The sequence below is a fragment of the Embleya hyalina genome (assembly GCF_003967355.1).
Classification (GTDB): Bacteria; Actinomycetota; Actinomycetes; order Streptomycetales; family Streptomycetaceae; genus Embleya; species Embleya hyalina.
Map to the genome: position 1 here is coordinate 280,738 of NZ_BIFH01000021.1, position 57,671 is coordinate 338,408.

At 73.0% G+C, this 57,671-nt stretch carries 47 protein-coding genes (1 of these 47 running past the window's edge); 14 read left to right on the forward strand and 33 right to left on the reverse strand.

The window, feature by feature from the left end:
* Positions 1 to 53: 53 nt before the first annotated feature.
* Positions 54 to 1,031: an aldo/keto reductase gene (locus EMA17_RS21885; RefSeq protein WP_246126813.1), complete on the reverse strand. Its 978-nt coding sequence runs from the start codon at positions 1,029 to 1,031 to the stop codon at positions 54 to 56.
* Positions 1,032 to 1,147: 116 nt separating this feature from the next.
* Here EMA17_RS21885 and EMA17_RS21890 point away from each other — a divergent pair, with 116 nt between their 5' ends.
* The 3 genes from EMA17_RS21890 to EMA17_RS21900 all read left to right on the forward strand — a co-directional run bounded on the left by EMA17_RS21890 (position 1,148) and on the right by EMA17_RS21900 (position 3,828).
* Complete coding sequence (locus EMA17_RS21890; protein ID WP_126638770.1) at positions 1,148 to 2,149, forward strand: methyltransferase; 1,002 nt, start codon at positions 1,148 to 1,150, stop codon at positions 2,147 to 2,149.
* A complete protein-coding gene (locus EMA17_RS21895) occupies positions 2,146 to 2,898 on the forward strand; it encodes an SDR family NAD(P)-dependent oxidoreductase (RefSeq protein WP_126638771.1) in 753 nt (250 codons plus the stop codon). Before EMA17_RS21890 ends, EMA17_RS21895 begins: the two co-directional genes overlap by 4 nt.
* A gap of 192 nt (positions 2,899 to 3,090) precedes the next feature.
* A complete protein-coding gene (locus EMA17_RS21900) occupies positions 3,091 to 3,828 on the forward strand; it encodes a polyprenol monophosphomannose synthase (protein WP_126638772.1) in 738 nt (245 codons plus the stop codon).
* A gap of 106 nt (positions 3,829 to 3,934) precedes the next feature.
* Here the strand turns inward: EMA17_RS21900 and EMA17_RS21905 are convergent, their stop codons facing one another.
* The 7 genes from EMA17_RS21905 to EMA17_RS21935 all read right to left on the reverse strand — a co-directional run bounded on the left by EMA17_RS21905 (position 3,935) and on the right by EMA17_RS21935 (position 12,163).
* Positions 3,935 to 4,621, reverse strand: coding sequence for a GntR family transcriptional regulator (locus tag EMA17_RS21905; RefSeq protein ID WP_246126814.1), 687 nt, complete (start codon positions 4,619 to 4,621; stop codon positions 3,935 to 3,937).
* A gap of 97 nt (positions 4,622 to 4,718) precedes the next feature.
* Positions 4,719 to 5,477, reverse strand: a complete 759-nt coding sequence (locus EMA17_RS21910) for an alpha/beta fold hydrolase (RefSeq protein WP_126638773.1) — start codon at positions 5,475 to 5,477, stop codon at positions 4,719 to 4,721.
* A gap of 60 nt (positions 5,478 to 5,537) precedes the next feature.
* Positions 5,538 to 6,656 carry a 3,4-dihydroxyphenylacetate 2,3-dioxygenase gene (gene hpaD, locus EMA17_RS21915; protein ID WP_126638774.1) on the reverse strand — a complete coding sequence of 373 codons (1,119 nt, stop codon included), beginning with the start codon at positions 6,654 to 6,656 and terminating at the stop codon, positions 5,538 to 5,540.
* Positions 6,657 to 6,807: 151 nt separating this feature from the next.
* Complete coding sequence (hpaE, locus tag EMA17_RS21920; RefSeq protein WP_126638775.1) at positions 6,808 to 8,328, reverse strand: 5-carboxymethyl-2-hydroxymuconate semialdehyde dehydrogenase; 1,521 nt, start codon at positions 8,326 to 8,328, stop codon at positions 6,808 to 6,810.
* Entirely contained in the window at positions 8,325 to 9,263 is a 939-nt protein-coding gene (gene dapA, locus EMA17_RS21925) for a 4-hydroxy-tetrahydrodipicolinate synthase (RefSeq protein ID WP_126638776.1), read from the reverse strand. The genes hpaE and dapA overlap by 4 nt, the downstream gene beginning before the upstream one ends.
* Positions 9,260 to 10,732, reverse strand: a complete 1,473-nt coding sequence (locus EMA17_RS21930) for a fumarylacetoacetate hydrolase family protein (RefSeq protein ID WP_126638777.1) — start codon at positions 10,730 to 10,732, stop codon at positions 9,260 to 9,262. The genes dapA and EMA17_RS21930 overlap by 4 nt, the downstream gene beginning before the upstream one ends.
* Positions 10,733 to 11,488: 756 nt before the next feature.
* A complete protein-coding gene (locus EMA17_RS21935; RefSeq protein ID WP_126638778.1) occupies positions 11,489 to 12,163 on the reverse strand; it encodes a formylglycine-generating enzyme family protein in 675 nt (224 codons plus the stop codon).
* A 149-nt stretch (positions 12,164 to 12,312) separates the two neighbouring features.
* Between EMA17_RS21935 and EMA17_RS21940 the strand changes: the two genes are divergently transcribed.
* Positions 12,313 to 13,287 (forward strand): polysaccharide deacetylase family protein, encoded by a 975-nt coding sequence (locus tag EMA17_RS21940; protein WP_246126815.1) that lies wholly within the window; start codon positions 12,313 to 12,315, stop codon positions 13,285 to 13,287.
* Here the strand turns inward: EMA17_RS21940 and EMA17_RS21945 are convergent.
* The 3 genes from EMA17_RS21945 to EMA17_RS21955 all read right to left on the reverse strand — a co-directional run bounded on the left by EMA17_RS21945 (position 13,284) and on the right by EMA17_RS21955 (position 15,680).
* On the reverse strand, positions 13,284 to 13,760 hold the full coding sequence (locus EMA17_RS21945; RefSeq protein ID WP_126638779.1) for a protein-tyrosine phosphatase family protein: 477 nt from the start codon (positions 13,758 to 13,760) through the stop codon (positions 13,284 to 13,286). The two genes, EMA17_RS21940 and EMA17_RS21945, sit on opposite strands and share 4 nt — an antisense overlap.
* A complete protein-coding gene (locus EMA17_RS21950) occupies positions 13,757 to 14,347 on the reverse strand; it encodes a CGNR zinc finger domain-containing protein (RefSeq protein ID WP_126638780.1) in 591 nt (196 codons plus the stop codon). The genes EMA17_RS21945 and EMA17_RS21950 overlap by 4 nt, the downstream gene beginning before the upstream one ends.
* Positions 14,348 to 14,486: 139 nt before the next feature.
* Positions 14,487 to 15,680: an MFS transporter gene (locus tag EMA17_RS21955; RefSeq protein ID WP_160161495.1), complete on the reverse strand. Its 1,194-nt coding sequence runs from the start codon at positions 15,678 to 15,680 to the stop codon at positions 14,487 to 14,489.
* A 151-nt stretch (positions 15,681 to 15,831) separates the two neighbouring features.
* Here EMA17_RS21955 and EMA17_RS21960 point away from each other — a divergent pair, with 151 nt between their 5' ends.
* Entirely contained in the window at positions 15,832 to 17,085 is a 1,254-nt protein-coding gene (locus EMA17_RS21960; protein WP_126638782.1) for a GNAT family N-acetyltransferase, read from the forward strand.
* A gap of 35 nt (positions 17,086 to 17,120) precedes the next feature.
* Here EMA17_RS21960 and EMA17_RS21965 read toward each other — a convergent pair whose 3' ends face one another.
* The 7 genes from EMA17_RS21965 to EMA17_RS21995 form a co-directional block, all read right to left on the reverse strand.
* Complete coding sequence (locus tag EMA17_RS21965; protein ID WP_126638847.1) at positions 17,121 to 18,317, reverse strand: Gfo/Idh/MocA family protein; 1,197 nt, start codon at positions 18,315 to 18,317, stop codon at positions 17,121 to 17,123.
* A 501-nt stretch (positions 18,318 to 18,818) separates the two neighbouring features.
* The gene (locus EMA17_RS21970; protein WP_126638783.1) at positions 18,819 to 20,129 is read right to left on the reverse strand and encodes an alpha-glucosidase/alpha-galactosidase; all 1,311 of its coding nucleotides are present in this window, start codon (positions 20,127 to 20,129) and stop codon (positions 18,819 to 18,821) included.
* Complete coding sequence (locus tag EMA17_RS21975) at positions 20,129 to 21,085, reverse strand: carbohydrate kinase family protein (protein WP_126638784.1); 957 nt, start codon at positions 21,083 to 21,085, stop codon at positions 20,129 to 20,131. The genes EMA17_RS21970 and EMA17_RS21975 overlap by 1 nt, the downstream gene beginning before the upstream one ends.
* Before the next feature lie 68 nt (positions 21,086 to 21,153).
* Entirely contained in the window at positions 21,154 to 21,933 is a 780-nt protein-coding gene (locus tag EMA17_RS21980; RefSeq protein WP_503826237.1) for a carbohydrate ABC transporter permease, read from the reverse strand.
* Between the two features lie 98 nt (positions 21,934 to 22,031).
* The gene (locus EMA17_RS21985) at positions 22,032 to 22,991 is read right to left on the reverse strand and encodes a carbohydrate ABC transporter permease (protein WP_126638786.1); all 960 of its coding nucleotides are present in this window, start codon (positions 22,989 to 22,991) and stop codon (positions 22,032 to 22,034) included.
* Positions 22,992 to 23,017: 26 nt separating this feature from the next.
* Positions 23,018 to 24,346: an extracellular solute-binding protein gene (locus EMA17_RS21990; RefSeq protein WP_126638787.1), complete on the reverse strand. Its 1,329-nt coding sequence runs from the start codon at positions 24,344 to 24,346 to the stop codon at positions 23,018 to 23,020.
* Between the two features lie 193 nt (positions 24,347 to 24,539).
* Positions 24,540 to 25,391 (reverse strand): endo alpha-1,4 polygalactosaminidase, encoded by an 852-nt coding sequence (locus EMA17_RS21995; protein WP_126638848.1) that lies wholly within the window; start codon positions 25,389 to 25,391, stop codon positions 24,540 to 24,542.
* Positions 25,392 to 25,689: 298 nt separating this feature from the next.
* Between EMA17_RS21995 and EMA17_RS22000 the strand changes: the two genes are divergently transcribed.
* Positions 25,690 to 26,448, forward strand: coding sequence for a DeoR/GlpR family DNA-binding transcription regulator (locus EMA17_RS22000; protein ID WP_126638788.1), 759 nt, complete (start codon positions 25,690 to 25,692; stop codon positions 26,446 to 26,448).
* Between the two features lie 168 nt (positions 26,449 to 26,616).
* Here the strand turns inward: EMA17_RS22000 and EMA17_RS22005 are convergent, their stop codons facing one another.
* Positions 26,617 to 27,555: an SAM-dependent methyltransferase gene (locus tag EMA17_RS22005; RefSeq protein WP_126638789.1), complete on the reverse strand. Its 939-nt coding sequence runs from the start codon at positions 27,553 to 27,555 to the stop codon at positions 26,617 to 26,619.
* A gap of 98 nt (positions 27,556 to 27,653) precedes the next feature.
* Entirely contained in the window at positions 27,654 to 28,463 is an 810-nt protein-coding gene (locus EMA17_RS22010; RefSeq protein WP_160161496.1) for an alpha/beta fold hydrolase, read from the reverse strand.
* A 172-nt stretch (positions 28,464 to 28,635) separates the two neighbouring features.
* On the opposite strand from EMA17_RS22010, the gene EMA17_RS22015 reads away from it, so the two are divergent.
* Positions 28,636 to 29,979 (forward strand): GAF domain-containing protein, encoded by a 1,344-nt coding sequence (locus EMA17_RS22015; RefSeq protein ID WP_126638791.1) that lies wholly within the window; start codon positions 28,636 to 28,638, stop codon positions 29,977 to 29,979.
* 1 nt (position 29,980) lies between these two features.
* Here EMA17_RS22015 and EMA17_RS22020 read toward each other — a convergent pair whose 3' ends face one another.
* The 3 genes from EMA17_RS22020 to EMA17_RS22030 all read right to left on the reverse strand — a co-directional run bounded on the left by EMA17_RS22020 (position 29,981) and on the right by EMA17_RS22030 (position 33,604).
* Positions 29,981 to 31,177, reverse strand: a complete 1,197-nt coding sequence (locus tag EMA17_RS22020; protein WP_126638792.1) for a sensor histidine kinase — start codon at positions 31,175 to 31,177, stop codon at positions 29,981 to 29,983.
* Positions 31,178 to 31,402: 225 nt separating this feature from the next.
* Positions 31,403 to 31,771 (reverse strand): hypothetical protein, encoded by a 369-nt coding sequence (locus tag EMA17_RS22025; protein ID WP_126638793.1) that lies wholly within the window; start codon positions 31,769 to 31,771, stop codon positions 31,403 to 31,405.
* 375 nt (positions 31,772 to 32,146) lie between these two features.
* Positions 32,147 to 33,604: an aminopeptidase P family protein gene (locus tag EMA17_RS22030; RefSeq protein WP_246126816.1), complete on the reverse strand. Its 1,458-nt coding sequence runs from the start codon at positions 33,602 to 33,604 to the stop codon at positions 32,147 to 32,149.
* 239 nt (positions 33,605 to 33,843) lie between these two features.
* Here EMA17_RS22030 and EMA17_RS22035 point away from each other — a divergent pair, with 239 nt between their 5' ends.
* Entirely contained in the window at positions 33,844 to 34,218 is a 375-nt protein-coding gene (locus EMA17_RS22035; RefSeq protein ID WP_126638795.1) for a VOC family protein, read from the forward strand.
* A 792-nt stretch (positions 34,219 to 35,010) separates the two neighbouring features.
* On the opposite strand, the gene EMA17_RS22040 is transcribed toward EMA17_RS22035, so the two are convergent.
* Positions 35,011 to 35,865 carry a hypothetical protein gene (locus EMA17_RS22040; RefSeq protein WP_126638849.1) on the reverse strand — a complete coding sequence of 285 codons (855 nt, stop codon included), beginning with the start codon at positions 35,863 to 35,865 and terminating at the stop codon, positions 35,011 to 35,013.
* A gap of 1,244 nt (positions 35,866 to 37,109) precedes the next feature.
* Entirely contained in the window at positions 37,110 to 37,706 is a 597-nt protein-coding gene (locus tag EMA17_RS22045; protein WP_126638796.1) for a TetR/AcrR family transcriptional regulator, read from the reverse strand.
* A gap of 113 nt (positions 37,707 to 37,819) precedes the next feature.
* On the opposite strand from EMA17_RS22045, the gene EMA17_RS22050 reads away from it, so the two are divergent.
* The 3 genes from EMA17_RS22050 to msrA all read left to right on the forward strand — a co-directional run bounded on the left by EMA17_RS22050 (position 37,820) and on the right by msrA (position 41,797).
* The gene (locus tag EMA17_RS22050; protein ID WP_126638797.1) at positions 37,820 to 39,241 is read left to right on the forward strand and encodes an amidase; all 1,422 of its coding nucleotides are present in this window, start codon (positions 37,820 to 37,822) and stop codon (positions 39,239 to 39,241) included.
* A gap of 142 nt (positions 39,242 to 39,383) precedes the next feature.
* On the forward strand, positions 39,384 to 41,105 hold the full coding sequence (locus EMA17_RS22055; protein ID WP_371863026.1) for an alpha/beta hydrolase: 1,722 nt from the start codon (positions 39,384 to 39,386) through the stop codon (positions 41,103 to 41,105).
* 179 nt (positions 41,106 to 41,284) lie between these two features.
* Positions 41,285 to 41,797, forward strand: coding sequence for a peptide-methionine (S)-S-oxide reductase MsrA (msrA, locus tag EMA17_RS22060; RefSeq protein WP_126638798.1), 513 nt, complete (start codon positions 41,285 to 41,287; stop codon positions 41,795 to 41,797).
* Between the two features lie 136 nt (positions 41,798 to 41,933).
* On the opposite strand, the gene EMA17_RS22065 is transcribed toward msrA, so the two are convergent.
* Positions 41,934 to 43,382 carry a S28 family serine protease gene (locus EMA17_RS22065; RefSeq protein ID WP_126638799.1) on the reverse strand — a complete coding sequence of 483 codons (1,449 nt, stop codon included), beginning with the start codon at positions 43,380 to 43,382 and terminating at the stop codon, positions 41,934 to 41,936.
* A gap of 135 nt (positions 43,383 to 43,517) precedes the next feature.
* Between EMA17_RS22065 and EMA17_RS55395 the strand changes: the two genes are divergently transcribed.
* The 3 genes from EMA17_RS55395 to EMA17_RS22080 all read left to right on the forward strand — a co-directional run bounded on the left by EMA17_RS55395 (position 43,518) and on the right by EMA17_RS22080 (position 47,423).
* On the forward strand, positions 43,518 to 45,647 hold the full coding sequence (locus tag EMA17_RS55395) for a bifunctional serine/threonine-protein kinase/transporter substrate-binding domain-containing protein (protein WP_160161497.1): 2,130 nt from the start codon (positions 43,518 to 43,520) through the stop codon (positions 45,645 to 45,647).
* Between the two features lie 137 nt (positions 45,648 to 45,784).
* Positions 45,785 to 46,597 (forward strand): helix-turn-helix transcriptional regulator, encoded by an 813-nt coding sequence (locus EMA17_RS22075; RefSeq protein ID WP_126638801.1) that lies wholly within the window; start codon positions 45,785 to 45,787, stop codon positions 46,595 to 46,597.
* A 556-nt stretch (positions 46,598 to 47,153) separates the two neighbouring features.
* Entirely contained in the window at positions 47,154 to 47,423 is a 270-nt protein-coding gene (locus EMA17_RS22080; RefSeq protein ID WP_126638802.1) for a hypothetical protein, read from the forward strand.
* Positions 47,424 to 47,579: 156 nt separating this feature from the next.
* Here the strand turns inward: EMA17_RS22080 and EMA17_RS22085 are convergent, their stop codons facing one another.
* The 7 genes from EMA17_RS22085 to EMA17_RS22115 all read right to left on the reverse strand — a co-directional run.
* Positions 47,580 to 48,458 (reverse strand): hypothetical protein, encoded by an 879-nt coding sequence (locus tag EMA17_RS22085; RefSeq protein ID WP_126638851.1) that lies wholly within the window; start codon positions 48,456 to 48,458, stop codon positions 47,580 to 47,582.
* 5 nt (positions 48,459 to 48,463) lie between these two features.
* A complete protein-coding gene (locus tag EMA17_RS22090; RefSeq protein ID WP_126638803.1) occupies positions 48,464 to 49,147 on the reverse strand; it encodes a papain-like cysteine protease family protein in 684 nt (227 codons plus the stop codon).
* A gap of 277 nt (positions 49,148 to 49,424) precedes the next feature.
* Positions 49,425 to 52,418, reverse strand: coding sequence for a helix-turn-helix transcriptional regulator (locus tag EMA17_RS22095; protein ID WP_126638804.1), 2,994 nt, complete (start codon positions 52,416 to 52,418; stop codon positions 49,425 to 49,427).
* A 149-nt stretch (positions 52,419 to 52,567) separates the two neighbouring features.
* Positions 52,568 to 53,218, reverse strand: a complete 651-nt coding sequence (locus EMA17_RS22100; protein ID WP_170222207.1) for a response regulator transcription factor — start codon at positions 53,216 to 53,218, stop codon at positions 52,568 to 52,570.
* Positions 53,209 to 54,366 carry a sensor histidine kinase gene (locus tag EMA17_RS22105; protein ID WP_126638805.1) on the reverse strand — a complete coding sequence of 386 codons (1,158 nt, stop codon included), beginning with the start codon at positions 54,364 to 54,366 and terminating at the stop codon, positions 53,209 to 53,211. The genes EMA17_RS22100 and EMA17_RS22105 overlap by 10 nt, the downstream gene beginning before the upstream one ends.
* Before the next feature lie 242 nt (positions 54,367 to 54,608).
* On the reverse strand, positions 54,609 to 57,173 hold the full coding sequence (locus tag EMA17_RS22110) for an ABC transporter permease (protein WP_126638806.1): 2,565 nt from the start codon (positions 57,171 to 57,173) through the stop codon (positions 54,609 to 54,611).
* A protein-coding gene (locus tag EMA17_RS22115) for an ABC transporter ATP-binding protein (RefSeq protein ID WP_126638807.1) crosses the window boundary here: on the reverse strand, positions 57,170 to 57,671 show its 3' portion. Its footprint extends 404 nt past the window's final position; only the last 502 of its 906 coding nucleotides appear in the window; its start codon lies off the right edge, out of view; the stop codon is at positions 57,170 to 57,172. Before EMA17_RS22115 ends, EMA17_RS22110 begins: the two co-directional genes overlap by 4 nt.

Here is a 57,671-nt window from a genome sequence, read left to right on the forward strand (position 1 = left end):
GGGGGACTCCGGGTGGGGCCTGGTGTTGGTTGGTGGTGAGGGTTTGTGTGGGGTCAGGCGCCGGAGGCTGCCGGGTTCATGGTGTCGGCGTCCACCCAGATGTCCGTCATGGACTCGCGGAGGGTGTTGCCGTGTTTGGTGACCAGGGCCAATGCCGCGAGGTTGTCCCGCCATTGGGACATGCGGCTGGCGCCGAAGAGCACTGTGGCGACCGCCGGGTGGGTGAGGCAGAAGGCGATGGCCAGCTGGGCGGGCGTGGCGTCGAACTCGGCCGCCGCGTGCGCGAGTTTCGGGTAGACCTCGCGGATGCGGTCGCGGAGGTTGCCGGGGTCCGCGCCGATCTTGCGTCGCGGGTGCAGGTTGCCCGCCAGGATGCCGCCCTCCAGGACGTCGGACGCCTGCAACGCCAGGCCGTCGGCGAAGAGTTCGGCGAACGGCGCGCCCTCGGCCACCGCCCGGCGGGCCGGGCTGTACTTGAGTTGGGCGAACGTCGGCGGGGTCAGGCCCTCGGCGGCGGCGAACCGGCGGGCGGTCCACACGTCGCGCGCCGACCAGTTGTTGACGCCCCACGCGGTGAACCGGCCGGCCGCGATCTGCTCGGCGACGTCGGTGACCACGGCCGGGATGGGCAACTCGCCGAAGAAGTCGCCGACCACGACCAGGTCGGCGCGATGTGTGCCGACCCGGTCCAGGGCGACCTCCAGTTGCTCGGCGAAGCCCTTCCTCGGGTATTCCCAGAGCCAGAGCTTGCCGCACAGCAGCCAGTCCTCGCGGGCCACCCCCGCCTCGCGGATCGCCTCCCCGAAGATCAGGTCCGTGCGGGCGTTCTCCGCGTGCGGGCCCATGTCGTAGTGCGCGACGTCGAACAACTCCACGCCGTGCTCCAGCGCGTCCAGGATCAGCGCGACGGCGTCGGCGGGACGCATCCGGTCCCACGTGTTCCACGAGCCGAGGCCCAGGACCGGTACGTCGGGGCCGTGCGCGCCGAGGCGGCGACGGGGAACGGGGCTGATGCCGGGGGAGAGCGTCACGGGTCCTCCAGGGGTGGTTCGGGCGTGCGGCGCGGATGCGAAGATCGGCATTGTTGATGGCATCGGTAATCATATAGCATTCCAGATACCAACTTCCTGCCCTCGAGGAGATCCGCATGCCAGTTCCCTCGGACGCCCGGGCCGCCGTCGATCCGGCTCCCATCGTCGACGTCGCGATCGGATACATGGCCGCCAAGCAGTTGTTCGCGGCCGGGGAGGCCGGACTGTTCGCGGCCCTGGCCGACGGCCCCGCGCCGCTCGACGAGATCGTCGCCCGTACCGGACTGCCCGCGAGGACCGCGCTGATCCTGGCCGACAGCATGGTCGGTCTGGGCCTGTTGGAGCGCGGCGACGCCGGCTACGCCAACTCGCCCGCCACCGCGCACCATCTCGCCGGCTCGGGGGAGGGCGTGGACCTGCGTCCGTTCCTGACCTTCCTCGACGGCGTCAGCTACCCGCACTGGCTCGGCTTCGGGGAGACCTCGCGCACCGCCCGCCCCGCACCGCTCGACCTCGGCGGCGACCGGCTCGGCACCTTCCTCGGCGGCGTGATGACCTACAACGCGCTGCACGCGACGATGCTGGCCCGGGTCTACGACTTCGGCGCCCACCGGCGGGTGCTGGATCTGGCCGGGCTGTCCGGCTCGTTCCTGGCCGAGGCGTTGCGCGCGCACCCCGAACTGTCCGCGACGTTCCTGTCCGACGGCGACCTCGTCGGGCACGCGGAGAACACCCTGGCCGCCGCCGGCGTCGAGGACCGGGTCGAGGTGATCGGCGGCGACCCGCTGTCCGGCGAGGTGCCCACCGGCTTCGACCTGGTGCTGCTCGAACACGTGGTGCACCGCTTCGACGCCGAGCACAACCGGCGGATCGTGGCGGCGGCGCGCAAGGCCGCCGACCCCGGGGCCCGGCTGCTGCTGCTCGACTTCTTCCTGGAGCCGACCGGGACGCCGCGCCTGATCGACACCCTGCACGCCGGGGAGTACCTGGTCATCGACGGCACCACGGTGTATCCGCGGGCCGAGGTCGAGGAATGGCTCGTCGAGGCCGGCTGGCACCCGGTGGACGTGCTCGAACTGCCCGGCAGCCCCCGGGTGATCGTGGCGGAGGCCCGATGACCGCCCCGGACGCCGGGCCGGGCCGGGTGGTCGTGGTCACCGGCGGCGCGAGCGGGATCGGCGCGGCCGTCGCGCGCGCCTTCGCCGAGGGCGGCGACCGGGTCGTGATCGCCGACGTCGACGCCGCCGCGGCCGACAAGGTCGCCGAGGAGATCGGCGGCACCGCGGTCGCGATGGACATCACCGACCCCGCGTCGGTGGCCGCCGCCCTGGACCGGGTGCTCGCCGAGGTGGGCCCGCTCGCGGTCCTGGTCAACAACGCCGGCCTGGTCGCCGGCGGCGGGCTCCTGGTCGACCTGCCGATCGAGGTGTTCGACACCGTGGTGGCGGTCAACCTGCGCGGCACGTTCACCGTCACCGCGGCGGCGGCCCGCCGGATGATCGCCGAGGACGCGGGCGGCGCGATCGTCAACATCAGCTCGATCGGTGCCCGGCAACCCACCGCCGGCCTCGGTCACTACGAGGCCACCAAGGCCGCGGTGGACGCGCTCACCCGCACCGGCGCGATCGAGCTGGCCCCGCACCGCATCCGGGTCAACGGCGTGGCGCCCGGCCCGGTGCACACCCCGATGACGGCCGGCCTGATGGACGACCCGCAGGCCCGGCAGGCGTGGGAGTCCCGGATCCCGCTCGGCCGCATCGCGGTCCCCGAGGACGTCGCCCCGCTCGCGGTGTTCCTGGCCTCACCCGCCGCCGCGCACATCACCGGCACGATCGTCCAGGTCGACGGCGGCCAACTGCTGGTCTGAGCCGGCCACGGCGACCGGGAACCGCTCCCGGTCGCCGTGCGGCCGTCCGCGCGCGGGCGGACACGCCGATCGGGTGCGGACGGCCGGCGCCCGTGCGCCGATAGACTCGCGCCTCATGCACACAGACCTGTCGTCCGCCGGCGCCTGGGCGCCGCCGCGTGATGTTCCGGGAGATCGCGCGGGAACCGGCTCGTGGTAGAGACCTTCGCGAGGATCGTCGTCGTCGTTCCCACCTACAACGAGCGGGAGAACCTGCCCGTCCTGGTCGGCCTGCTCGCGGATCTGCGCCTGCCGAACCTGCACGTGCTCGTGGTGGACGACAACTCGCCCGACGGGACCGGCGAGGTGGCGGACAAGCTCGCCACGGAGTCCCCGGGGTTCGTCGGGGTGTTGCACCGCAGGGAGAAGGACGGGCTCGGCCGCGCCTACGTCGCCGGGATCACCCGCGCGCTGGACGAGGGCGCCGACGTGGTGATCCAGATGGACGCCGACCTCTCGCACCCCGTCGCGGTGATCCCGACCATGCTCGACACACTGCGCACCGGGGACGCCGCCGTGGTGATCGGCTCGCGGTACGTGCGCGGCGGTTCGACCGCCGCGGAGTGGGCCTGGTACCGCAAGGCCCTGTCGACGTGGGCGAACCACTACGTCAACGCCATTCTGCGGCTGGGCGTCAAGGACGCCACCGCCGGGTTCAAGGCGTGGCGGGCGACGACGCTGCGGGCGATCGACCTGCCGTCGATCCACAGCAACGGATACTCGTTCCAGGTCGAGATGAACCACCGCGCCGTCCAACGCGGGTCGCGGATCGTCGAGGTGCCGATCCGCTTCGAGGAACGGGCCGAGGGCGCGTCGAAGATGAGCCTGGCCGTGCAGATCGAATCCGCCCTCACGCCGTGGAAATTGCGGTTCGGGCGCAAGGTGGGCTGACGGCGCGACCTCGCTCCGGCCGCGGCCGGCGTACCCGGGCCCCGGCCGAGTCGGCCGGGGCCTTCGGCGCCCCGCGGTCGGTGCGCCCGGGGTTCCCGGGCCTCCGCTACGGCGTCCCGGTCTTGGCCTGGTGCAGGGCCGCGGCGGTGGCGATCTTGTGGGCGCAGGCGGCGCGTTCGATCTCCCCGGGGTCGGCTCCGGCGCCGATCAGGTCGAGCAGGTGCTCGTGTTCGCGCACCGAGGTGCGGGCCCGACCGGGGACGTAGGTGAAGGTCGAGCGGCGCATGTGGTCCAGGCGGGCCCACTCGGATTCGAGCAGCGCGTTCAGGTGCCGATCGGGGCAATGCGCGTAGAGCGAGAAATGGAACCTCCGGTTGAGCGCGGTGAACGCGGTCGGGTCGAAGTCGGCCAGCGCCTCGACCATCCGGTCGTTGATCGCCCTCGCCTCGGCGATGTTCTCGGGGCTCATCAGCGGCGCCGAGATCGCCGTCGCGTAGCCCTCGAGGCGGGCCAGCACGTTGAGCGAGTGCTCGACCTGGGAGCGGTCGAACACGGCCACCCGGGCGCCGACGTTGCGGACGATCTCCACCAGGCCGTCGGACTGGAGCCGGCGCACCGCCTCGCGCAGCGGGATGGTGCTGACTCCCGCCTCGCGGGCGAGCTGGTCGAACACCAGCCGGTACCCGGGGCCGTAGGTGCCGTCCAGGATCCGGCCGCGCAGCAGCTCGTAACACATCTCCGACTTGGACGACTTCGACGCCTTGCTCGCGGCGGTTGCCTTTGCGGGGCTCAACTACGGTCTCCTCAGTCTCGACCGGACACGGTGGCGGGCCGGGACACGGTGTCCCGGCCCGGTGTGGTCCGGTGCGGCGCGGTATGCGGCGGATGGGTCAGCGGCCGACGACCGACACGGCCAGGCCGTGGAAGTTGGGGTTGGCCAGGACGCCGTGGTGATCGCCGGCCACCACGACCGTGTGCGATCCGGTGGCCGCCGCGACCAGCGCGTCGATGTCGCGGGTCATCGGGTCGTCGGAACCGACCACGAAGCACGGCGGGGTGCGGCCGGCCCACGGCGTGGGCTCGAAGGGTGTGCTCCGCAGGCCCTCGACGCACGTGACCAGCCCGTCGGCGCGGTCGCCCTCGGCGCGGATCAGGCCCGCGATCATCCCGGTGAGCGGATCGGCGGCGGCCGCCTCGCCGTGTACGAGCCGGCGCAGTTCCGCGACGTCCACGGCGGCGAACGGCTCGACCGGGCTCATCGCGCCGAACGCCACGCGGCCCACCCGCTCCGGCGCGCGTTCGGCCAACGCCCAGATCAGTCGGGCGCCGAGGGAGTGGGCGATGATGTCGACCCGGTCCGCGCCGTACGCGTCGAGCACGGCGAGCAGGTCGTCGACGGTGGTGTTCGCGTCCGCCTCGTCGCCGCTCGTCGGGGCCGGACTGGCGCCGTGTCCGCGCAGGTCCGGCGCGATGACGGTGCGGCCGGCGTCGATCAACGCCGACACCATGCCCGTCTCCAGCCAGGAGCGGCGGGCGTCGGAGCAGAACCCGTGCACGAGCAGCACCGGGGGTTGCTCGGACTCCCCGACGTCCTCGGAGGGCCCGGCACTCGGATAGGTGGTGACGGCGAGGGGCTGCCGTGTGCGCATCCTACTTCTCCACTCGACTATTTCGGATACGATTTCGGATCTTACACCAGTGGCGGACGCTCACGACGGGGACCCGACCTGCGGTGATGTGTCACGCGCGAACGAGAAGCCGTCGGCGCCGACCGTCACCTCCGCCTCGTGGTTCTCCTCCCGGGCGAACACCGGCTGCGGTTTCCCGTTCAGGTCCAGCACGGTGGACGCCTCCGCGTACCAGGACGGCACCACCGGATTGCCCCACCAGTCGCGCCGCTGGTTGTCCCGCACGTCCCAGGACAGCACCGGGTGATCGGGATCCCCGGTGTAGTAGTCGGTGGTGTAGATCTCCACGCGGTGCAGGTCCGGATCCCGCACGTACACGTAGAACGCGTTGGACACCCCGTGGCGCCCCGGACCGCGCTCGATGTGCGCCGACCGACGCCGGGCGCCCAGCAGGTCGCACACGTGCAGCACCTGGCCGCGCTCGTGGGTGCTGAACGCGATGTGGTGCAGCCGGGGACCGTCGCCGCCGGTCAGCGCGATGTCGTGCACCGTGTCCTTGCGGTGCAGCCAGGACGCGTACAGCGTGTCGTCCGCGCCCCGGATGTCCTCGGTCACCCGAAAGCCCAGGGCGCGGTAGTAGCGTTCGGCCCGCGCCACGTCCGGAACCACGATGTTGAAGTGGTCGAGCCGGGCGATCGCGCCCGCGCCGTGCAGGTCGTAGTCCTGATGCAGACGCGGTACGTGCTCGGCCTCGTAGAAGAACTCCAGCGGGAACCCCAGCGGGTCCAGCACCCGCACCGCCGGGCCGATCCCCCGGGTGGCGCCCGCCGCGCGGCGCTCCACCGGTACGCCCAGGGCCCGGTAGTAGCGCTCGGCCGCGTCGACCTCCCCGGGCGAGCGCACCCGGTACGCGAGCGCGGCCAGCGCCGCGCCGTCGCCGCGGCGCAGGACCAGCGAGTGGTGCAGGTACTCCTCGAAGGCGCGCAGGTACACCGTGTCCTCGTCCTCGTGGGTGACCACCAGGCCGAGCAGGTCGACGTAGAACTCCCGGGACGCGGCGGGGTCGGTGACGACCAGCTCGGCGTAGGCGGCCCGGACGATGTCGGGCGGGGGTATCGCCCCCGGCTCGGGCGTGGGGGCGGGGGTGCCGGGCCGGACGGTGGGTACGGGCGGCGGGGGCGGAACGGCGGGAGTGGTCATGGGGCTCTCCTCCTGTTCGACGCGCTGTTCGGTTCGAGAGGTCGTGCGGAAACCGGTTTCGGGAGCTGTGCGGAACCTAGCAAGCGAGCGACCTGCGCGGATACGGCCGAGGGCGAACCGACGGCCGGATCGCGCGCGGTTCACCCGGTCGTCACGCGGCGCCGAACCGGGCGGTGTGCAGCGGCGCCATGGCCACGTGCACCGCCTGCTGCGTGGTGTAGAAGTCGATCGAGCGGTGGCCGCCCTCGTGACCCAGGCCGGATGCCTTGATCCCGCCGAACGGGGTGCGCAGGTCCCGCACGTTGTGCGAGTTGATCCACACCATCCCCGACTCGACCCGGTGGGCCACCCGGTGCGCGCGGCGGATGTCGTTGGTCCACACGTAGCCGGCCAGGCCGTAGTCGACCGCGTTGGCCAGCTCCACCGCGTGCGCCTCGTCGTCGAAGGGGGTCAGCGCCACGACGGGACCGAAGATCTCCTCCCGGAAGATCCGGGCATCGGCCGGCACGTCGCGGAACACGGTCGGCGCCAGGTAGTTGCCGGTCGGCAGGTGTGCCGGACGGCCGCCGCCGGCGACCAGGCGCGCCTCGCCGCGACCCACCTCGACATACGCCAACACCCGTTCGTAGTGCTCCGGATGCACCAGCGCGCCGACCTCGGTGGCCGGATCCGCGGGGGAACCGACCACGATCCGCTCGGCCCGTGCGGCGAAGCGCTCGACGAACTCCTCGTACACCCCGCGCTCGACCAGGATTCGCGAACCGGCGGTGCAGCGCTCGCCGTTGAGCGAGAACACGCCGAACAGCGCGGCGTCGATCGCGTCGTCCAGGTCGGCGTCGGCGAAGACGATCACCGGTGACTTGCCGCCCAGTTCCATCGACAACCCCTTCAGGTGTCGGGCCGCGGCGGCGAAGATGGTGCGCCCGGTGGTGGTCTCCCCGGTGAACGAGATCAGCGGCACGTCGGGGTGCTCGACCAGGGCCGCGCCCGCCTCCTCGCCGATCCCGCCGACCAGGTTGAACACACCTTGGGGCAGGCCCGCCTCGGTGAGGATGTCGGCCCACAACGACGCGGACAGCGGGGTGAACTCGGCCGGCTTGAGCACCACGGTGCAGCCCGCCGCCAGGGCCGGCGCCAGCTTCCACGACTCCAGCATGAACGGCGTGTTCCACGGCGTGATCAGCCCGGCGACGCCGACCGGTCGGCGGTGCACGTAGTTGAGCTGGCGGCCCGGCACCTGATACGCCTCGTCGGTCTGACCGACGATCAGATCCGCGAAGAAGCGGAAGTTCTCGGCGGCGCGCTGCGCCTGGCCGAGTGCCTGGGTGATCGGCAGGCCGGTGTCGAAGGTCTCCAGTTCGGCCAGCCGCGCATCGCGTCGCTCGACCTCGTCGGCGATGCGGTTGAGCACCACGGCCCGTTCCCTGGCGGGCAGTCGCGGCCACGGACCGGCGGTGAACGCTCGGCGGGCGGCGGCCACCGCGGCGGCCACGTCGGCGGCCTTGCCCGCGGCGGCGGTGGCGTAGGGCAGGTTCGACGCCGGGGCGCAGACCTCGAAGGTGGCGCCGTCCAGGGAGTCGACGTGCCGGCCGTCGATGAAGTGACGCAGCCGGGTGGGCAGCCCGGCGGGCACCTCGGCGGGCTCGACGGGCGTCGTCGTGGTGGTGCTCATGCGGATTCTCCAAGGGCGGGGTCGGTCAGCAGGTCGAACCGGCTCTGCGCGAGGGTGGACACGGCGGTCCGGCCGGATTCGGACAGCGGCAGCAGCGGGGGGCGGACCAGGTCGGAGCCGAGCAGGCCGCGCCGGTGCATCAGCCACTTCGCCGGCGCCGGGTTGGTCTCCACGAACAGCAGGTCCACCAACGGCTGCACGGCGTAGTGCAGTTCGCGGGCCCGACCGAGATCGCCCTGCTGATAAGCCTCGTACATCTCGGCCACCGCGGCGGGCGCGATGTTGGCGAGCGCGGAGACGAAGCCCGCGCCGCCGAGGGTCAGCACGGGCAGACACAGGAGTTCGATGCCGGACCAGACCAGGAGTTCGGGGCCGGCCGCCTCCATCACCCGGGAGAAGTGCTCGAAGTCCCTGGTGGTCTCTTTGATGCCGACGATGTTCTCGTGCGCGCGGAAGAGCCGGGCCACGGTCGGCGGATCGATGTCCACCGCCGTGCGGCTCGGCACGTTGTAGATCACCACCGGCAGGTCGGGGTATTCGCGGGCGACGGTGGAGTACCAGGAGAACAGCGCGTCCTGGGTGGGGCGCGCGTAGTAGGGGGTGATCACCAGCACGGCGTCGGCGCCCGCGTCCCGGGCGACGCCGGTCAACTCCAGCGTCTCCTCCAGTTTGGTCGACCCGGTGCCCGGCACGAACGGCGCCCGGTCGTCGAGTTCGTCGGCGACCACCCGGATCGCCTCGGCCCGTTCGGCCAGGCTCTGCGCGGACGGCTCGCCGGTCGAGCCGCCGAGCGAGATCCCGTGCGAGCCGGCCGCGAGCTGCCAGCGGACCAGGCGGCGCAGTGTGGCCGTGTCGAGGGCGCCGTCGGGGGTGAAGGGGGTGACCAGCGGTGCGATCGAGCCGCGGATCAGGGACGGGTCGGCGCGGTACTTCATCGGTACTCCTCGCGGGTGATGGGCGAAGCCGGGTCGTGGGTGGGCGGCAGCGCGGCCCGCCAGGCGCGGTAGGCGGGTTCCCAGTCGGGGCCGATGGGGTACAGGCCGGCCAACGCGGCTCCCCGGGCGACCTGTTCGGTGATGAAGCGCTCGCGCGCCTCCTGCTCCTCGGCGGCCGCCAGGACCTCGGCCACCAGGGCGGGCGGGATCACCACCGCGCCGTCGTGGTCGGCGACCACGACGTCGCCGACCTGTACGGTGGCGCCGCCGCAGGAGACGGTGACGTCGACGTCCCAGGGCACGTGCCGGCGGCCGAGCACGGCGGGGTGGGCGGCGGCGGCCAGTACGGGCAGGCCCAGGGCGGCGACGGCGGCGCTGTCGCGGACCGCGCCGTCGGTGACGATCCCGGCGGCGCCGAGCGTGCGGGCGCGCAGGGCCAGGATGTCGCCCAGGGTTCCGGCGGTGTCCACGCCGCGGGCCTCCATGACCAGGACCTGGCCGGGTTCGAGACTGTCGACGGCACGTTTTTGCGCGGTGTGGCCGTTGCCGTGGGCGGCGAACAGGTCCTTGCGGAACGGGACGTAGCGCAGGGTGCGGGCGGTGCCGACCAGGCGGGTGCCGGGGGTGAGCGGACGCACGCCGTCGATGGAGACGGTGTCGAAGCCGCGGGCGCGCAACTGCACGCTGAGCGTGGCCACCGCGACCCGACCGAGCCGGGTGCGCAGGTCGTCGGTGAGCGCGAGGTCGGGCACGGTGCCGTGGGCGTCGGCGCGGGTGGCCGGGTCGACGCGCGGCGGGGTGCCCCAGTCGGCGAGCGCGGGACCGGCGACCACGTCGGTGCGCAGCGGGCCGGTGCAGCGGGTCGGGTCGTCGAGGCTGTCCACCTCGACCTCGATGCGCTGCCCGACCTCGGCCACGCCGGCGCCGGCCGGGGTGCCGGTCAGGATCACGTCGCCCACCTCCAGGGTGAGCAGCCGGGACAGGTCCGCGATCAGGTGGGCGAAGCCGAAGAGCAGGGTCGCGGTGGTGTCCTCCTGGACCAACTCGCCGTCCAGCCAGGTGCGTACGCGCAGCGCGTCGGGACGCAGCTCGGCCGCGGGCAGCAGGGCGGGCCCCAGCGGGGTGAAGCCGTCGCCGCCCTTGGCCCGCACGTTGGAGCCCTTGTCCGCGTGCCGCAGGTCGTACAGGCCGAGGTCGTTGGCGGCGGTGACCCAGCCGATGTGCGCCCAGGCCTCCGCCGGGGTCACCCGATGCGCGGCGCGGCCGACGACCAGGGCGATCTCGCCCTCGAAGCCCAGCAGTTCGAGGCCCGCCGGGCGCTCGACACGGCCGGATCCGGTGAGCGAGCTGCCCGGTTTGAGGAAGTAGGAGGCATGCTCGGGGACACGGCCGCGTTGGCGGGCCCGGGAGGGATAGTTCAGGTGTACGGCCAGCACCTTGCCGGGCCGCCGTCCCGTCGATGCGGTCACCGCGTCCTGCGTCACTCGCCACCGCCCTTCGTGCCTGGTACCGCCCGCCGGATCGGCGATGCCATCTTGGAACGTATATGATTCCGGATAGAATAATAGAGGTGATCTCGGTTCCACTGTCAACCACCCGGAGGGGCACGCTTGTTCGGGCGGAGAGAGGGAGGGGTGGAGAGGGGCGGGCACGACGAGGACCCGGCCCCGGGCGGGGTCGGGTCGGTCCCGGCGGTTGTCGTCGCGATCGGCGATGGCCGATCCCGCCGCATCGAGCGACCCCGAGCCGATGCCCGGGCCTGCCTCGGCCGCGGTCCGGTCGGTCACGATCGCCTGCCGGGCGGCGGCGCGGGGCCGCGATTCGACGGCGCGTCGGGGCCGGTCGGCGTGGGCCGGGTCGGGGCTTCGGGCGGGTTCGGCGGGAGGCACCGGATCGGCCCGTACCCGGGCCGGGTGTGCGCCGGGGTGCGCCGGAGGCCGATGAGCGCGCTCCCACGGCGTGCGTCGGCCGGGTATCCTTCGGTGCCGGCGTGTTCGGGCTTGTGCGGCACCGGTGCCGGGGCGGAAAGTGGTGCGAGTGGGCGCCGGCTCCCCCCGTGGCCGGGCCCGCCGCGGCCCGGCGTCCGGCCCCCCGTCCGCCCGCCGGGCCGCCCCCCACCCGCCCCGCGATACCGTCTGTGTCGGGCGGGCCCCGAAGCGGCTGCCGAAATGCCCTCGACGGTAAGGAAGTCGCGCCGCCGCAGGCTGCCCGGCGAGGCCGCCCGCTCAGGGCAGGATCGAACGGGCGACGCGGAATCCCACATCGTCGACGCGGTAGCTCGGGTGGCTGCGCCTGCGGGCGCCGGCGCGCAGGCTCCAGTGTTCGTCGAACCAGCCGCCACCGCGCAACACCCGGTATTCGCCGTACACTTCGGCGTCGTACACGTCCCAGCACCAGTCCCAGACGTTGCCGAGCATGTCGTACAGGCCCCACGGATTGGGCTGCTTGCCGCCCACGTCGTGGATCCGCTCCGCCGAGTTGGCGCGATACCAGGCGATGTCGTCGAGCGGACCGTGGTGCGGACCGGTGGTTCCGGCGCGGCAGGCGTACTCCCACTCGGCCTCGGTCGGCAGCCGATAGCCGTCGGTCGAGGTGTCCCAGGCGACCCGCTCGGCGTCCGGCGCGAGGCGGTACGCCGGGGCGAGGCCCTCATGCGCGGACAGGGCGTTGCAGAAACGCACCGCGTCGTGCCAGGACACCTCCTCGACCGGCAGCCGGGCCCCGACGGCGGTACTCGGGCGCTCGCCGGTGATCCGCGCGTACCGCGCCCGGGTGACCGGGAACACCGCCAACCGGAACGGCGCGACGTCGACCGACCAGCTGCGCCGTGTACGCCGATCGGACAGGGTGACCCGTCCGGCGGGGAGGGAGACCATCGCGTCGTCCGCAGTCGCGTCCATGATCGAAAACCTGGCCGTGGTCGGCTCGCGCACCGTCACGGGGCCGATCGCTCGGGGCGTCGGCTCGTTCGGCCGGGCGAGGTGTGGGGGATTCGAGGCGAACAAACGTCCGGGTTCGAAGTCCGTGGGAGCGGGCAACAAGGGGCGCCATGAGCTGTGTGGATGCGATGAGGTCCCCGTCGTGGCGCGCGCTCACCCGTTGGGGTGTCGCGCTCGGCCTGTGTGCCTGCCTTGCCGGTTCGGGGTGCGCGGACGAGGACGCGGGCGCGCCGCGGGCCAAGGCGGGGCAGCCGGTCGCGGCGGCGAACGCGCCCGGCGCGCCCGGCGCGCCGATTCCGGACGCCGCGCGGGAGCAGGCCGAGGCGCAGATCCGGGCCGCCCGGCTGGGCGCGGAGCGGGAGGAGGCCGCCCGGATCGCGGCGAGTCGGGCCGCCGCCGCGCGGAAGTGGGGCCTGGCCGAGGCGCCGATCGCGGCTCCCGCGCCGCCGGCCACCCGGCCGGCGCTGAAGTCGGGTCCCGGCGTGACCCGCTACGGCGATCTCCCGCCGGTGGTGCACCGGGTGCCCACCCAGGACCGGGTGGTCTTCCTCACCGTCGACGACGGCGCGGAGAAGGACCCGGAGTTCGCCCGGATGGCCCGCGAACTGGGTGTGCCGTTCAGTGCGTTCGTCAGCGGTTATCTGGCCCGAGGCGGCTGGGACTACTTCCGGGGTCTGCACGAGCAGGGCGTCGCGGTGAACAACCACACGGTGAACCATCCGGACCTGCGGAAGCTGGGCTACGCCCGCCAGCAGCAGGAGATCTGCGGGGAGCAGGAGGCCGCCGAACGCGAGATCGGCGTCGCGTCGCGGCTGTTCCGGCCGCCGTACGGGGAGTTCAACGAGGACACCCTGCGAGCGGCGCAGTCGTGCGGGATCGTGGCGCTCCCGATCTGGAACCAGGAGGCGTTCCCGGACCGGATCGAGTATCGCTACGACCACCGGCTCAAGCCGGGCGACATCATCCTCACCCACTTCCGGGGCCCCGGGCAGTGGAAGGGCGACATGGCCCAGATGTTGCGCCGCGTCGTGGACACGGCCACCGCGCAGGGCTTCGCCCTGGCCCGGCTGGACGACTACCTCTAGGGCGTCGACGAAACGGAGCCGTCCGTCGGGAAGCGGCGCACCCAGCGGCGTTGCCACGGCGTCTCGACGGCCCGGCGGTGGTGATGTTCGCGGGCCCAGGCGACGGCGTCCGCGGGGGCGATGCCGGCGCGTACGGCCAGGCACGCGACGACGGTGCCGGTGCGGCCGATGCCGCCTCCGCAGGCCACCTCGACCGCCTCGCCCGCGCGGGCCCGATCGTGCAGCGCGCGGATCTCCCGGATCGCCCGGTCCCGGTCGCGCGGCAGCCGGAAGTCGGGCCAGTCGAGCCACACGTGCGGCCACGTCAGCGCCTCGTCGTGGCGACGGCGCAACCGCTCGTCGCCCAGATAGAGGCCGAAGCCGGGCGTCGGACCCGCCGGCCGCGGCAGGCGCAGCCCGCGTGCCCGGATCCGGGCCCCGTCGGGGAGGCGAAGCGCGCCGATCAGGGGCGGCTGCTCGATCGCGCCGCTCATCGGGCCACCCCCGCCCGCTGCCGACGGGCCCGGTGGTTGGCCACGTTGACCCGGTTGCCGCACAGGTCCGGCAGGCAGTAGCGGCGCCGGCCGGCCCGACTGGTGTCGACGAACACGCCGCGGCAGTCGGGGCCGGCGCAGGCGCGGAAACGTTCGTGGCCGAGGGCGCGGACGGCGCCGAACAGCCCGACCGCGACGAACGCGGCCAGTTCGTCGGCGAGCGACGCCCCCGGCGCGGTCGGGACGTACCACTGCCAGCCGCCGTCGGCCGTTCGGTCCAGGACGGGAGCGAGCCCGGCCCGGGCGACGAGCACGCCGGAGCCCGCGACGGCCTGCTCCGCCGTCTCGGTCTCGACGACGCCGCGCACCTCCCGGCGCAGCAGTCGGATCGTGTGGAGGTCGAGGTCGGTGGGCGCGCCCTTGTCCACCAGGGCGTCCGGCCGCAGGCCGTGCCCGGCGAGGAGATCAGCCAGCGCGGCCGGATCGGGGAGCGCGTCGCCGGTGTCGGCACGCACCGTGGGTGAGGTGTTGACCAGGTCGGACGCGAACGTCGCGCCGGCGACGTAGTCGGCCATCGGGATGCGCACACGTTGCCTTCCGTCGAAGTAACCGTTGAAGAGAGACTACAACCCTTACTCGACTCCATCCGACTCTCGTGGATGGGCCGGCGCGGCACCCGTACGGCCCCGCCGGGGCGCGGCCGTACGGGTTGTCCCGGACCCGGGCTCAGCCCGATGTCGCCGACACCTCGGCCGGAGCGGACCGGAGTTCGTCCCGAGGCCCCGTCCCGACGCGCAACGACCAGGCCAGGACCGCCGACGCGACCACGCCCGTGGCCAACGCGGCCCAGCCGATGCCCGCACGACCGCCGAGCGCGAAGCCCGCCGCGCCGGCCGCGCCGCCCGTGCTGATCCCGAGGTAGATCGTGCTCTGGTGCAGGCCGAGGACCAGCGGGACCGCGTCGGGGGCGGCGGAGGTGACCCGCAACTGCTGCGGCACGTTGATCATCCAGTGCAGCAGCCCCCACAGCGGGACCACGACACACGCCGCCGCCATCGAGCGGGACAGCGCCGGCACCAGGGCGGCGACCGCGGTGAGCAGCGGGGCGGCGAGCACGATGGTGCGTTCGGGGCCGAAGCGGTCGGCCAGGCGGCCGACGAGGAAGTTCCCGCAGACCGCGCCGACGCCGAAGCTCAGCAGGATCAGCGAGGTGCGTCCGGCGTTGCCGTCGGTGGCCGGTCGGGTCACCGTGTCGAAGTAGGTGTAGACGGTCCAACTGGTGCTCAGGCACAGCAGGGTGGCGGTGAGGATCACCACGACCCGGACGTCCGTGAGCGGCGCGACCCGTTCGCGCAGCGTCCGACGCGGCAGCCCCGGCAGGTCGGGGACCACGGCGGCGATGCCCGCGCCGGCCACCGCGGCGAGGCCGACGATCAGCCACAGCGCCACGCGCCAGCCGGTGGTCGAGCCGAGCCAGGCGCCCAGCGGCAGACCGAGCACGATCGCGGTGGTCAGACCGCCGACGACCACCGAGGTGGCCCGCCCCTCCCGCCCCGGCGGCGCGGTCGCCCGGGCCACCGCCAGGGCGTTGACGGTGTAGAGCGAGGCGCCGGCGCCGGCGAGGGCCCGGCCGATCATCGCGAGGCCGTAGTCGCCGACGACCGCGTTCAGGGCGTTGCCGACGGCGAAGACCGCGAGGCCGGCGAGCAACAGGCCACGTGGTGCCCGGTGTCCGACGGCGGCGGCGAGTACCGGCCCGCCCAGGGCGTAGGCGAGCGCGAACGCGGTGATCAGCCACCCCGCCGCGGTTCGGGAAACGTCGAGGTCGTCGGCCATCGGCCCCAGGATCGGCGCGATGACGAACGTGTCGACGCCCATGGCGAAGGTGCCGACGGCCAGGACGATCAAACGCAGCCGCATGACCGCTCCTTTTTCCGTTTCGGTCCGCGGGTGACCGTTCTCGGGTCCGCGGGTGAGTGTGTCGACGACGATCGCGTGCGCGGGGGCCCCGGCCCATCCCTCAAGTGGGGGATGGGCCGGGGTCGGGCCGCGCGGGCCCGCGAAAAACGCGATGCGCCGCGAACCCGACCCGGCTAGCGTCACGAGGGTGACTCTCGACATCCGAGAAATCCCCAAGTCGCAGGTGGATCGCATCGTGGATCTCGCCGATCTGGCCTTCCACGAGGCGGACTCTGCCGACGAACGCAAACAACACCGGGACAGGCTGCGCGTCTGCGGGCGGATCGGCGCCTACGAGGACGACGCCCTCGTCGGCGCCGTCGTCGCGCACCGCTTCCGGCTGACCGTGCCCGGCGGCGAACTGCCCTGCGCCGGGCTCGACTACGTCGCCGTGGCGCCCACCCACCGCAGGCGCGGAGTGTTGTCCCGGATGATCGCGGAACAGTGGCGCAGGTGCGCCGAACTCGGCCAGCCGCTGTCCTGCCTGTGGGCCTCCGAGGACGCGATCTACGGCCGGTTCGGCTATGGCAACGGAACCCTCGGGTGCAGCGTCGAGATCGACGCCCGCCGGCCGCTCGCCCTGCGCATCACCCCCGACCCCCGGCCGTTGCGGCTGGTCGACCCGGCCAAGGCGCCGGGTCTGCTCGGTCCGGTCTACGCGGCGGAGCGGGGCAGGCGGGGCGGGCGGCTGGACCGGGACGAGGAGTGGTGGCGCACCATGGTGCTCCTCGACGACGAGGACGAGGAGCCGATCCGGGTCGTCGCGCTCGGCGAGCGGGGCGAGACCCCCGCCGGATACGTCGTCTACCGGGTGGAGGAGGTCAGGGGGCCCGCCGGCTCGGCCAACGTGCTCCAGGTGTTCGAACTGGAGGCGCGGGACGCCCCGGTGGCCGCCGCGTTGTGGGCCTATCTCGTCTCGATCGACCTGATCGACAAGGTGGTGGCCTGGGCCCGGCCGCTCGACGACCCGCTGCTGCAGTTCGCCGGGGACCGCCATCAGGTGCGGGTGACCAGGCAGTATCCGGCGCTGCGGCTGCGCCTGGTCGACGTGCGTACCGCGCTCATCGCGCGGTCCTGGGCGGCGCCGGTGGACCTGGTCCTGGACGTGCGCGATGCCGCGCTGCCCGCGAACCAGGGCCGCTTCCGGCTTGCTGCGGGCCCGACCGGGGCGACCTACACGGCCACCGACGCCGCACCCGATCTGGCCGTGGACGTACGGGAGTTGGCCACGTGCTACCTGGGCGGCACCCCGATCCGCCGGCTGGTGGCCGCCGGACTGGTCACCGAGACCACGCCCGGCGCGGCGCACCGCCTGGACGCGGCGCTCCGCACCGACCTGCTGCCGTACGCGCACGAGGACTACTGAGCCACGGGGACCACCGGGTCACGGGGACCACCGGGTCACGAGGTGCCGGCCGGGTCCCCCGGTTCGGCCTGGTGATCCGCGAAGTACCGCACCAGGTCCGGGGCGAGCGGCGGCACCTCGGTGCGTGCCCCGCCCGCCCGCAGCGACATGGTGGCCGCCACCCCGGCGGCCACCGCCTCCCGTGCGGCGACCGGCGAGGTGCGGGTGGGTCCGCCCTCGGCCGCGAACCGCAGGAACTCGGCCACCAGCGCCGCGTCCGCACCGCCGTGCGGCCCGTCGGCGGCGACGAACTCGTGGCGGTCGGCGTCGGACCGGTAGCCCGAACGGCGCAGGTTCCACACCTTGATCGCGGGCCGGTCGTCCTCCAGCCCGTCGCCGAAGTTCTCCATGCGGCCCTCGTCGCCGATGACGGTGTAGTTGCGCCAGTAGTCCGGGGTGAAGTGGCACTGCTGGTAGCTGGCCAACACCCCGTTGTCCAGGCGGCTGAGCATCAGGCTGACGTCCTCCACGTCGACCACCGGATTCAGCCCGGTGAGCGCGCTCGGCGGCCACACCTCCGGGGCGAACCAGTCTCCCACCCGCGCCGCCCCGACCGGCTCCGGCCGGCGCGGGTTGGCACCGTAGACCGCCAGGTCGCCCATGGCCACCACATCGCGGGACCAGCCACCGGCCAACCAGTGGATCACGTCCAGGTCGTGCGCTCCCTTCTGGAGCAACAGGCCGGTGGTCCGGGCGCGTTCGGCGTGCCAGTCCTTGAAGTAGTAGTCACCGCCGTGCCCGACGAAGTGCCGCACCCACACCGAGCGCACCCGCCCGATCACCCCTTCGTCGATCAGCGCCCGCATCCGCCGCAACACCGGCAGGTGACGCAGGTTGTGCCCGACGTACAGCCGGGTCCCGGTGTCGCGGGCGGCGCGCAGCAGCCGGTCGCAGTCGGCGACCGTGATGGCCAGCGGCTTCTCCACGAACACCGGGACGCCGGCGGCGAGGAAGAACAGGGCGGGCTCGACGTGCCGATCGTCGGGGGTGAGGACGAACACCGCGTCGAGGCGGTCGTCGAGCATGCGCCGATGGTCGTCGTGCACCGCGACGTCCGGACCGAACAGGGTGCGCGCGTCGGCCCGACCGCGCGGCGAGGGGTCGGCGCAGGAGACCACCCGCGCCACCCCCGCCCGATTCGCCGGCGCGGCCAGGCCGGCACGCTGACCGATCCCGACTACGCCGAGGCGCAGTTGGCTGTTTGTTGGGCGCTTCGCGCCGGCTCGCGAGGGACCACTTTTTCTTTCCCCCGCTTCGCTCCTCCAAGAAAAAGCGGCCCCTCGCTCGGGGCCGTGTGTCCCTCCGCTTCGCTCCGGGCCACCCGACCCAAAATTCGCGGCTCCGCCGCTCTCCGCGCTTCGCGCGTCGATCACCGGCGCTGGCCCGGGTCGTGGGCGCTGACGCGCCGCAGCGGGCGGCGAGTCCGAGGGGCGGTGGTTCGCGGCTTCGCTGCGCTTCGCGGCGGGCATGTCGATTTCCGGGATCGGTCCGGGTTGTGGGCGCTGACGTGCTGCGGCGGGCGGTGAGTTCGGGGTGGGGTGGTTCGCGGCTTCGCTGCGGTCCGTGCCGGGCATGTCGATCTTCGGGATCGGTCTGGGGCGTGGGTGCTGACGTGCTGCGGCGGGCGGTGAGTTCGGGGTGGGGTGGTTCGCGGCTTCGCTGTGCTTCGCGGTGGGCATGTCGATCACCGGATCTCAGTGGCCGAGCGTGGCCCGCAGGCCCGGCTGGAGCAGGTCGCCGTGTGCGCGGACCAGGTCGTCGCACAGGTCCCAGATGCGTTCGACGGGCAATACGGCGGCGGTGGCCGGGTCGATCATCGCGGCGTGCCGGATGTGCCCGGGGTCGTCCTCCAGGGCGGCGCGCACCACCAGGTCGTTGACGCTCAGGTAGGTGCGGTTGAGCGCGGCCAACTGCGCGGGCAGCGCGCCGACTCGGGTCGGCTGTACGCCCAACCGGTCCACCAGGCAAGGGACTTCGACCACGCCGTCGGTGGGGAGGTTGTCGATCAGGCCGTGGTTGGGCACGTTGCCGTAGACCGTGCGCGGGGTGCCGGTGGTGATGCTGTGGATGATCTGCGGGGCGTACTCCATGGTCGACTCGACCGACACCGGCCGCCCGGCGGCGAGTGCGGCGCGGGTGCTCTCGTAGGCCGCGACGTTCTCGTCGACGATGTCGAGGTAGGCCCCGACGGGCAGCCTCAGCCGGCTTATCTCGCTGTCGTGGCCCAGGTACCAGGGCACGTATTCGCTGGAGTGCTCGCTGGTCTCGGTCGGGTAGAAGCCGAGCCGGCGGTACATGTCCACCCGCACCCGGCGCCGCAGTTGCTCGTCCCGGGCGATCAGCGCGTCGAGTCGGGGGTACAGGTCGGCGCCGGCGTGTTCGAAGCGCAACACCCACGCCTGGTGGTTGACGCCGGCCGCGAGGTAGTCGACCTCCTCGTAGGGCACGCCCACCAGTTCGGCCAGGCCCTGCATGGTCCAGTAGACCGAGTGGCACAGGCCGACCACTCGGGTCAGGCCGGTGGCGCGCCGAAGGTAGCCGACGTTCATCGCCATCGGGTTGGTGTAGTTGAGCAGCCAGGCGTCCGGGCACAGTTCGGCGATGTCCTCGCCCAGCGCGCGCAGCACCGGGAAGGTGCGCAGCGCGCGGAAGATGCCGCCGATGCCGAGGGTGTCGCCGATGGTCTGCCGCAGGCCGTAGCCGGCGGGCACCTCGAAGTCGGTCCGGGTGGCCTCGCGCATGCCGACCTGGATGATGTTGATCACGAACCGGGCGCCGACCAGCGCCTCGCGGCGATCGGCGTGCGCGGTGATCAGCGGGCTCGCGCCCCGCTCTTCGGCGATCAGCCGGGCCGCGCCGTGCGCGGTGGCCAGGCGTTCGGGATCGATGTCGTGCAGCGCGATGTGCGCGTCCTTCAGCTCCGGGAAGGCGAACAGGTCCGCCAACAGGCCCTGGGTGAACACGACGCTGCCGGCGCCGACGAAGACGATCTTGGTGCGGGTCATCACTGGTTCTTTCCGTTGCGGGCGAGCGCGTCCAGCGCCTCGTCCCGGGTGGGTTGGGCGGCGGTGCCGCCGGTTGCTCGGGTGGACAGGGCGCCGCACGCGGCGGCGAAATCGAGGGCCCGGGCGAGGGGTTCGCCGGCGAGCAGGGCGGCGATCAAACCGGCGTCGAAGCTGTCGCCGGCGCCGACGGTGTCCACCGGGTCGGCGGGGACGCCCCGGGTGCGCAGCACGTTCTCGCCGTCGTGCGCGAAGGCGCCGGCGCCGCCGTCCTTGACCACCACGACGGGTCCGTGCCCGGCCAGCCGCGCGGCGGCCTGTTCGGTGGTCGCGGCGGGGGAGCCGGCCAGCGCCCGGGCCTCCTGTGCGTTGGGCAACAGGTAGTCCACGGTGGGCAGTACGGCGGCCAGCGCGCCGGGATCCCAGCGCCCGGCCGGGTCGTCGTTGGTGTCCAGGGAGGTGGTGGCGCCGGCCGCGCGGGCGATGCCCAGCAGCGCGGGCAGTGCCCGCGCGAGTCGCGGCATCAGGAAGTAGGAGGAGGCATGCACGTGCCGACTCCGGGTCAGCAACTCCTCGGGCACGTCGTCGGGTCCGGTCACGGCCAGCGTGCCGGGCGCGGTGACGATGGCCCGGTCCCCGTCGGTGCGGGTGAGCACCGTGGTCAGCGGCGTGGGCAGGCTCGGATCGACGCGCAACGCCGAGGTGTCCACCCCCCGATCCGCGAGCGCGGCGCGCACGAAGCGGCCCGCGTCGTCGTCGCCGATGCGGCCGGCGATGGCGACGGACAGACCCAGCCGGGCCGCGCCGCAGGCGGTGATCGCGCCAGATCCGCCGAGGGTGAGCAGGCCGGTGGGGACGAGGTGTTCGTGCTGACCGAAGGCCAACGGCCGGTCGAGGGGGCCGACCACGACGTCGGGATTGGCGTCGCCGAGGACGAGCAGGTCGAAGGTGTGCGGCATCGGGGCTTCCCGGGTGTGTGCGGTGGATGGGGGACGGAGCACGAGAGGGTCGAACTCCCGTGACATCGCTACCCCTTCAGACCGCTGGAGGTGATCGACTGGATGAACGCCTTCTGCGCGAAGAGGAAGGCGAGGAGCACGGGCAGCACGGTGATCACGTTGCCCGCCATGACCGCGGCCCACTGGGTGTGGTGCTGGCCCTGGAAGGTGGTCAGGCCCAGTTGCAGCGTGTACTGGGTGTCGTGGTTGATCGCGATCAACGGCCAGGTCAGGTCGTTCCAGGTGGTGAGGAAGGTGAGTACCGCGACGGTGCTCAGCGCCGGCCGGGACAGCGGCAACACGATCAGGTACAACACGCGCAGCCGCGAACAACCGTCGATCCAGGCGGCCTCCTCCAACTCCCGGGGCAGCGAGAGGAAGAACTGCCGCAGCAGGAACACCGCGAACGGCGTGACCAGCGACGGGATGATCAGCGCGCCGAGGGTGTCGATCAGCCCGAGTCGCTTCATGATCAAAAACGTCGGGATCATGGTGAGCTGGAACGGGATCGCCATGGTGGCCAACATCGCCACCATCAACACGCGCGACCCGGCGAACCGCATCCGGGCGAACGCGTAGCCCCCCAACGCCCCGAACACCAGGTTCGAGGCCACCGCCACCGCCGAGACGATCAGCGAATTGGCGAACCAGCGGGGGAACATCGCGTTGCCCAGCACGTAGCGGTATCCGCCCAGGTCGATCCCGGAGGGCCACAGCGCGGGTGGGAACCGGTTGATCTCCGCGTTGGTCATCACCGAACTGAGCACCAGCCACACCAGCGGCAGGGCGAACAGCAGGGACAGCGGCATCAGCAGCAGATGCCAGGGGCTGAACGGGAGCCGGCGGCGCGGCGCCGCGACCGGGGCCGGACGGGCCTGCGCGGGGGCGGACTCGACGGTCGTCGCGCTCACTTGGCACCACCTTCGGCGAGCACGGCGCCGGCGGGCTTGCGACCGCGGACGAGCCGCGACGCGACCCCGATCACCAGGAGCGCGAGGGCCAGCACGTAGGCCGCCGCCGCGCCGTATCCGGCGGTGAAGTTCTTGAACGCCTGCTCCCAGATGAAGTAGACGATCACCGTGGTGGATCCGAGCGGACCGCCCTTGGTCGTCACATAGACCAGGTCGAACACCTGCAACGCGTTGATCGTCTGCCACAGCACCAGGAACAGGCTGACCGGGGTGAGCGTCGGCATCACCACGTGCCGCAACAACTGCCACCGCCCGGCGCCGTCGAGCCGGGCCGCCTCCAACAGCGAGGGCGGCACGTCCTGGAGCGCGGCGAGGTAGATCACCACGCAGAACCCGGTGCCGCTCCACACCGAGATCGCCACCAGGACCGCCAACGCCTGCCCGGGATCGGTGAGGAAGCCCTGCCGACCGATCCCGAGCGCGTGCAGCACCGAGTTGGCCGCGCCGAACTCCGGGTCGAGGATGAACGAGAACAGCACACCCTGGGCCGTCGCGGAGATCACGAACGGCACGAAGATCAGCGTGCGGTACAGGCCCACCAACTTGATCCGTCGATTGAGCACCAGCGCCAGGAACAGCCCCAGGGCCATGCTCAGCGGCACGTAGAGCCCGGTGTACAGCAGGGTGTTGCGCACCGCCTGGCTGAAGTGCGGGTCCTGGGTGAGCGCGTCGTAGTTGTCCACGCCGACCCAGCGGCTGGGGGTGACCAGGTCGTCGGCCCGGAAGGACAGCAGCAGGGACCAGACGAACGGCACGACGCTCAGGCCCAGCACGACCAGGACGGCGGGCAGGATGTACGCCCACGCGGTCGCCGTCTCGCGCCGGCGTCTGCGGCGCAGGGTGCGCTGTCGGCGATCGTGGTCGGACAGCGTGAGTGGAGCGGGCAGGGATGACATGGAGGGGCTCCTCAACGCGGTATTCGTCAACGCGGTATGACGAGGGCGGCCTTGGCCGCGGCGGCGCAGCGGTTCAGGGCCCGGGTCGGACTGCTCTTGCCGAGCAGTACGGACACGATGGCCTCGCCGAGGGCCGTGGAGATCTGCGGATAGGCGGGGTGCGCGGGGCGTACCCGGGCCGTCTCCAGGGCGCGGGTGAACACGTCCAGGCCCGGGGTCTCGGCGGCGTGCGCGCGCCACTCGGGTTTGGCCTCGCAGATCCGGCTCAGCGGCAGGCTGCCGACCCGCACGCCCCATTCGACGTCCTGCTCGGGCTGGTTGAGCCAGGACACGAAGGTGCGCGCGGCGCGCACCCGGGCGCCGCCGTTGTCGAAGACGGTCCAGGTGTCGGGGCCGCAGATGGTCATCGGCCGGCCGCTGTAGCTGGGCAGCGGCACCACGTGGTAGTCGATGCCCGCCGCGGTGACGTCGGGGATCTGCCAGGGGCCGGTGACCACCATGCCCATCCGGCCGGAGGCGAAGACCTGGTACATCTGCTCGCTGCCGGGCTTGGGGTCGATGTAGACGCTCTTGGCGCGGGCCAGCGCCTCGACCGTCTCCAGGGCGCGGGCGCCGACCTCGCGGAAGCCGATGTCGCGGCCGTTCTCGGCGACCACGTCGCCGCCGAGGTCCCAGATCATCGGCCACAACCGCCAGACGGTGTCCTCGTCGCCCACGCCCGGCCAGCCGGTGCCGAAGACGCCGCGCTGCGCGTCGGTGAGGCGCTGCGCGGTGGCCAGGAAGTCGTTCCAGGTCCAGCCGGGTCGGGGGAGCGGGACGCCGGCATCCTCGAAGAGCTTCTTGTTGCACATCACGGCGAGCGCGTCCAGGACGGCGGGCGCGGCCCGCACGCGGCCGTTGATGGTGACCGCCTGGCGGGCCGGATCCCAGTAGTCGTCCCACGGGGTGGGGGCCGAGCGCACCGTGTCGCCGAGGTCGACCACCTTGGGGCTGCGGGCGACGCCGGCGAGGTCGGAGCCGAAGACGTAGGCGATGTCGGGGTAGGAGCCGGCGGCGAGGGCCGCGGTGATCTTCTGGAGCATCGCGTCGGCGAGCACGCCGCCGCCGAGGTCGACGCGGATGCCCGACTGGGCCCGATGGAACCGCTCCACCAGGGCCTCCAGCCCCTCACGCCCGGTGTCGGTCTGGCCGTGCCACATCTCGATCGTGACCCGGCCGTCGGCGCCCACGCCGTCGTCGGTGCCGGCGCACCCGGCCAGCGTCGTGGACAGCGCCGTCGCGGCGGCGGCACCGGCGCCGATGCGGAGCAGGCCGCGCCGGGAGAGGCCGGTGGGATGGAACCGGTCGAGAACCACTGGACCTCCGGGAGATGTCGGAACGCGTGCGGGGGCGGGCGAGGGCGGGGGTGTGCGGGCGCGCGTCGGCGGTCGCCCCGGAGCGGGCCCGGACGGGCGGGGGCGAGGGGGTGGACGTGCGCGGCGGAGGGGGTGGCCCGGCGGCGCGATCCGTGCGGGATCGGGGCGCCGGGCCGACGATCGTGGCCGGGGATCAGCAGGTCTTGCGCAGGTATCCGCTGCTGCCGGCCGGGACGACGTTCAGGTCGCGGCGCACGACGCTGAGGTTGCCGCCCCACTTGGAGCAGGCGTTGCTCAGGCCCTTGGCGGTGTACTCGATCACGATCACGTTGTTGCCGAACGACTTGGTGTAGTCACCGCATTCGTTCCACTGGCCGCATTCCTCGGCGACGGCGAAGTCGAGCCCGGTGCTCGCGCGGTCGGGGGCGAGTTCGGAGGTGTTCTTCTGGGCGATGGCCAGTCCGCGCTGATGCGCGTGCGCGGACAGCAGTGTGACGAAGGCCTTGGCGTTCGCCGCGGTGATCAGGTCCTCGGAGCGGGTGTAACTGTCGTAGTTGTCCGGCTCGACGGCCTGGAAGCCCTTGCCCGCGCACTCGTCGATCAGGGCGTTCACCTTGGCGGCGACGGACGTGCGCTTCTCGGGGGTGCGGATGTCGAGCAGCGCCTCCTTCCACTGGCCGTCGTAGACCACGGTGCCGTCGCCGCGGCGGAGCAACTCGCCCGGTTTCCAGTCGCCCTCGGCGCCCTTCTGGGCCTGGAAGGCGTTGACGTAACAGATGTTGTACAGGCCGGGCGCCGGGGTGGCGGAGTGGTCACGGGTGACCACCTTGACCCCGGTGGGCGGCGTGTAGGCGCCGCCGATCTGGTAGTCGAAGTTCGCGTGGGTGGGCGGCAGGGTGACGGCGGCGCTCTTGGGTGCGTTCGCGGGCCCGGTGGTGCCGGCGCTCGCGGACGAGGTGAGGAACAGGGATCCCGCGATCGTCGCGGTGGTCGCCGCGAGGGCGGCGAGACGGCGGGCCGATCTACCCGGGAGGAAGGTGTTCATCATCGAACTCCAGGTGCGGAGGATACGTCCCCGCCTCGGATGTCGACTGGCATCCTGGCGACTTTGTCCGGGCTTGCGGCTTCACGCCGGCTACCGGCTGGGCGTACCTTTGACGCCGATTGCGCTGCTCGGCGTCGGAGCAGTAAATCGAGCAACATTCGTCATGTCAAGAGATCGTCAGTGCGCACAATGCTCACGGGAGTTGCCATGCGGAGGCCGCAAATGCCGTCCCCGATCACCCGTGGATCGCGCCCGTGGGTCCCGTGACTGCGCGAATGCGCACGGATATGCTGCGCGAATGTTGAGAACCGAGCGCCATGCGCGCATCCTCGAACACGTTGCCGCACACGGGAGCGTGAGCGTCGAGGAGTTGTCCGCGATCCTGGCGGTCTCGGGGGCCACGGTGCGCCGCGACCTCCAGCACCTGGACGCGGTGAACCTGCTGCGCCGCACGCACGGCGGGGCGTCCGTGGGCAACATCGGCCTGGAGACGCCCATGCAGTACCGCAGCGAGCGCCGGCGACCGGAGAAGCTGGCGATCGCCCGCGCCGCGGCGGCCCTGGTCCCGGCGGAGGCCGTGGTCGGCCTGACCGGCGGCTCCACCGCCACCGAGATCGCCCGCATCCTGGCCGAGCGCGGGCCGGTCACCATCGTCACCAACGCGGTGAACATCGCCGCCGAACTGGTCCTGCACAAGGACGTCACGCTCGTGGTGATCGGCGGCACCGCCCGCAAGGAGAGCTACGAACTGGTCGGCCCGATCGCCGAGAAGACCCTCGCCGACTACTACACCGACGTGACCTTCCTGGGCGTCGACGGGATCAGCGCCGCGCACGGCTGCACCACCCACGACCAACTCGAGGCCGCCACCGACCGGGCCTTCACCGACCGCAGCAACCACACCATCGTGGTGGCGGACCACTCCAAGATCGGAAAGGCCACCCTGGCCCGCATCTGCCCGCTGTCCGGGATCGGCCACCTGGTCACCGACGCGGACGCCCCGAAGGACGAACTGGCCCGGATCGCGGAGGCGGGAGTCGCGGTGACGGTGGTCTGAAAGGGCGATCGTCCGCGGCGCGGCGACGGTTCGACGGCGCGGCCGGGCGACCACGCGCCGGAACCGGCGCGTGGCCCCGCCCACCACGACGACCCGGCGGTCGACGCGCGTGCCGGTCCGCCCGTTTCCGAGCCGGTCGCAGCCCTCCCCTGCGGGGCTGCGACCGGCTCAGGCACAGGGGCGCAGTGACCGGGCCGGGACGCGACCCGTGCCCGAACACTCCCGGCGTCCCGGAGGCGGCTTGTGGGCCACCCCCGCGTACATCCACTCCCGCTCCACCAGCGGACGCGGAAGTCGGTCGGCGCGCCAGGACGAGATCGGCACCACGCCCGGCCGGACCGGATCCAGGCCCGGGAACAGCGCCCGCACCTGCGCCGCCGTGCGCGGGAACAGCGGGGCGGCCGAACGGCGATACGCCTCGGCCGTGGCCCGCGCCGCCTCCGGCCGCAGATCCGCGGCGACGTGCGAGAGCACCAGCATGCTGCCCGGCACCATCGCACCCGCCAACGCGCCCACCACGGCCCGGGGATCGTCCGCGTCCGACAGATAGTGCAGCACCGCGGTCAGCACCACCGCCACCGGCCGATCCAGATCCACCCCCGAACGCCCGGACACCCGCGCCAACAGCGCGTGCGGATCGCGGAGATCGCCCTCCACCACCCGCACCCGACCGGGCCGACCGGACAACGCCCGGGCGTGCGCGAGCACCAGCGGATCGTTGTCCACGTACACCGCCCGCGCCTCCTCGCCGGCCGACACCGCGCACTCGTAGGTGTCGTGCGCGGTCGGCATGCCGACCCCGATGTCGAGGAACTGGCTGATCCCGCACCCCGCCGCGAACGACACCGCACGGCGCAGGAACGCCCGATTCGCCCGAGCCATCGCGCGTACCTCGGGAGCCGCCCCGAGCACCGCGTCGGCGGCCTCGCGATCGACCCCGAAGTTGTTCTTGCCTCCCAGGTAGTAGTCGTACATACGAGCGGGATGCGGCAGATCGGTGCGCAATCCGGACCGGCGCGTCGCGGACACCTGGACCGGCGGTCGAGCCGGCACCGGCCGGCCCGCGCACGATCGGGTCTCCGGCGCCTGCTGGGGAATCACAATCATCGGCCTTCCCGATTCTCGGGTCACGGGCCGCCCGGATCGGGCGAGGCGGGGGTACCCGCCGGGCGGGCCCGCGTATTCCTCCGGTGCGCCTGGGGAGATCAGCGGCGGAGGAAATCCGTGACGACTGCGTCGAAGTGCTCGTGTTCCTCGACGAAGGGTACGTGCCCGCTCGCGGAGAACTTCTCGATCCGCGCGTCGGGCAGCACACCCGCCAGCCACCCGGCCAGATCACCCGGGAAGACCCGGCTGCGCTCGCCGTAGACCAGCAGGGTGGGCACCGTCACCCGCGGCAGCACCGACCGCCAGTCCGAGTGCGCCATGTCCATCCAGACGTCGAGCGCGGACGACGTGTGCGTCTGGGTGGTCTCCGCGTACACCGCGTCCACCGCCTCGGCGGCCGGCGGCTCGGCGAAACAGGCCTCGATGAACGGCTTCACGGCGATCGGCCGACCGTGCCGCACGGTCTGCGCGAACACCGCCAGATCGCCGCGGGAATACCCGCCGAGCAGCGGGAACTCCCAGTCGGGGCCGTCCAGGAAGCGCGGCGACTGATCGACGAACACCGCGCCGCGCAGCCCCTCGCAGCCGAACTGCCGCACATACGACAGCAGTACCGAGGTACCCATCGACCAGCCCACCACGGTCACCTCGGCGAGATCGAGGGCCCGAACCAACTCGCGGATGTCGCGGGCGTACTGGTCCAGGGAATGACCCTCGGGCGTCTTCCCGGACCGCCCGTGGCCGCGGAAGTCCGGCACGATCACCCGGTTCTCCGCCGCCAACGCGGCCACGTTCCCGGACCAGAAGGTGCCGTTCATCGTCCAACCGTGCAACAGGACGACGGGCCGGCCCTCGCCGTGCTCCTCGTAGTAGAGCGGGACGGTGTCGGACAGTTCCAGGTAGGGCACGCCATCTCCTCCGGTCTCGGTCACGGCACCCCGTTCGCCGCGCCGCGCTGCCGGCAGTCTGCGTGAGCCGGGAGTCGTTCCGCCAGACGTCGCAGGGGGGTTGCACCAAGGTTGCAGAATCCGCGACGACACCCACCCCGCCGACGACCGACCGTGCCGGCATGATGACTCCATGGCACACCGATCGGACGCACGGGAACGGGCGCTGAGCGGCGGCACGGCGTCGGGGGTTCGGGGCCCGATCCGGGCCTCGTGGTCGCGCGCCCGACGACACGGGCTGGCGCCCGACGCCTACCTGCCCCCGGTGCGGCTCGACGACGACGAACTGGCCCGCCACCGCGAGGAACACGCGCTCACCGGGATCTGGCCGCTGCTGCGCCGCTCGCTGGGCGGACTGATCGAGGATCCGGGCCGGTTGTTGTTCCTCAGCGACGCCCGGGGCCACCTGCTGTGGGTCCAGGGCGACCACACGTCGCTGCGCTCGGCGGAGCGGGTACACCTGCTGCCGGGCGCGCTGTGGAGCGAGGACGCGGCCGGCACGAGCGGGGTGGGCACCGCCTTGGCGACGGGGCGGCCGTTCCAGGTGTTCGGCGCCGAGCACTTCCTGTCCGCGGCCACGGCCTACACCTGCACCGCCACGCCCATCCACGACCCGATCAGCGGCGACCTGCTCGGGATCCTGGACTTCACCTGCCCGGAACGGCACTGGCAGCCACTGGCGATCCCCCTGCTCGACACGGCCCGGCGGTTGGCCCAGTCGGAGTTGGAGACGGTCCGGCTGCGCGAGGAGATGCGGGTACGCACCCGCTACGTCGAGCGCATCGCCCGCCGCCTGGGCACCCGGAGCGCGATCGTCGACGCCGGCGGGCGGGTGGTGCGCGCGGATCCGCCCGGCTGGCTGCCGAATCGGCTCCCGACACCGGTCGGCGAAGGCCCGATGCTGCTGCCCGGCGGCCGGCTCGTGCTCGTCGAACGGCTGGCCGCGGGTGGCCTGTTCCTGCTCATCGCCGAGGACGGCGCCACCGGACCGGTGACCGCCGCGCCGATGCGTCTGGAGGCGCTCGGGCTGCGCCGGGCGCGGCTGTACGTGGCCGGCGCCACCCACGAACTCACCCGCCGACACGCGGAGATCGTCACCACGCTGCTGAGCGAACCGGGCGGGATGACGGCGAAGGCGATCACCGACGCGGTCTACGGACCGGCCGGCCGCCCGGCCACGGTGCGGGCCGAACTCGCCCGGCTGCGCGCGATCCTGGGCCACCGGCTGGCGTCGGATCCATATCGGCTGACCGGGGACTGCGAGGCCGACTTCCTCGACCTGGACCACGCGTTGTCGAACCGGGACACCACCGCCGACGCCCTCCTGGACCGCTACCGGGGGCCGTTGCTGCCCGGGTCGACGGCCCCGCGTGTCCTCGAACTGCGGGCCAGGCTGCACGAACGGCTGCGCAACCGGGTGGTGGAGACGGCCGACGCGGACACGGCGATGCGGTGGGCGAGCACGGCGGCGGGCTGAGCTACGGGCGTCCGGGGAGGGCGGGCGTGCGGGGGCGGGTGGGGAGCAGGGCGTGCACACGCCAGCCGCCCGCCGGGTAGGGGCCGGTTTCGAGGCGACCACCGAACAGGGCGACCCGTTCGCTCATGCCGACCAGGCCGTGGCCCATGCCGTCGCCGGGAGCCGCCTCGCCGCGGCCGTCGTCGCGCACGTCGAGTTCGATGTCCTCGCCCGTGTAGCGCAGTACGACCCGGGCGCCGACGCCGGGCCCGCCGTGCTTGCGGGTGTTGGTCAGCGCCTCCTGGACGATGCGGTACACGGTCAGGCCGATGCCCTGGGACAGTTCGACGGGTCGGCCCTCGACGTGGAGGTCGACCGCCAGCCCCGCGCCGCGGACCCGGGTGAGCAACTCGTCGAGTTGGTCGACGCCGGGCTGCGGGACGAACGTCTCGGCGTCGCTCTCGGAACGCAGTACGCCCAGCAGGCGGCGCATCTCGGCGAGCGCTTCGCGGCCGGTGGCGGCGATCGTGCCCAGGGCCTCCCGGGCCGAGTCGGGCGCGGCGTCGATCGCGTACGCGGCGCCGTCGGCCTGGACCACCATCACCGAGACGTTGTGCGCGACCACGTCGTGCAACTCGCGGGCGATGCGCGCCCGTTCGGCCGCCGCAGCGAGCCGGGCCTGCTGGTCGCGCTCGACCTCCAGACGCGCCGCGCGGTCGATCAACTCGGCGTAGAACGCGCGCCGGGTACGCATCGAATCGCCCAACACCCAGGAGATCGCGAGCAATACGATGACAAAGCCGGACGCGGACAGGTTGGCCCTGAAGGTCTCGCCGTCGCCGTGCGGGAAACGGACCAGCAGCGCCGCCGGCGCCAGCACCGTGGAGGCGAGCGCGGCCCGGGAGAGCCAGCGCGGCCCGGATTTGGCGGCCGTGTACGCGATCACCAGCATCGCGTAGTTCGCGAACGTGATCGTCCCGTCGCAGAGCAACTGGGCCACCCCGGACCCGACCACGAGCATCGTCGCCACTCGGGACCGGACCCGGTGCAGCGCCATGCCCAGACTCAGGGCCACCACGATCGTGTAGGCCCAGAGCGACATGACGATGCCGTACTCGTAGGACAGGATCTGGAGGACACCGAGGCCGAACGCCGGGAACGCGCACACCGAGTCGACCCACAGGGGATGCGCCCGCAACCAGGCGTAGATTCGTTGCACGGGGCGACCGTACGACCGGGAGGGCGGGTTCGGCATCACCCTGGGCGCTCATCGCCGCGTCCACCGCAGGTCGAACGCGGTGCGCGCGAAGGCACGACCTCAGCGCGATCCACGGCGGGGCCGGGTCGGCTCCCCCGGCCGCCCGAACGTTGCGGCGTCGTGTGTACGTCCGGGTCGACGACCGGCGAAGTGGCCGGTCGCCGACGGGTGTTCGATGCCGGACGACTACCGGTTGGTGGTGAGGAAGTAGTCGGTGTTCGGCAGATACGGCGCCACGTACTCGACCTTTTGGCTCTGGTACTGGAACTGGCAGTCGGAGAACGCGTAGTGGGTGAAGGTGATGTTGCCCTTCCACCACCAGCCGTCGACGTACTTGTGCTCGCTCGGCGTGTTGACGCAGAGCGCGGTCCACTGGCCGTTCTGGTTGGGACCCTCGATGTGGATGGACTGGGTCTTGCCGTACAGGTCCACGAAGTGGATCTGCTGCCCGTTCGTCCCGGCGGACGCGGTGCCGGCACCGGTCACGACAGCCCCCGCGGCCATCGTCACCGTCAGGGCGCCCGCCGCGAGCGTCGCGGCGATCTTCTTGCGCATCTCTTCTCTTTCCTGGTGGATGTGCGTTTCACGCGGCGGCGGGACGGATTGCGCGCCGCGAGGATGATCATGGCAATCTCCGCGCCTCGCGAAGGTCACCGATCGATAACGCTTGGCGCGGTTGTCGGGATTGGCCGGTGATCATCCCCGTGCGGCCGAAAACCACCGAGGGTGGACGGGAACACCCGGCTGGGGGTGGGGTGTTCGGGTCGCCGAGACGATCCGCGGCAGGCATGTGACGGGCCGCCCTCCCCGGGGGTGTGTTCCGGGGAGGGCGGCCCGTGTCGTGCCGTGTCGATGGTGCGGTGTCGATGGTGCCGGGCCCGAGTGGGCCGAGCGGAGTGTGCCGGGGCGAGTCGTGCCGGGCCGACGGGGTCAGGCGCGCAGGCGGGCCATCCACGACTCGACCTCGTCCGCGCCGCGCGGCAGGGCGGCTGACATGTTCCGGTTGCCGTCCTCGGTCACCAGGATGTCGTCCTCGATCCGGATCCCGATCCCGCGGTACTCCTCGGGCACGGTCAGGTCGTCGGCCTGGAAGTACAGTCCGGGCTCGACGGTCAGGCACATGCCCGGCTCCAGCGCGCCGTCGACGTACGACTCGGTCCGCGCCACCGCGCAGTCGTGCACGTCCAGACCGAGCATGTGGCCGGTGCCGTGCAGCGTCCACCGCCGCTGCAGACCCAGCTCCAACACCCGCTCCACCGGACCCTCGACCAGGCCCCACTCGACCAGGTGTTCGGCGAGTACGCGCTGCGCCTCGTCGTGGAACTCGCGGTACTTGGCCCCGGGCCGCACGGCGGCGATGCCCGCCTCCTGCGCGGCGAACACGGCGTCGTAGATCCGGCGCTGGAGCGCGGTGAAGCGACCCGAGACGGGCAGCGTACGGGTCACGTCGGCGGTGTAGAGCGTGTGCGTCTCGACGCCCGCGTCCAGGAGCAGCAGATCGCCCGCCCGCGCCGCGCCGTCGTTGCGGACCCAGTGCAGCGTGGTCGCGTGCGGACCGGCGGCGCAGATCGAGCCGTAGCCGACGTCGTTGCCCTCCAGCCGTGCGCGCAGGAAGAAGGTCCCCTCGATGTACCGCTCCGAGGTGGCCTCGGCCTGATCCAGGACCCGGACCACGTCCTCGAAACCGCGCACCGTCGAGTCGACCGCGGCCTGGAGCTGCCCGATTTCGAACGTGTCCTTGACCAGCCGCTCGTCGGCCAGGAAGACCCGCAGCTCCTCGTCCCGCCCGGCGTCGAGGCGCTCGCCCAGGGCGCTGTCCACACCCGCGTCGTGGCCCCGCACCACCCGCACCGCGCCCTCGGCCGAGGTCAGCTCCTCGACGACCTTGCGCACGTCCCGACACGGCAGCCCGTACAGCAGCTCGCCCTCGGCCAACCCGGCGCGCCGACCGACCCAGAGCTCGCCCTGCCCGTCCAGCCAGAACTCGCCGTTGCCCCGGTCCGACCGGGGCAGCAGGTACAACACCGCGTCGTGACCGTCGGCGACCGGTTCGAGGACCAGGACGCCGTCCTGGGTCAGGTCGCCGGTCAGGTAGGCGTATTCGGTCGACGCGCGGAAGGGGTACTCGGTGTCGTTGGACCGGGTCTTGAGGTTGCCCGCCGGGACCACCAGACGCTCACCCGGGAACCGGGCCGACAGGGCCGCGCGGCGGCGGGCCGTGTCGGACGCCTGCTCGATCGGCGCCAGGTCGACGCGCTCGGTGTCGGCCCAGCCGGTGCGCATGTTCGCGGCCAGCTCCTCCGAGACCTCGCCGCGGTAGAGGCCGTTCTTGCGCTGCTTGATGGGCTGCGCCTGCTCTTCGTCGGACGGCCGGTTCTCGGCACCCACGCCTGCCTCCTGGACTTCTGGATCTCTGGACTTCCGGGTTTTCGCGTTTCCGGGTTCCCGGGTTCCCGGAATGGACTGCCGATCGGTTGTCGACCGCAGGTTCCCACCCATTCTTCCCGACGTCCGGACGCGCCCCTCGGCAGGTCGGCGCGTCGTCGGGCTTGGCCGCCGGGGCGGTGGGTACGACCCCTCGCGTACGGTGCCGCCGACGGCGGTCCCGGAGACACGAGGGGGTCGAAGTGATTCGAAAGCTGCAGGCGATCGCACTGGACTGCGCCGATCCGGCACGGCTCGCGGAGTTCTACGCGGAACTGCTCGGTGGCCGGGTGGTCGTGGATGCGGACGACCCGGACTGGATCGAGGTTCACGGCTTCGAGGGAACGCCGCTGGCCTGCCAACGCGTGGAGGGCTACCGCCCACCGGAATGGCCGAGCCAACAGGTCCCGCAACAACTCCACCTGGACTTCGACGTGGACGACCTCGACGGCGAGGAAAAACGTGCCCTGGCCCTCGGCGCGACACTTCTGGAACGCACGGACCAGGTCCGCCCCGGAGCCAACTGGCGAGTACTCGCAGACCCGGCGGGCCACCCGTTCTGCCTGTGCTTCCACTGACCCCGACACAGACACGCGGCCTCCGAGCCGCGGCCCTCCCGACGAGCAAGCCACGCCTTCGCCGGGGGCGTCGGCGGGTGGGTCGGGTTTTCTCGGCGGGCGTTGCGCTTGTGGTTGCGGGTGGCGGTGCGGGGTCTGTCGGAGTCGGTGGTGAGCCGCCGCCGGCGTGTGGGGCTTCGAGACCTGGGGGCTTCCGGCGAGACGGCTGCGTTGCTGGGTGAAAACCGGCCGGCGGCGGGAGGCGGGGAGGGCGGTCGGGTCGGGTTCCCCGGGGGTGCGTTTCCGGGTGGGTCGGGTTTTCTCGGTGGGCGTTGCGCTTGTGGTTGGGGGTGGCCGGCGCGGGGTCTGTCCGCGTCGGTGGTGAGCCGCCGCCGGCGTGCGGGGCTGCTAGACCTGGGGCTTCCGGCGAGACGGTTGCGTTGGTCGGCGAAAACCGGCCAGCAGCGGGAGGCGGGGAGGGCGGTCGGGTCGGGTTCCCCGGGGTGCCTTTCCGGGTGGGTTGGCGCTCGGGTGATTCCGGGGGGCGCCGGGCATGTGGGTGGCGTCGGTTCACGAAACCGGATTCCGTGGGATGCCGCAGCCCTTGCGTGAGAGAAAACCGCAGGTCAGCGGGCTTGAAGGGCCGAAGGTCCGTCGGCAGATCGCCAGAAATCCGGCATGGTGGGGAAGCTCGCGGGGATGGCGTACGTGCGGGGCTCGCATGTCCCTGGCGGGTAGGCGAATCGGCGCCCGGAGTGGGCGCCGATTCTCGACCGCTGCGGGCGTGCTCGGTGCGCTCCGGCTTTGTCCGCTCTAGCGGTCGGGCAACTGCACGACGGCCACGCCGGCCTGGGACTCGCCGAATCCCCAGCCTGCGACAAGGGAGCAGCCGACCGCTTCCAGGACATCGGACCACGGCCAGTGGCCGGCGCGGTAGTAGAAGCCGCCCTCGCTGCGTGCGTCGTTCTCGCTGAGGCAGAGCATGCGGAGATGGTCGCGGAGCCCGGGGTGCGCGACCGCGCTCAGGTTCTTCTCCCAGGGCTCGGCAGCCGTGCGGACGGCATTCATGTCGTGGATCGACACCAGGTGCTCGGGGCCGCGCTCGGTGAAGGTGGCGGCCCGCATCGCGTCCGTCGAAGTGCCATCGGTGGCCACCCGCAGCAGCACGGACAGCCAGCCGTTCAGTTTCTCGGATGTCGCGTCGGTCAGGTCGACCCCATGGCGGTCCAGGAGTGCTCCCAACTCCGCGCCATGGACCAAGACTTCACCGTCCTCATCCACCGCCGCAACGGTCCGCAAGTCGGCGACGAAGGCATCGTCGAACGGCCGGGGGCCCTTGTGCCCGCCGTCGCCCCACGGCCCCGTACCGGCGAGAAGGTCGGCGTCGAAGTGGAACAGCGACTCGCGCAGGTCGAACCGCCACGCCCACGGAGAGAAGGGGTACTCCCCGTCCGGATCCGGCAATTGCCTCGACTCCCGACCCACCAGCGCGGCCGGGGTGATCCAGGAATTCGGGAACAGGAACTCGTCGAGAGAGTCCGAGGCGTAGTACACCCCATACCGGGCAGCGGGATCGACTGCCGGCCGGCCGTCGAGCAGTATCTCGAAGGCGCCGGTCAGCGCGGCATCCCACCCGCCGGGGTCAGTCACCAGGGCCGTCTCGGGCATCACGATGAGTGCTCCTCTTGATGTCGTGTCACATGCGTCGACGCAAAATACCGCCCGCCGGCGACACTCCGGAAAGCCGACAACGAAGTCCGTTTCAAAGCAGACGAAATACCTCCGATCGGTGCACCTATCGCAGCGATAGGCCCGAAGCCGATGAAGCACACGAAACCCGCACTCGACGCCCGAATTCCCGCGCACGCATTACAAAACCGCAGGTCACCGAAGCCCGAAGCCCACAACCACCCATCGCCATCCGGTTTCGACCCCCAACCCCTCGCCAAACGCCCCGACCCACCCGGAAAGCCACCTCGGAATACTCGACCCGACCGCCCTCCCGCTCCGCCGCTGCCGGCCGGTTTTCGCCAACCAACGCACGCGTCTCGCCGGAAGTCCCAGGTCTCGAAGCCCCCCACGCCGGCGGCGGCCTACCCTCGACGCGGACAGACCCCGCACCGGCCACCCGCAACCACAAGCGCAACGCGCGTCGAGAAAACCCGACCCACTCGGAAAGGCTCCCCCGGGGAACCCGACCCGACCGCCCTCCCCGCCTCCCGCCGCCGGCCGGTTTTCGCCGACCAACGCACCCGTCTCGCCGGAAGCCCAGGTCTCGAAGCCCCACACGCCGGCGGCGGCCCACCCTCGACGCGGACAGACCCCGCACCGGCCACCCCCAGCCATAAGCGCTACGCGCGCCGAGAAAACCCGACCCACCCGGAAAGGCTCCCCCGGGGAACCCGACCCGACCGCCCTCTCCGCCTCCCGCCGCTGGCCGGTTTTCGCCGAGCAACACACCCGTCTCGTCGAAAACCCTCCGTCACGGAGCCCCGCACGCCGGCGGCGGCTCACCCTCGACGCGGACAGGCCCCGCACCGGCCACCCCAGCCACAAGCGCAACGCGCGCCGAGAAAACCCGACCCCCTCGGGGGGCTCCCCCGGGGAACTCGACCTGACCGCCCTCTCCGCCTCCCGCCGCTGGCCGGTTTTCACCGACCAACACACCCGTCTCGCCGGAAGCCCCCAGTCTCCTCGCCGGAAGCCCCCAGTCTCGAAGCCCCGCACGCCGGCGGCGGCCCACCACCGACGCGGACAGACCCCGCACCGGCCACCCCAGCCACAAGCGCAACGCCCGCCAAGAACGCCCAACCACACCCGAGAAGCCCCGGCAGCGTCACGGCCACCCCTCCCGAACCCCCGCCCCCGCCCCCACCGCTACCGAAACGTCGCAGCCGGGGCGTCGCCGATGGCTACGCGGTCCACAGGTTCGCTAGGTGGGTGTGTAGGACGGTTTCGGCTTCGGGTGGGGTCAGGTGGCCGAGCAGGACGTGGGTGGTGAGGCCGTCGGCGAGGGCCAGGAGGGTGCGGGCCTCGTGGTGGGGGTTCAGGGGGATGGGGGGATCCGGGGTGGCGGCGGCCGTGGTGATCAGGTGGGTGAAGGATTCCTCCAGCGCGGCGTAGTTGGTCTTGAGGATCTCGGCCAGCGGGGCGCTGATTGCGGCCTGGGCCAGGAACGCCAGCCAGACGCGGGCCTCGGCGCGGTGTTCGTCGCGGAGCAGGGCGAACTCGGAGGCCGCGTGGCCGAGGGCGGTGGCGGCCGACTGGGCGGGGCTGCGGATCAGGCGGGCCCGTACCCGGGCGGCGACCTGTTCGCCGACGTGGCCGAGGGCGAAGACGAGCATCTCCTCCTTGGTCCGGAAGCACCGCTGGACCGCGCCCATCGACACCTCGGCGCGCGCGGCGACGTCGCGCAGGGTCACGCCTTCGAGGCCGCGTTCGTCGGCGAGCCGGCATACGGCCTCGGCGATGAGGAGGCGTCGGCTCGCGTGGTCCACCTGTCTGGGCATGGCTGCTGCGGCCTTCCGGTCGTGGTGCGCGTTATTGCGATGCGGATGCATCGGTTCCCAGGCTATCGTTCCGATGCAGTTGCATCGGAACGAAAGCGGGAGGTACGCGCACCATGTCGGACCGGTTGTGGGAGATGTCGGCCGTGGCGCAGGCGCAGGCCGTCCGGGACGGGGTCGTCTCGGCCGTCGACCTCGTCGACGCGCATCTGGAGCGGATCGCCGAGGTCGACCCGGAGCTGAACGCGATCACCCGCGTGCTCGCCGACCACGCCCGCGAGCAGGCACTGCGCACGGATCGCCGGCGCGCCGCCGGGGAGGCGCTGGGGCCGCTCGCGGGCGTGCCCTTCACGGTGAAGGAGAGCACCGCCGTGGCCGGCGTGCCGACCACGTTCGGCGTGCCGCGCTTTCGGGACCTGGTGGCGGCGGCCGACGCGCCGCCCGTGGCGCGGCTGCGGGCGGCCGGGGCGATCCCGATCGGGCGGGGCAACATACCGACGCTGATCCTGGCCGGGATGCACACCCGCAGCGAACTCTTCGGCGACACGGTCAACCCCTGGCACCCCGGCCGTACCCCCGGCGGCAGCAGCGGTGGCGACGCGGTGGCGGTGGCCGCCGGGATGGCCGCGATCGGGCTCGGCAACGACTCCGGCGGGTCGTTGCGGATCCCGGCCCAGTTCTGCGGGGTGGCCGCGCTGAAGCCGTCGACGGGACGGTTCTCGGCGGACCATCGGGTGCTGGGACCGGACGATCCCGGCCCGGCGACACAAATGCTGGTCACCGACGGGCCGTTGGCACGCGGGGTGGGCGATCTGCGCGCGGTGTACGAGGTGTTGGCCGGCGCGGACCCCCGCGATCCGCGCGCCGTGCCGGTGCCGCCGTACGGCCCGCCCCTCGCCGGGCCGGTGCGGGTCGCGGTGGTGGCGGATCCCGGCGGGCGCGGCGTACACCCGGCCGTGCGCGGAGCGGTCGAGGCGGCGGCCGACGCACTGCGCGACGCCGGCTACGACGTCCGCGAGGTGCCGGACGTACCGCGCCTGGACGAGGCCCTCGAGGCGTACGAACGGATCACCCTGACCGAGTTCGCGCCGACCTGGCCGGTGGTGCGCACCCTGCTCGGCCCGGGCGGCGACCGCTTTATCGCGATGGCGATGGAGCGCACCCCGCCGGCGACCGCGGACGAGTTGCTCGAGCTAATGGGCACGTGGCTGAACATCCGTCGCTCGTGGGCGGAATTCCTCGACGAATACCCGCTGTTGCTCGGCCCGTCCTTCACGGAGCCCCCGGTCGAACCCGGTCTGGAGTCGCGGGACCGGGCCGGTCGGGATCGGGTGGCGTCGGCGATGCGGCTGTGTACGGTGACCAGCTTCGTCGGCCTGCCGGCGGTGGCGGTGCCCACCGGGGTGGTCGACGGCCTTCCCACCGGGGCGCAGATCGTCGGGCGGGCGTTCCGGGAGGACCTCTGCCTGGACGCGGCCCAGGCCGTCGAGGACCGGCTGGGCACGCTGACGCCGGTGGACCCGCGCACGGGTGGGTGATCGCCGCGTGTCCGCTTCGGGGTCATCGCGTTGAGGTAGCGGAGACAGCGGGAGTTCCGATCGGGGAAGGTGGTGCGGTCGGGGTTGTCCCGGGGGAAGAACACGAGTGCGAATCCGTCCGGCGAAAGGGAATCGACGAAACATGACACGCCACCGCCGTGTGTTCGATCCGGCCCACGAATCGGCGCACGAGCCGACCCGCCGTTCGGCGCGCGCGAGGTGGCGGGTGCTGTACAGGCGAACCGCCGCCGTCGCGGCCGTCGCACTCGCGATGGTCGGGGGCGGCGTGGTCGACGCCTCGGCGGAACCGGAGGAGGCGGCGGCCCCGACCCTGGCCTGGAGTCCCTGTGTCGAGGACGCCACCTTCGAATGCGCGAACGCCTCGGTCCCGTTGGATTATCGGGAACCGGGTGGGCGTCGTCTCACGTTGGCGGTGATCCGCCACCGGGCCGCGGACCCGGCGCGGCGGCTGGGGACCCTGGTGCTCCAACCCGGTGGGCCGGGCAACTCCGGGGTGGACTTCGTGCGCGGAAACCACGCGTCCCTGCCGGCCGAGTTGCGGGACCGTTTCGATGTGTTCGGCTTCGACGCCCGCGGCATCGGGCGCAGCGCGCCGTACGAGTGCTGGGACGACGCCACCTACTCGCGCGAGATCACCCGGTCGCCGGGTCGGCCCGGGCCCGACGGGTTCGACCGGGCGGTGTCGACCGCACGGGACTTCGACGCGGCCTGCGCGGCCAAGGCCGGTGACGTACTGCCGTTCATGGGCACCGACTACGTGGCGCGCGATCTGGACCTGCTCCGCCGGGCGCTGGGGGAGCGGCGATTGTCCTTCTACGGGCGCTCGTTCGGGTCCTACATCGGCACGGTCTACGCCGATCGGTACCCCGACCGGGTGCGGGCGATGGCGCTGGACGGCGCCTACGATCCGGTGCACTACGCGGAGCGCCCGTACGAGTACGACCGGCCGCAATACCTGGCGCTGGACGCGGCGATGGGGCGCTTCCTCGACTGGTGCGGTGCCGAACCGGTGCGGTGTGGATTCGGCCAAGGGGACGCGCGCGGCGCGTTCGAGCGCCTGGTGCGGGAGTTGGACGCGCACCCGGTGCCCACCCCTTCGGGAGCGGCGGCGAACGGGTACACGCTCGCCTACCGGTTGATGTTCAACATCAACGGGGGCAAGGCGGTGTGGCCCGCGTTCGGCGCGGCGCTGCGGCAGGCGGAGTTGCGGGACGGTACCGCCTTCCTGCTGCGACCGCCGTCGGCGGCGAGCTTCGACTTCCTCACCGCGAACGTCGTGGTCGAGTGCATCGACCGGGCCTACCCGCGCGATCCGGGCCGGCTGGAGCGGAACGTGCGGGCCAATGTGCGCGACGCGCCGCTGCTCGGCCCGCCGATCGGGTTCGGGCCGCCCACCTACGACCACAACCACGCGCCCGCGTGTGCGCGGTGGAGCGGTGAACGGGTCAGCCGGCACCGGGGCTCGTATCGGGCGTGGGGCTCCGCGCCCATCCTCGTGCTCGGTACGACGGGTGACCCCGACACCCCGTATCAGGACGCGGTCGCGCTGTCGGAGCGCCTGGACAACGCTCGACTGCTCACGTTCCGTGCCGAGGGGCACACCGCCTTCGGGCGCAGCGCGTGCGCACAGGCGGCGACCGTCCGCTACCTGACGGACCTGACCCTCCCGCCACGCGGCACGGTCTGCGCCGACGAGCCGGACCCGGTCTCGGCGACCGCGCAGGCACCCTCGGTAGCGGGCGGCCCGGGTATGGCCGGACCGTCGGGGCTGCCGGGTGGGCAGGGCCTTCCGGGCCTCGCCGGCCTCCCGGGCGTCGACGAGGGCTTCGATCGCATCGGCTGACTCCCGACCCCTGACTCCCCACCCCTCGCCCCCGACCCCTGGCCCCCGACCCCTGATCCCCGACTCCCGACCCCGTGTGGCCCGGCCCACGCTCGCCGCATCCGTCGCACCCGCCGCCATTCGGGTCGGGATCGATACGATTGAAGGAGTGATTACCGGCGTCGGTCAGGAGTTGCGAGATGAGTGCTGGAGTGGAGAAGGCGGTTCTGGCCGGAGGCTGCTTCTGGGGAATGCAGGACCTCGTCCGCAAGCAGCCCGGGGTCACGGCCACCCGCGTGGGCTACTCGGGTGGGGACGTCCCGAACGCCACCTACCGCAACCACGGTGACCATGCCGAGGCGATCGAGATCCTCTTCGATCCCTCGGTGACGAGCTATCGCGACATCCTGGAATTCTTCTTCCAGATCCACGACCCGACGACCCGCGATCGTCAGGGCAACGACATCGGGCGCAGCTACCGTTCGGCGATCTACTACGCCGACGAGCAGCAGCAGGCGACGGCGCTGGAGACGATCGCGGACGTCGAGGCCAGCGGCCTGTGGCCGGGCAAGGTGGTCACGGAGCTGGAGCCGCTGGGCGACTTCTGGCAGGCCGAGCCCGAGCACCAGGACTACCTGGAGCGCTACCCGAACGGGTACACCTGCCACTTCCCGCGCCCGGGCTGGAAGCTCCCGCATCGCGACCGCGCCTGACCGCCGGCCGGCACCGGCCGCGCCCGGGCCGACCCGGTACGCCCGAGCCCACCGGGCCCGGGTCCGAGGTAGGCCCGGGCCCGGTTTACGCTCGGGCCCGCCACACGCCAGGGCCCGACGCGCGCCGCGATCCGGGTCAGACCCCGGCCCATCGGCGCAGCGTGGTGGTCGCCTGCGCGGCGTCGGCGGGGGTGAGGGCGCCCAGGCGCGCGCCGTGGCCCGTCTGCGGCGCGATCAGGACCCGGGTGTCCCGGCTGCCCGGTCCCGGTCGGAACGGCTCGGCGCGGACCGGGTCGTTCTCGCCGTAGACGAACAGGATGCGGTCGCTGCGGTGGCGGACCCAGCGGTCGATGTCGGGCATCGCGCCGGAGTCGAAGCGCAGCGGGGTGCCCGCCGGCAGGTAGTTGCGCACCTCCTGGATGCCGGGGTAGCGCAGCAGGCCGTCCAGATGAGGCGTGGCGAGCTGCATGTAGCCCAGCTGGGTGCCGAGTTGGTGGAAGTACGGCCGGAAGAACGCGACGCTCTCGTCGGCATAGACCGCAAGCCGGGTGACGCCGTCCACCCACGCGTAGAGCTCGTCGGCGGACGCACCCGGCGCGGGTATCCCGGCGCACTTCGGCTCGCCCGCGTACATCCAGAACATCATCGGCAGCCGGAGCACCGCGAGTTCGAAGGCCCGGTCGACACTGCCGAGCGTCTCGAAGGTCTGCGCGTTCGTCGTCGCCCACTGCGCGTAGCGGGTCGTCATCTCGTCGCGCCGCAGGAGCGCCTCGCGTTGCACCGACTGCAGTGCGGCCCGGCACTCGGGCGTGCCCACCCGGGCCAGGAACGTGTCGTAGGCGCGGTCGTCGCGGTCGTCGACGTTGTTCGGCGCGGAGTAGACCACGCTGCCGTCGACGTCGTCGGGGTGGAACCGCCGGTGGTACACGGTGGCCATGCCGCCCTTGCTGCCGCCGGTGGATATCCAGGAGCCCCGATAGATCGACTTCAGGGCCTGGATCAGCCGATGGTGATCGTCGGCCGCCTGGCGGATGTTCAGGTCGGACATGTCGGCGGGATCGGCGGGGTCGACGGGCCGGGAGGTGCCGAAGTAGCGCTGCTCGGTGTAGATCTGGTTGCCGTCGAGCAGGGTCGCCGGCTCGGAGCGGAAGCTCGGTCCGGCGCCCAGGTCGTAGCCGCTGGTGTAGAGGACCATCGGCCGCTCGGTCGAGCGGTGTTGCAGACTCAGCCGCTGCTCGAAGGATCCCCGCTCGGGGTGTCGGTGGTCGTTGGGCTGGCGATAGGTCAGCTCGAAGTAGCGGATGCCCGGCGCGGCGGGCTTCTCGGCCACCACCCGCATGCCCGGTATCGCGGCGATCCGGTCCCGGATGTCGAGCTCGCTGCCTTCCGCCGCCGCGACGGCGGCCGCAGCCCGGACCGGGGCCGCCACCGCCGTGCCGGATCCCGACAGCACCAGCACCGCGGCGCCCACCGCCAACGTCACGAGCCGGCGCCGGCCCCGCGGGATCGTGCCGCCGCCCGGGGCCCGCCGCACGCCGCCCGGGTCGCCCGGCGCCCGGTCTCGATCAAGCCTTGCGTTTGTCATGTCCCCAGGAAAGCCCGGGTGCCCATGGCGCCGGATCCCCGGAACGGGGGAAGCGCCTCCCCCGGCCGGGGGAGACGGGCCATCGCGTACGGTGAGCCCTCGAACGGATCGGCGGCTCGACTACGGGGGTACGGCGTGGAATCGATCGGCGTCGGGGACCCGTCCCGGATCGGGTCCTTCGCGGTGCTCGGCCGGCTGGGTGCCGGGGGCATGGGGCAGGTGTACCTGGGCCGTTCGCCCGGCGGGCGGCTCGTCGCGATCAAGGTGGTCCTGGGCGACCTGGCCGAGGATCCGCGATATCGCCGCCGGTTCGCCGCGGAGATCGCCGCGATGCGCCGCATCGGCGGCTTCTGGACCGCCGCGTTCGTCGACGCGGACGCCGACGCCGACGCACCGTGGTTGGCCACCGAGTACATCGCCGGCCCCTCGTTGACCGAGACGATCGCCGCGCACGGCCCGCTGCCCGCGTCGAGCGCGCGACTGCTCGCCGCCGGACTGGCCGAATCGTTGGCCGCGATCCACGCCGTGGGCCTGGTGCACCGCGATCTCAAGCCCTCCAACGTGCTGTTGGCCTCCGACGGCCCCCGGGTGATCGACTTCGGCATCGCCCGGATGGTCCGGGAGGCGAACGGGCCGACCCGGACGGGACACCTGGTCGGCACCCCCGGATTCCTGTCGCCCGAGCAGGCCGGGGGCGACGAGGTCGGGCCGGCGAGCGACGTGTTCGGGGTCGGTCTCGTGGTCGCCCACGCGACGACCGGACGCTCCCCGTTCGGAGTCGGCGACGCGGCGCAGATGATGTTCCGGGTCGTGTACCGGGACCCCGATCTCGACCCCGTCCCCGAGGAATTGCGGCCGGTGGTGGCCGCGTGTCTGCGTCGGGATCCGGCCGAGCGGCCCACCCCGGCGCAGGTCCTCGGGATGCTGGGCACCACGGCCCGCCCGATGGGTGCGGACTGGCTGCCGGCGGCCCACTCCGCGCTGGTCCGGAGCCGTTCCGCGACGGCGGCGGTGAGCGGCGGGGCGGCGCCGGACGCGCCGGGTGCGACGAGCGCGACGGACACCTCGCCGGCGCACGTGCCGCCGACCGACGTTCGGCCCCCGCACCTCCCCGACCACCCGGCCGAGGCGCCGACGGCGACCGCCGCCGTCGACCCGGTCGCCACCCCGCCGTCCCGGCCCGACCAACCCCCGGCCCGCCCGGCCGGGCCGCCGATGATCCCCCCGCCGCCCGTCCGGCCCGCGTACGCCCCCACCCCACCGGTCCCGCCGGCGCCGTCGAGCCCCGGGATCGCCCGCCGCCGCCTCCTGATCGGCGGTTCCGTCGTGGCCGCCGCGCTCGCCGGCGGCGGTGCGTACCTGCTCACCCGCGACGAGGGCAAGGGCGCCGCCGGCGCGGGCACGACCGCGAACCCGGCATCGTCCGGCGCCGGTTCGTCCGCGGGCCCGAACACCTCCACCTCGGCGCCGAACGGCACCGGCACCGGCGTGCAGCCGCCCGCGGCCCCACTGGCCCACCTCCTCCCCGAGCCGTACCGGTCCGAACGGCCCCTTGTCGTCGGCATGGACGCCGCCTACCCACCCAACGAGTTTCTGGACGGCGACGGCCGAAGCGTCGTCGGCATGTCCGCCGACCTGATCCGGGCGATCGGGCAACTGCTCGGTGTGAAACCGCGGTTGGAGAACACCGGGTTCGACGCCCTGATCCCGTCGCTGGCCGCGGGTCGGGTCGACCTGGTCGTGTCGTCGATGTTCGACACCAGGGAACGGGCGAACACGGTCGACTTCGTCGACTACTTCACGGCAGGCAGCGTGCTCCTGGTCGCGAAGGGCAACCCCCGGGGCATTCGTACCCCGGCCGACCTGTGTGGTGCGAAGGTGGCGGTGCAACGCGGCACGATCCAGGAGGACCTGGTCGCTCGCGCGAAAACCCGATGCGGGCCCGGCGCGTCGACCCCGACCACGTACGACGGCATCGACGCCGCCGCGAAGCGGATCGCCGAAGGCGGCGCGGACGTGGGTGTGTTCGACCTCCCCGTGGCGGTGAACGGCGTCCGAACCTCGGGCGGTGCCCTCGAAGTCGTCGGTGGGCAGATCGACCCCCAGCCGTACGGCATCGCCCTGCGCAAGACCGACACCGCGCTGCGGGACGCGGTGCGGCAGGCGTTGGAGCGCCTGCTGCAATCCGGGGAATACCGGGCGATCCTGGACCGCTGGCAACTCGGCGCGGGCGCCGTCTCGCGCGTCACGGTCAACAGCGCCTGAGCCACTCCCCGAATCCGGCGACGCCGCGAGCACGCGGCCCCCACGATCCCGAGGGACTTCCAACGGACGGCCGACCTCGGCGTCGGGGTGGCCGGGGCGCTTCCCAAGCGCTCGTTTGGATGGGGATACTGGCCGGCGTGGACCCCAGTACCGCGTTACGCGAATTCCTCGTGTCCCGGCGCGCCCGGTTGTCGCCGCGCGATGTGGGACTGTCCGACGACGGGCCCCGACGGGTGGTCGGTCTGCGCCGCGAGGAGGTGGCCTCGCTCGCCGCGGTCAGCGTCGACCACTACATACGCCTCGAGCGCGGCCAGGCCTCGCGCGTCTCGGACGCGGTCCTGGACGCCGTCGCCGAGGCGCTGCGCCTGACCCGGGGGGAACGGCAGTACCTGCGCAACCTGGCCCGGCCCGGAGCCGCGACCGCGCGGGAGCGGGCGGCGGTGCGCCCGGGGTTGCGCGTGTTGCTCGACGCGTGGGGCCCGCCGGCGTACGTGGTGGGCCGCAACGGCGTCATCGTGGCCTGGAACCGCGCGGCCACCCGGGTGTTCCTCGACTTCGGCGAAGTCCCGCCCGAGCGGCGCTCGATCGGCGGCCTGATGTTCGGCGACCCGCGCGCCAAAGCCCTGTACGCGGACTGGGAGCGCAAGGCGGGTGAGACCGTCGCCTATCTGCGGACCGAGGTCGGCAAGCGGCCCCGGGATCCGGACCTGGCCGTGCACCTGCGCGAACTCGCGGCGATCAGCCCCGACTTCGTCCGGCTGTGGTCGGCCCAGGCGAAGTTCGACCTGGCCCACGGGACCTGTCGCATCCGGCACCCGCTCGTCGGCGCGCTCGATCTGACCTACGAATCCCTGCACCCGTCCGACGACCCGGACAAGGTGGTGATCGCGTACGCGCCGGCGGACGCGGTCACCGCGGCGGCGCTGGCCCTGCTCGACGGCGAGTCGTGACCCACCCCCGCCGACCCGGCCGGGCCCGGGCGCCCCGAGCGAGACGGCGCGACCCCATCCGGGGAGCACGGATGGGGGCACGCGCCTTCGCCATACGATCGTGGATCCCCTCCACACCACCCACGATCGCCTCGGACCCACCGATCATCGACCACCACGCCGCGTCCCGACAGTGCAAACCCCGCACTGGCAGGGCCCGATGATCCGTGACCGGCGTGGGCGCCCGCTCGGCTCGCGATCGTGACGCGGCACTCCCGGGCCGTCGACGCGTCCATGACCGGGTGCTCGCCGCGCCGCGCACCTGCCCGCCGGCGTGGTCGAGGTCCGGGACCAGGACGAGGGGGACCACCTGCTCCGCGTCCGACCGACGCGCGAGGACGGCGCCGTCGCGACGATGGTCCTCGTTCTTTCCGGGTGATCCGAACCCACTCTTGTCCCGGGTCGCGGCGACGACCTACGGTGACGGGCGGGCCACGGTGGAGACGGCCCGTGCGACCACCCGAAACATCGCGGGTACCGTCCTGTTCGCGTTCGTGACCGAGGAAACGGGTGTCCCATGCGCTTGTCCCGACGGATCGCCGCAACGACCGGAATCGTGGCCCTGACCCTCGGCGGTCTCGCCGCCGCGCCCACCGCCCAGGCCGCCCCGGCCGACTGTGTCGCCTACCTCGCCGTGGCGGGATACACCTCGATGATCACCGGTACCGCCTGCGGGTACGGTGCCAACGGCCCGGCCGGAGCGGCCGCCTGCGCGTCCCTGCTCACCGGTGCCGAGGGCGTCCCCGTGACGATCGCCGGCCGCGCCTGCGCGTACGCCGGCCGGTAGAGTCCGCGAACGGCCGCGCCCGGGTCGACCGCGATCCCGACCCGCACGCCCCGGCCGAAACGGGCCACCGCCCCGCGACTTCGGCCCGCGGGGCGGTGGGATATGGGTCCGTGACGGTCGGGGGCGGCCGCACGGAGTGCGAACCGAGCGGCGGGATCAGGCCGTTGCCGACCGGCGGCGGCGGACCACCAGGGTGCCGGCGCCCAGGACCAGCACACCGGCGGCACTCGCCGGCAGCACGATGTCGGCCGCCGAGGATCCACCGTGACGCGTGCTCGGCGTGGCCGCGAAGCCGCCCAGTTTGCCGTCACGTCGGTACGTCGAACCGGGCAACTTGTCGGCGTACCGGTCGTGTACGAGCCTGCGATAGTCGGCCAGAGTCGCGCCGTTCGCGCCGACCGACTGCTGCGCGGCCGGGTTCAGCGGCAGGACGCGACCCGCGTGCACCCGGTACCACGCCGCGATCTGCGGCTCGGTGAACACCGTGTCGCCACCCGCCTGGCGGGCGTAGCCGACCTCGTCGACACCCGACAGCACGTTGGTGACCCGCCACGCGCCCGAGGCGCGGTCGCGCACCGTCCACACGGTCGCCTCGACCCCGGCGGCCGAACGGGCCTCGGTGGCGAGATAGGCGAAATTGGCCACCGGCACCGACGAGTTGCCGCCCCGCACGAAGTCCGCGTTGAGCGAGTACACCGGAACCGCGGCGCCCACGAGCCGCGGGGCCTGGGCCGCCGCCGCCTCGGGGGCGACCTTCGACTGCACCACCGCGCCGTTTTGCGCGGTCGCACGCTGGTCGAGGTGGACGAAGAAGGTCGCCAGCCGGTTCGTGGTCTCGGGGGAGACCAGAGCCTGCTGCGCCGCGTTCCGGTCGGCGGCCGTCTGCGAGTCGCCACCGGTCGAGGCGGCGTCACCGGCGGCCGACGCGGTCGGTGCGAGGAACAGCAACGCACCGATACCGACGGTGGCCAGCACCCCGACGCGCCGAACGGGCGCGCGGGAGTGGTCGGGCCGGGAACGAAAGATGTCGGTCATCACACTCACGCCTCTCCGTACAGCGACTCGGCCCACTGGAACTCGTAGTTGGCGACGTACGAGTTGTAATCCATCTCGCCGTAGCGCTGACTGGACGGCCACGGGTCGGCGTACATCAGCGTTCCGTTGTCCGAGTCGTAGCCGTACAGGACGTTCGCGTGCCCACCGCCCGCGGTCCAGTAGATACCCACCACGATCGGCGAGTTGGCGTCGATCGAGGACGCCACCGTGTCGATGCCGAGCGTCCCGGTGACCCGCCCCGTTCGCATGCCGAGGCGGGACCAGGCCCGCTGTACGTCGCTCAGCTCACCGGGCTGATTCGGGCACTGGTAGTTGGTGGGCAGGCCGCGGGCGTAGTCGCAGAAGGTGTTCTGACTGGTGTTCAGGCCCCGGCCGAGATACCTGGCCACGGACAACCCGGTGGCCGCCCAGCACCACTGGTTCTGCACCTGGGTCAGTTCGGTGAAGGCCAACTGCCGTGCGCCGTAGGCGGCGGGCGGACCGCCCGGGGCGACCTTCAGGGGCGCGGCGACGGACGGCCTGGCCGGCGCCGCCGACGCGTTGCCGGCCAACGGAACGGCCAGACACAGCGCGGCGGTCACTCCGGCACAGACCGACTTCCAGCGCCGCGACGGGGTGGCCGGCAGGTTCGCGGCGCTTCGAACCGTACCGTGATTCCGCAGAATCATCGTGTCTCCTTCTCGTCCGGCGCGGGGGCACCGGACGGAGATCGAGGGGGGACGCGACCGGCGAGGGGGCGCCGCGGACGGAACGGGACACGCGGTGCCGGACGTCCCGAACGACGCGCGCGATGAGTCGTTCGGGACGCGGAGGAAGTCCCTCGCCGGTCGTGCGGGGGAACACCGGCAACGCTGATCCTTCGCGGTCCGCCGCGGAACCCCCCGGACGGAAAGCAGGGGGTTCCCCCGAGCCCCCCTCGGTGCCGCGGCCAACCGCGAAGCGCGACTATCGCGCCTGGTGGGACTCGCCGTTCGCGCCCAGGGAGAGCCGGATCAGCTCGGCGCGCGAGCGGATCCCGAGCTTGCGGTACACCCGGGTCAGCGTGGACTCGACCGTCTTGGCGGACAGGAACAGGCGGGTGGCGATCTCGCGGTTGGTCGCGCCGTCGCCGACCATCTCCGCGACCCGATGCTCCGCCGGCGTCAACGCCCGCGAGCGCGCCTCGACGGCCGGACGACCCGAGGCCGGGTCGTCCGCGCAGGTGACCCGCTCCAACTCGGTGCGGACCTGATCGAGCCAGGGACGCCCCGCCGTGCGCACGAACGCCAGTTCCGCGCCGCGCCACGCGGCCAGTGCGGCGGCCGGATGCCGGCGGCGCAACTCCACGACACCGAGCGCCAACAGGTCGCGGCCGTGCTCCATCGGCAGGCCCAGTTCGCGATGCCGCTCCGCGGTCGTCCGCAGGCACTCGGCCGCGCCGGCCAGGTCGCCGGACTCGCCCCGAACCAGCGCGTCGGCCCGGGACAACGACGCGAACACCCCGTCACGGCCCAACCGTTGCGCGGCCTCCCCGACCTCGGCCACCACCGCCCGCGCCTGATCGTGATCGCCCACCGCCACCAGCGCCTCGGCCAGATCCACACCCCACGGGATCGCCGCCGGATCCACGATGCCGCGCCGCCCGGCGATCGTGCGGGCCCGACTCAGGCAGCCCACCGCCGCGACCGGATCGCGCAGTCGATACGAGATCTGCCCCAGGATGCACAGCGCCAACGGCAGATACACCTGATCCTGCTCGGACCGACCCACTCGGATGCCTTCGCGGGCCAGTTCCGCGCCCCGGACCGGATCGCCCCCGGCCGCCTCCGCCACCGCCGCCGCATAGTAGGCCGGGCCGAACTGCGCGCCGATCTCGCGAGCCACCCGCAACGCCTCGTGCCCGGCCGCCAACGCCTGGGCGCAGCGCCCCGCCCGGACGTCCACGTCGACTTTGGCGCAGAGCAGGAACACCTTCTCCTCCGCGTCGTCGGATTCCTTCGCCCGGCGCAACATGCGGTCGAGTTCGGTCGCGGCGTCGACGAGCCGATCGGCGAAGAAGTCCAATCGTGCCTTGACCCCGCGCGGGCCGTTGTGGCCGCCGGTCGGCCCGGCGTCCTGGGGCCGGGCCAGCGCCCGGGTCAGCGGTTCGCGGGCGTTCGGCCGGCCCTGGAGGGTGCCCACGAACGCCTGGAGGGCGAGTGCGACCTGTTCGGTGGAGCGGTCGCCGCCGCGCCGGGCCAGCGTCGCGGCGCGCGCGGCCTCGGTCCAGGCGATCGCCGAGTCGCCGTCGCTGATGTGCGCCTTGCACGCGCGCAGATAGTGCAACCGGGCCCGCCCGCACGTGTCGTCGCCGACCTGGGCGAACGCCTCCGCGAACACCTCGTCCAGGTCGTGCAGCGCCTGGTTGGCGGCGTTGATGATCAGGATGCAGGCCCGGACACGTTGCGCGGGGGCGGGGCCGAGGGCGAAGACGTGACCGGCCAGTTCGCGACACAGCTCGTAGTCGGTGGCGGCGTAGGCGTGGCCGGCGCCGTCGAGGCAGCGTTCGCATCTGCGGTCGGCGTGTTCGTCCGGGGTACGCGCCACGGCGAGGCGCGCCAGCGCGGCGGCCTCGTCGGGCATGCCCCGGCGGCGGGCCTGTTCGGCGGCGGCCATCAGCGTGCCGGCCACCCGTTCGTCCGGGCAGGGCAGGGCCAGGGCCAGATGGCGGGCCCGTTCGATCGGCTCGCCGCACACCTCGGCGAGCGCGGCATGCGCGGCGCGGCGCTCCTCCGCGCTGCCGCCGTCGTACAGGGCGGCGGCGAACAGCGGGTGGACGAACCGCAGTCGATCGCCGTCCTCACCCACGTCGAGGATGCCGGCGGCGGTCGCGTCGGCGACGGTGTGCCGGACCAGGTCGTCGCCGACCGGGTCCGCCGTGTGGATCGGCGCGTCGTGCGCGGCGTGCACGAAACCGAGTGCCGCCCGCAGCGTCGCGACGGTGGGGCGGCCGGCGGCACCGGCGAGCAGCAACAGCCGGCGGGCGTCGGTCGACCAACCCTCCAGCCGGGCGGTGAGCAGCCGGCGCAGCCGATCCGGTACGGGCAACGGTTGGTCGCGGGTCGGGAACCGGTCCAACCGGCGGAGCGCGCGGGCGAGTTCGAGGGCGTACATCGGGTTGCCCGCGCCGGCCCGATGCACCTGCCGGCTGAGCCAGTGGGGCAGGGGGCGTTCGTCCGTCGGATCGTCGGGGCCGGGCGTGGTCGGCACGGCGCCGAGGAGGCCGACCGGTCCACCGGCTCCGAGAGCCCCGACGGTCCCGACGGTCTCGAAGACCGCGACGGAACCGGCAGTTCGGTCGATCCGGTCGATCCGGTCGGTTCGATCGAGGAGATCGCGGGTCTCCGCCAGGCCCAGGGGCGGGAGTTCGAGTTCGAGCAGGTCGCCGGGACAGAACCGGCAGCCGTGGATCGGCCCGGCCGGCGGATCGGTGGTCTCGGCGACCACCACGCGCACGCGCGCGGGATCGAGGCGTCGGGCGACGAAGGCCAGCACCTCGGCACTGGCCGGATCCACCCACTGCGCGCCGTCGATCGCCACCAGTGCCGGAATGGACGCCGACAACGTCCGCAACACCGCGAGCGTACCCAGACGCAACGCCAGCGGATCCGGCCCGCCCGGCCCGCCCGGCTCCCGGCACAACACGACCCGCAGCGCCGAGCATTGCGGCGCCGGCAGCGCGCGCAACACCTCGTCGGTGACCGGATCGAGCAGATCGGCGAGCGTGGAGAAGGCCAACTCCCGTTCCGCCGCAGCTGGTTCGGTGCGCAGCAGCGGAGCGCCGCGGTCGCCGGCGAGCAGCGCGCGCAGCATGTGGGACTTGCCGATCCCGACCGGACCGTGCAGGACGACGCCGCCCGAGGCGAGCCGATCCCGGGCCAGCGCGGTCAGTTCGTGTCGCGTACGGTCGGTGTGCGCCACGCGTCGTCCTCACCATGCCGGATCCACATCCGCCGAGGCCGCCACCCGCCCGCGGCCGGACCCATCGTCACGCGGCTCCCGCCGGGCGTCAACGGGCGTGCGGCCGGGGCCTTTCCGGATGCCCCTCGGCCGTGGACGAGCCGGCGGGGTCAGGTGCCCAGATAGCGCAGGATGGCCAGGACCCGGCGGCTGTACCCGGTTTCGGGGCCGTGCGGCAGGTCGAGTTTGTCGAAGATGGCGTTCGCGTGCTTCTCGACGGCGCTCTGCGACACGTGCAGGGCCTTGGCGACGGCCGCGTTGGTGCGGCCCTCGGCCATGTGCGCCAGAACCTCGGACTCCCGGGTGGTCAGCCGGTCCAGGGGGTCGGTGTGGGTGGTCCGGGACAACAGTTGGCGGACCACCTCCGGGTCGAAGGCGGCGCCGCCGGCGGCCACCCGGGCCAGCGCGTCGAGGAAGTCGTCCACGTGTGCGACACGGTCCTTGAGCAGATAGCCGACCGCCGCGCCGTCCTGGGTCAACAACTCGACCGCGTAGCGCTTCTCGATGTACTGGGACAGGACCAGCACGCCGACGCCGGGCTGCCGGCGGCGCACCTCCAGGGCCGCCCGCAACCCCTCGTCGGTGTGTGTCGGCGGCATGCGTACGTCGGCCACCACCACGTCGGGCACGTGTGCGGCGACCGCTTCGACCATCGCCTCGCCGTCACCCACGCCGGCGACCACCTCGTGCCCCTCGTCGGCGAGCAGGCGGGCCAACCCCTCCCGCAGCAGCGCCGAATCGTCGGCCAACACTATGCGCACGGTACCTCCGCCGTGATCGTGGTGGGGCCCCCGGGCGGACTGTCCACCCGCAGGGTTCCGTCGAGCGCGCCGACCCGCCGGGCCAGCCCGGAGAGCCCGCCACCGGCCGGATCCGCGCCGCCCACGCCGTCGTCGACGATCCGTACGGCGATCCGGTCGCCGTTCCGGTCACCTGTCCGGTCGCCCACGTCGGCGACCGTCACCGTCACCGCGTCGGCGCGGGCGTGCTTGACCGTGTTGGTGACCGCCTCGGCGACCACGAAGTAGACCACCGTCGCGACGATCGGCGCCGGCTCCGACCGTACGCCGTAGTCCAGTTCGACCCGCACCGGCGCGCGCTCGGCGATCGTCTCCAGAACCGCGCGCAAGCCGCCGTCGTCCAACCCCGTGGGATGGATCCGCCACGCCACGTCCCGGAGATCGGTCAGCGCCTGCTGGGCCTGCTCGTGTGCCTGGCGCAACAAATCGTCGGTCCGCGCCGGATCGCCGCCGCGCCGCGCCCGGCCCAGCAGCATGCCCAGGGCGACCAGACGCTGCTGCACCCCGTCGTGCAGATCCCGCTCGATCCGCCGCCGCTCCTCGTGTACCGCCTCCACCACGCCCGCCCGGCTCGCCGCCAACTCGTCCACCCGACGCCGCAACACCTCGCTCGGATCCGGCCCGAGCAGCCGCCGGGCCAGCGTGCGGTCGGTGTCCGCGAGCCCGACCAGACCGTAGCCGGCCAGACACAGCAGGGCGGCCCCGGGCAGGACGAGGATCACCACGTCGGCCGTGGTCGTGTTCGGACTGCCCGACACCCACGCACCCACCATCACCGCGCCGAACCCGACCCCGGTGACGACCAGCGCGAGCACGGCGCCGCCGAGCAGCCCCACCGGGACGTGCGCGGCCAGATACCGGAGCAGGCGGCGGGTGTCGGTCGGCAACGGCTGCACCGCGCCCGGCCCGGCCAGGCGCCGCCGCTCCCACCCGGCCAGCGCCCGGGCACCACGGGCGAGGGGGCGAGGGGGCCCGGATCCCCGCCGCCCGGTCACCGCCCACACCGGGCCGGCCACGATCAGGAAGAGCAGGACGAGAATCGCGGTGAGGGCCCCCAACGCCAGCGTTCGCACGGCCGCGCCGGCGGCCCCGGTCCGGCCGCGCAACATCGGGCGCAACCCGGGGGCCTCGGCCGTCGTGTCGGACGCGTACCCCGAAGCATGCTCCGACGCGTATTCCGACGCATGTTCCGACGCGTGTGTCGACGTGTGCTCCGATGCGTATTCCGAACTCCGCAAGGTCCCTCCCCTCGGTCTTCGCGCCACAGCCCTCCGATCGGCCGTCCGATCGGCAACCGGAGCAGACGAGCCTGCCGGCCGAGCCGATCGCCTCGACCACCCGGGTCGCCGATTCAGCTTCCGCCGGCCATCGCCTCGGACAGCGGGACCCGGGTCGCCCGGCGCGCCGGCAGCCAGGCGGCGAGCACGCCCACGGCGATCGCGCCGAGCAGGACGGCGGCGCAGGTCGACCACGGCACGGTGAGCGTGTCCAGGCCCTTGTCGGCCAGTACGCGCCGGGTGGCCACGCCCCAGACCAGGCCGGGGATCAGCCCGAGGAGCGCGCCGACCACGGAGATCAGTACCGCCTCCGCGCGGATCATTCGCCGGATCCGCCGCCGGGTGAGGCCGAGCGCGCGCAACAGCGCCAGTTCGCGGGTGCGTTCGACCACGGACAGCGCGAGCGTGTTGACCACGCCGAGCACGGCCACCAGGATCGCCAGGGCCAACAGCGCGTACACCAGGTCCAGGGCCAGCGCCACGGTGTCGTGCAGCGCCGCGCGATAACTCTCCCGATCGCGGACCTTCGTCTGCGGATGGGCGGCCAACCGCCGTTCGAGGTCCTCGGCCACCCGGGCCCGATCCGCTCCCGCCGCGGCGGTGGCGAAGTACACGTCGTCCAAGGGCACTTGGTCGGCCGGCAGTTGCGCACGGACGACGTGGGTGCCGACGTACGTGGCACCGGAGGCGAACACGTCGCCGTCGCGCACGATCGCGCCGACCCGGAGCCGGGCCGTGCCGCCGCCGTGGAAGCGCACCGCGACGGGATCGCCGACCGCGAGCCGGTACTCCTCGGCGAACGCCTGTGGAACGGTGATCCCGTCCCCGCCCGGCGCCAGCGTCGAGCGTGCGTCGCCGGCGGTGAAGCGCAGCCGGAAGTCGTCGGTGAAGCGTTCGGTGGTGGCGGTCAGATCGTGGTCGCGATCGGTGCCGTGCGCGGTGATCAGATCGGCCCGCACGGTCTTTTGCGCGGTGACGTGGTCCAGGCCCGGCGTCTCGCGGACGGCACGCGCCACCTGTTCGGTCATCGGTCGGGCGGACATCACGAAGTAGTCGGCGTTCATGGTGCGTTGCAGTTGGCCGTCCACGGAGGTCACCAACGAGGCGGCGAGCAGGGACAGGAAGCTCACCAGGGCGATGCCGACCATCAGGGCCGAGGCCGTGGCGCCGGTGCGACGCGGGTCACGGATGGTGTTGCCGCGCGCGAGCCGGCCGATCGGCCCGGATCGGCGCGCGAGCAGCCGGTCCAGGCCGCGTACCGCGTGGACGCTCAGGAACGGGGCGCCGGCGACGGTCGCGAGCAGGGTGAGCAGTACGCCCAGCGCGAGCAGCGGCCCGGCGGCGGCGAGTTCGTCGGCCCGGACCGCGAGCAGCAGCGCACCCCCGCCGAGGACACCCGCGACCGCGGCGAGCACCGTACGGGCACGCGGCGATCGCACGTCGCTCGGGCCGGCCCCGCGCAGCAGGGCGGCCATCGGCGGCACCCGGCCGGCCCGGCGGGCGGGCAGCCAGGCGGCCGCGAGGGTGATCAGCACCCCGACCGCGTACACCACCACCGGGGTCCCCGGCCGCACCGTCGGCCCACCCGCCGCCGGGGCGTCGCCGACCGTCCCGACCAGCCGGATCAGCCCGACCGCCAGTGCCACGCCCAGGGCCAGGCCGAGTGTCGAACCCGCGACGCCCAACACCCCGGCCTCGCCGAGCACCAACCGGTTCACCTGCCCGCGTCGGGCGCCGACGGCGCGCAACAACCCGCTCTGTCGCGTGCGTGCGGCGACCAGCATCGAGAAGGTGTTGCCGATCAGGAACACCCCGACCAGCACCGAGATCCCGGCGAAGCCGAGCAGGATGTAGGTGACCAGGTCCAACGAGGCCCCGGCGGCGTCCCCGCGGGCGGCGGCCTCCCCGTCGCGGGTGCGGACGGTATAGGGCGCGGTGTCGGGCAACACGGCCAGGACCGCCTGCCGGAGCCGGGCGTCGGCCACCCCGGGCGCGGCCTCGATCGCGACCGAGGTGAAGGCGTCGGCCCCGCCCAGCAGGCCGCGTCGCGCGGTCGCCGGGTCCAGGAACACCTCGGCGTCGCCGACCCGGTCGGCGCGGTCGCGGGCGATGCCCACCACGGTCGCCTCGAACGTCCCGGGCACGGCCGCCACCCGCAGCCGGTCGCCGAGGCCGATCCCGTGCGTTCGCGCGTTCCTCGCCGCCACGACCGCCTCCGCCGGGCCGGTCGGCGCGCGGCCGCGATCCAGGCGCGGCGCGGCCTCGGCCGGCCAGTCCGCGACGAGGCTGCCGCGCGAACGCAGCGGTGCGCCCCGCCCGTCCAGCACGACGGTGTCCGGGACGTGCACCCGCCCGTAGGCGCCGCGCACCCCCTCGGCCCGGGCCGCCGCGTCACGCACCCGGGCGGGCACGGTCGGCGGGATGCCGGTGCCGTCCTGGCGATCCGCGTGCGCCGCCGGGGTGATGGTCACATCGGCCGCCGCGTCCGCGAACGCCGCGCGGGTCGACGCCGCGACCGAGTCCCGGAACACCAGGGTCCCGGCCACGAACGCGGTGCCCAGCACGATGGCCACCAGTGCCAGGAGCATGCGGGTCCGATGGGCGAGTACTCCGCGCAGCGAGACGCGGGCCAGGATCATCGCCACACCCCGCGCGCGCCGTCACGGACGGGGCCTCGGCCGGCGGGGCCCCGGTCGGCTCGACCGCCGGCGCCGGGCTCGACGCCGACCCGACCGTCCGGGCCGTCGTGTCCCGGCCCCGCGTGCCCGTCCAGTCCGCGCATGCGCTCGAACACGCCGTCCGCCGTGGGGTCGGCCAGATCGTCCACAATCCGGCCGTCGGCCAGGAACACCACCCGGTCCGCGTACGCCGCCGCACGCGGATCGTGGGTGACCATCACCACCGTCCGACCCCACTCGTCCACCCCACGCCGGAGCAGGTCCAGGACCCGGACGCCGGCGCCGGAGTCGAGGTTTCCGGTCGGCTCGTCGGCGAAGACCAGTTCCGGGCGGGCCACCAACGCCCGGGCCACCGCGACCCGTTGTTGCTGACCGCCGGAGAGCGCGCCCGGGCGATGGCCCAGTCGATCGGCCAGTCCGGTCGCCTCGACGATCCGGTCCAGATGCGCCCGATCCACC

Coding starts and splice junctions, on each gene's coding strand:
- EMA17_RS22080 (WP_126638802.1), top strand. CDS start 47,154: ATGCGCTTGTCCCGACGGATCGCCGCAACGACCGGAATCGTGGCCCTG.
- EMA17_RS22105 (WP_126638805.1), bottom strand. CDS start 54,366: ATGTTGCGCGGCCGGACCGGGGCCGCCGGCGCGGCCGTGCGAACGCTG.
- EMA17_RS22015 (WP_126638791.1), top strand. CDS start 28,636: ATGGCACACCGATCGGACGCACGGGAACGGGCGCTGAGCGGCGGCACG.
- EMA17_RS22090 (WP_126638803.1), bottom strand. CDS start 49,147: ATGATTCTGCGGAATCACGGTACGGTTCGAAGCGCCGCGAACCTGCCG.
- EMA17_RS21955 (WP_160161495.1), bottom strand. CDS start 15,680: ATGCGGCTGCGTTTGATCGTCCTGGCCGTCGGCACCTTCGCCATGGGC.
- EMA17_RS22110 (WP_126638806.1), bottom strand. CDS start 57,173: ATGATCCTGGCCCGCGTCTCGCTGCGCGGAGTACTCGCCCATCGGACC.
- EMA17_RS21945 (WP_126638779.1), bottom strand. CDS start 13,760: ATGAGCGGCGCGATCGAGCAGCCGCCCCTGATCGGCGCGCTTCGCCTC.
- EMA17_RS22045 (WP_126638796.1), bottom strand. CDS start 37,706: ATGCCCAGACAGGTGGACCACGCGAGCCGACGCCTCCTCATCGCCGAG.
- EMA17_RS22005 (WP_126638789.1), bottom strand. CDS start 27,555: ATGATTGTGATTCCCCAGCAGGCGCCGGAGACCCGATCGTGCGCGGGC.
- EMA17_RS22085 (WP_126638851.1), bottom strand. CDS start 48,458: ATGACCGACATCTTTCGTTCCCGGCCCGACCACTCCCGCGCGCCCGTT.
- EMA17_RS21960 (WP_126638782.1), top strand. CDS start 15,832: ATGCGCCGCGAACCCGACCCGGCTAGCGTCACGAGGGTGACTCTCGAC.
- EMA17_RS21995 (WP_126638848.1), bottom strand. CDS start 25,391: ATGAACACCTTCCTCCCGGGTAGATCGGCCCGCCGTCTCGCCGCCCTC.
- EMA17_RS21890 (WP_126638770.1), top strand. CDS start 1,148: ATGCCAGTTCCCTCGGACGCCCGGGCCGCCGTCGATCCGGCTCCCATC.
- EMA17_RS21980 (WP_503826237.1), bottom strand. CDS start 21,933: ATGCCGCTGTCCCTGCTGTTCGCCCTGCCGCTGGTGTGGCTGGTGCTC.
- EMA17_RS21975 (WP_126638784.1), bottom strand. CDS start 21,085: ATGCCGCACACCTTCGACCTGCTCGTCCTCGGCGACGCCAATCCCGAC.
- EMA17_RS22055 (WP_371863026.1), top strand. CDS start 39,384: ATGACACGCCACCGCCGTGTGTTCGATCCGGCCCACGAATCGGCGCAC.
- EMA17_RS22040 (WP_126638849.1), bottom strand. CDS start 35,865: ATGCCCGAGACGGCCCTGGTGACTGACCCCGGCGGGTGGGATGCCGCG.
- EMA17_RS21940 (WP_246126815.1), top strand. CDS start 12,313: ATGAGCTGTGTGGATGCGATGAGGTCCCCGTCGTGGCGCGCGCTCACC.
- EMA17_RS22000 (WP_126638788.1), top strand. CDS start 25,690: ATGTTGAGAACCGAGCGCCATGCGCGCATCCTCGAACACGTTGCCGCA.
- EMA17_RS22050 (WP_126638797.1), top strand. CDS start 37,820: ATGTCGGACCGGTTGTGGGAGATGTCGGCCGTGGCGCAGGCGCAGGCC.
- hpaD (WP_126638774.1), bottom strand. CDS start 6,656: ATGACCACTCCCGCCGTTCCGCCCCCGCCGCCCGTACCCACCGTCCGG.
- EMA17_RS21910 (WP_126638773.1), bottom strand. CDS start 5,477: ATGCGCACACGGCAGCCCCTCGCCGTCACCACCTATCCGAGTGCCGGG.
- hpaE (WP_126638775.1), bottom strand. CDS start 8,328: ATGAGCACCACCACGACGACGCCCGTCGAGCCCGCCGAGGTGCCCGCC.
- dapA (WP_126638776.1), bottom strand. CDS start 9,263: ATGAAGTACCGCGCCGACCCGTCCCTGATCCGCGGCTCGATCGCACCG.
- EMA17_RS22065 (WP_126638799.1), bottom strand. CDS start 43,382: ATGACAAACGCAAGGCTTGATCGAGACCGGGCGCCGGGCGACCCGGGC.
- msrA (WP_126638798.1), top strand. CDS start 41,285: ATGAGTGCTGGAGTGGAGAAGGCGGTTCTGGCCGGAGGCTGCTTCTGG.
- EMA17_RS22025 (WP_126638793.1), bottom strand. CDS start 31,771: ATGCGCAAGAAGATCGCCGCGACGCTCGCGGCGGGCGCCCTGACGGTG.
- EMA17_RS21935 (WP_126638778.1), bottom strand. CDS start 12,163: ATGGACGCGACTGCGGACGACGCGATGGTCTCCCTCCCCGCCGGACGG.
- EMA17_RS21985 (WP_126638786.1), bottom strand. CDS start 22,991: ATGTCATCCCTGCCCGCTCCACTCACGCTGTCCGACCACGATCGCCGA.
- EMA17_RS21970 (WP_126638783.1), bottom strand. CDS start 20,129: ATGACCCGCACCAAGATCGTCTTCGTCGGCGCCGGCAGCGTCGTGTTC.
- EMA17_RS21895 (WP_126638771.1), top strand. CDS start 2,146: ATGACCGCCCCGGACGCCGGGCCGGGCCGGGTGGTCGTGGTCACCGGC.